Annotated in this window: 56 protein-coding genes and 3 pseudogenes (2 of these 59 only partly in view); 22 read left to right on the forward strand and 37 right to left on the reverse strand. The window is 34.6% G+C overall.

Translation table 11 applies throughout. From position 1 onward, the window contains the following. The 5 genes from QJV49_RS05390 to pheS all read right to left on the reverse strand — a co-directional run. On the reverse strand, positions 1–122 hold the 5' end (the start) of the coding sequence (locus QJV49_RS05390; RefSeq protein WP_225512828.1) for a hypothetical protein. The gene continues 139 nt to the left of window position 1, outside the view; 122 of the gene's 261 nt are visible here — the first part of the coding sequence; its start codon is at positions 120–122; its stop codon lies beyond the left edge, outside the window. Continuing rightward, positions 94–1,017: a ribosome small subunit-dependent GTPase A gene (gene rsgA, locus QJV49_RS05395; protein WP_225512827.1), complete on the reverse strand. Its 924-nt coding sequence runs from the start codon at positions 1,015–1,017 to the stop codon at positions 94–96. Before rsgA ends, QJV49_RS05390 begins: the two co-directional genes overlap by 29 nt. Positions 1,018–1,077: 60 nt before the next feature. Then, entirely contained in the window at positions 1,078–2,199 is a 1,122-nt protein-coding gene (locus QJV49_RS05400; RefSeq protein WP_225512826.1) for a 3D domain-containing protein, read from the reverse strand. Between the two features lie 225 nt (positions 2,200–2,424). Further along, the gene (pheT, locus tag QJV49_RS05405) at positions 2,425–4,818 is read right to left on the reverse strand and encodes a phenylalanine--tRNA ligase subunit beta (protein WP_225512825.1); all 2,394 of its coding nucleotides are present in this window, start codon (positions 4,816–4,818) and stop codon (positions 2,425–2,427) included. A 36-nt stretch (positions 4,819–4,854) separates the two neighbouring features. Continuing rightward, positions 4,855–5,895: a phenylalanine--tRNA ligase subunit alpha gene (gene pheS, locus QJV49_RS05410; protein ID WP_225512824.1), complete on the reverse strand. Its 1,041-nt coding sequence runs from the start codon at positions 5,893–5,895 to the stop codon at positions 4,855–4,857. A 454-nt stretch (positions 5,896–6,349) separates the two neighbouring features. Here pheS and QJV49_RS05415 point away from each other — a divergent pair, with 454 nt between their 5' ends. The 4 genes and pseudogenes from QJV49_RS05415 to QJV49_RS05430 all read left to right on the forward strand — a co-directional run bounded on the left by QJV49_RS05415 (position 6,350) and on the right by QJV49_RS05430 (position 9,985). Further along, complete coding sequence (locus QJV49_RS05415; RefSeq protein ID WP_225512823.1) at positions 6,350–6,883, forward strand: phenolic acid decarboxylase; 534 nt, start codon at positions 6,350–6,352, stop codon at positions 6,881–6,883. Positions 6,884–7,117: 234 nt separating this feature from the next. Continuing rightward, entirely contained in the window at positions 7,118–7,657 is a 540-nt protein-coding gene (locus QJV49_RS05420; protein WP_225512822.1) for a PadR family transcriptional regulator, read from the forward strand. A gap of 167 nt (positions 7,658–7,824) precedes the next feature. Next, positions 7,825–9,303, forward strand: a pseudogene (locus tag QJV49_RS05425) (glycosyl hydrolase family 18 protein). A gap of 19 nt (positions 9,304–9,322) precedes the next feature. Next, positions 9,323–9,985 (forward strand): lytic polysaccharide monooxygenase, encoded by a 663-nt coding sequence (locus QJV49_RS05430; RefSeq protein ID WP_029344421.1) that lies wholly within the window; start codon positions 9,323–9,325, stop codon positions 9,983–9,985. A gap of 43 nt (positions 9,986–10,028) precedes the next feature. On the opposite strand, the gene QJV49_RS05435 is transcribed toward QJV49_RS05430, so the two are convergent. The 5 genes and pseudogenes from QJV49_RS05435 to QJV49_RS05455 all read right to left on the reverse strand — a co-directional run bounded on the left by QJV49_RS05435 (position 10,029) and on the right by QJV49_RS05455 (position 13,534). Next, positions 10,029–11,321, reverse strand: a complete 1,293-nt coding sequence (locus tag QJV49_RS05435; protein WP_047206852.1) for an adenylosuccinate synthase — start codon at positions 11,319–11,321, stop codon at positions 10,029–10,031. 272 nt (positions 11,322–11,593) lie between these two features. Then, positions 11,594–12,147 (reverse strand): annotated as a pseudogene (locus QJV49_RS05440) (cadmium resistance transporter). Between the two features lie 101 nt (positions 12,148–12,248). Then, positions 12,249–12,785, reverse strand: a complete 537-nt coding sequence (locus QJV49_RS05445; protein ID WP_225512820.1) for a pyridoxamine 5'-phosphate oxidase family protein — start codon at positions 12,783–12,785, stop codon at positions 12,249–12,251. Positions 12,786–12,863: 78 nt separating this feature from the next. Continuing rightward, positions 12,864–13,115, reverse strand: coding sequence for a hypothetical protein (locus QJV49_RS05450; protein ID WP_225512819.1), 252 nt, complete (start codon positions 13,113–13,115; stop codon positions 12,864–12,866). 89 nt (positions 13,116–13,204) lie between these two features. Continuing rightward, complete coding sequence (locus QJV49_RS05455) at positions 13,205–13,534, reverse strand: iron chaperone (RefSeq protein WP_225512818.1); 330 nt, start codon at positions 13,532–13,534, stop codon at positions 13,205–13,207. 242 nt (positions 13,535–13,776) lie between these two features. Between QJV49_RS05455 and hslO the strand changes: the two genes are divergently transcribed. The 4 genes from hslO to QJV49_RS05475 all read left to right on the forward strand — a co-directional run bounded on the left by hslO (position 13,777) and on the right by QJV49_RS05475 (position 16,664). Beyond that, a complete protein-coding gene (gene hslO, locus QJV49_RS05460; RefSeq protein WP_225512817.1) occupies positions 13,777–14,643 on the forward strand; it encodes an Hsp33 family molecular chaperone HslO in 867 nt (288 codons plus the stop codon). Between the two features lie 54 nt (positions 14,644–14,697). Further along, positions 14,698–15,219, forward strand: a complete 522-nt coding sequence (locus QJV49_RS05465; RefSeq protein ID WP_225512816.1) for a dihydrofolate reductase family protein — start codon at positions 14,698–14,700, stop codon at positions 15,217–15,219. 114 nt (positions 15,220–15,333) lie between these two features. Beyond that, complete coding sequence (gene dusB, locus QJV49_RS05470) at positions 15,334–16,338, forward strand: tRNA dihydrouridine synthase DusB (protein ID WP_225512815.1); 1,005 nt, start codon at positions 15,334–15,336, stop codon at positions 16,336–16,338. A gap of 95 nt (positions 16,339–16,433) precedes the next feature. Beyond that, complete coding sequence (locus tag QJV49_RS05475; RefSeq protein ID WP_004254795.1) at positions 16,434–16,664, forward strand: hypothetical protein; 231 nt, start codon at positions 16,434–16,436, stop codon at positions 16,662–16,664. Between the two features lie 39 nt (positions 16,665–16,703). On the opposite strand, the gene QJV49_RS05480 is transcribed toward QJV49_RS05475, so the two are convergent. The 12 genes and pseudogenes from QJV49_RS05480 to yfmF form a co-directional block, all read right to left on the reverse strand. Beyond that, positions 16,704–17,588 (reverse strand): YitT family protein, encoded by an 885-nt coding sequence (locus QJV49_RS05480; protein ID WP_225512814.1) that lies wholly within the window; start codon positions 17,586–17,588, stop codon positions 16,704–16,706. Between the two features lie 149 nt (positions 17,589–17,737). Continuing rightward, entirely contained in the window at positions 17,738–18,613 is an 876-nt protein-coding gene (locus tag QJV49_RS05485; RefSeq protein WP_225512813.1) for a YitT family protein, read from the reverse strand. A 99-nt stretch (positions 18,614–18,712) separates the two neighbouring features. Beyond that, positions 18,713–19,642 (reverse strand): YitT family protein, encoded by a 930-nt coding sequence (locus QJV49_RS05490; RefSeq protein ID WP_029344429.1) that lies wholly within the window; start codon positions 19,640–19,642, stop codon positions 18,713–18,715. Beyond that, on the reverse strand, positions 19,623–21,395 hold the full coding sequence (gene aspS / locus QJV49_RS05495; RefSeq protein ID WP_225512812.1) for an aspartate--tRNA ligase: 1,773 nt from the start codon (positions 21,393–21,395) through the stop codon (positions 19,623–19,625). The genes QJV49_RS05490 and aspS overlap by 20 nt, the downstream gene beginning before the upstream one ends. Before the next feature lie 60 nt (positions 21,396–21,455). Continuing rightward, a pseudogene (locus QJV49_RS05500) lies at positions 21,456–21,825 on the reverse strand (HIT family protein). Positions 21,826–21,848: 23 nt separating this feature from the next. Further along, positions 21,849–23,141: a histidine--tRNA ligase gene (gene hisS, locus QJV49_RS05505; protein ID WP_225512811.1), complete on the reverse strand. Its 1,293-nt coding sequence runs from the start codon at positions 23,139–23,141 to the stop codon at positions 21,849–21,851. 313 nt (positions 23,142–23,454) lie between these two features. Next, positions 23,455–24,615, reverse strand: coding sequence for an Rgg/GadR/MutR family transcriptional regulator (locus QJV49_RS05510; protein ID WP_225512810.1), 1,161 nt, complete (start codon positions 24,613–24,615; stop codon positions 23,455–23,457). A 246-nt stretch (positions 24,616–24,861) separates the two neighbouring features. Continuing rightward, positions 24,862–25,437 (reverse strand): DUF5626 family protein, encoded by a 576-nt coding sequence (locus tag QJV49_RS05515; RefSeq protein ID WP_225512809.1) that lies wholly within the window; start codon positions 25,435–25,437, stop codon positions 24,862–24,864. A gap of 259 nt (positions 25,438–25,696) precedes the next feature. Continuing rightward, complete coding sequence (gene pgsA, locus QJV49_RS05520; protein WP_012898490.1) at positions 25,697–26,269, reverse strand: CDP-diacylglycerol--glycerol-3-phosphate 3-phosphatidyltransferase; 573 nt, start codon at positions 26,267–26,269, stop codon at positions 25,697–25,699. 40 nt (positions 26,270–26,309) lie between these two features. Continuing rightward, positions 26,310–27,206 carry a RodZ family helix-turn-helix domain-containing protein gene (locus tag QJV49_RS05525; RefSeq protein ID WP_225512808.1) on the reverse strand — a complete coding sequence of 299 codons (897 nt, stop codon included), beginning with the start codon at positions 27,204–27,206 and terminating at the stop codon, positions 26,310–26,312. A gap of 151 nt (positions 27,207–27,357) precedes the next feature. Continuing rightward, positions 27,358–28,641, reverse strand: coding sequence for an EF-P 5-aminopentanol modification-associated protein YfmH (yfmH, locus tag QJV49_RS05530; RefSeq protein WP_225512807.1), 1,284 nt, complete (start codon positions 28,639–28,641; stop codon positions 27,358–27,360). Next, positions 28,631–29,917 (reverse strand): EF-P 5-aminopentanol modification-associated protein YfmF, encoded by a 1,287-nt coding sequence (gene yfmF, locus QJV49_RS05535; protein WP_225512806.1) that lies wholly within the window; start codon positions 29,915–29,917, stop codon positions 28,631–28,633. The genes yfmH and yfmF overlap by 11 nt, the downstream gene beginning before the upstream one ends. A 197-nt stretch (positions 29,918–30,114) precedes the next feature. On the opposite strand from yfmF, the gene yaaA reads away from it, so the two are divergent. Further along, positions 30,115–30,477 carry a S4 domain-containing protein YaaA gene (gene yaaA, locus QJV49_RS05540; RefSeq protein ID WP_012898492.1) on the forward strand — a complete coding sequence of 121 codons (363 nt, stop codon included), beginning with the start codon at positions 30,115–30,117 and terminating at the stop codon, positions 30,475–30,477. Continuing rightward, positions 30,477–31,553, forward strand: coding sequence for a DNA replication/repair protein RecF (recF, locus tag QJV49_RS05545; RefSeq protein ID WP_225512805.1), 1,077 nt, complete (start codon positions 30,477–30,479; stop codon positions 31,551–31,553). The genes yaaA and recF overlap by 1 nt, the downstream gene beginning before the upstream one ends. 87 nt (positions 31,554–31,640) lie before the next feature. Here recF and QJV49_RS05550 read toward each other — a convergent pair whose 3' ends face one another. Then, positions 31,641–32,009 (reverse strand): carboxymuconolactone decarboxylase family protein, encoded by a 369-nt coding sequence (locus QJV49_RS05550; RefSeq protein WP_225512804.1) that lies wholly within the window; start codon positions 32,007–32,009, stop codon positions 31,641–31,643. 77 nt (positions 32,010–32,086) lie between these two features. Here QJV49_RS05550 and QJV49_RS05555 point away from each other — a divergent pair, with 77 nt between their 5' ends. Next, positions 32,087–32,464, forward strand: a complete 378-nt coding sequence (locus tag QJV49_RS05555; protein WP_225512803.1) for a MerR family transcriptional regulator — start codon at positions 32,087–32,089, stop codon at positions 32,462–32,464. 12 nt (positions 32,465–32,476) lie between these two features. Here the strand turns inward: QJV49_RS05555 and QJV49_RS05560 are convergent, their stop codons facing one another. The 3 genes from QJV49_RS05560 to QJV49_RS05570 all read right to left on the reverse strand — a co-directional run bounded on the left by QJV49_RS05560 (position 32,477) and on the right by QJV49_RS05570 (position 35,054). Further along, positions 32,477–33,412, reverse strand: coding sequence for an alpha/beta hydrolase (locus tag QJV49_RS05560; RefSeq protein ID WP_259744260.1), 936 nt, complete (start codon positions 33,410–33,412; stop codon positions 32,477–32,479). Between the two features lie 378 nt (positions 33,413–33,790). Then, positions 33,791–34,606, reverse strand: coding sequence for a hypothetical protein (locus tag QJV49_RS05565; protein WP_104143315.1), 816 nt, complete (start codon positions 34,604–34,606; stop codon positions 33,791–33,793). Continuing rightward, on the reverse strand, positions 34,596–35,054 hold the full coding sequence (locus QJV49_RS05570; protein WP_104143312.1) for a hypothetical protein: 459 nt from the start codon (positions 35,052–35,054) through the stop codon (positions 34,596–34,598). The genes QJV49_RS05565 and QJV49_RS05570 overlap by 11 nt, the downstream gene beginning before the upstream one ends. A gap of 183 nt (positions 35,055–35,237) precedes the next feature. Between QJV49_RS05570 and QJV49_RS05575 the strand changes: the two genes are divergently transcribed. From QJV49_RS05575 to QJV49_RS05620, 10 genes are all read left to right on the forward strand, one after another. Continuing rightward, positions 35,238–35,441 (forward strand): hypothetical protein, encoded by a 204-nt coding sequence (locus QJV49_RS05575; protein ID WP_104143309.1) that lies wholly within the window; start codon positions 35,238–35,240, stop codon positions 35,439–35,441. A 115-nt stretch (positions 35,442–35,556) separates the two neighbouring features. Further along, positions 35,557–35,757 (forward strand): hypothetical protein, encoded by a 201-nt coding sequence (locus QJV49_RS05580; protein ID WP_104143306.1) that lies wholly within the window; start codon positions 35,557–35,559, stop codon positions 35,755–35,757. Between the two features lie 110 nt (positions 35,758–35,867). Further along, positions 35,868–36,191 (forward strand): hypothetical protein, encoded by a 324-nt coding sequence (locus QJV49_RS05585; RefSeq protein ID WP_104143304.1) that lies wholly within the window; start codon positions 35,868–35,870, stop codon positions 36,189–36,191. A 283-nt stretch (positions 36,192–36,474) separates the two neighbouring features. After that, positions 36,475–36,687 carry a hypothetical protein gene (locus tag QJV49_RS05590; RefSeq protein ID WP_225512801.1) on the forward strand — a complete coding sequence of 71 codons (213 nt, stop codon included), beginning with the start codon at positions 36,475–36,477 and terminating at the stop codon, positions 36,685–36,687. 213 nt (positions 36,688–36,900) lie between these two features. Further along, the gene (locus QJV49_RS05595; RefSeq protein WP_225512800.1) at positions 36,901–38,229 is read left to right on the forward strand and encodes an FtsK/SpoIIIE domain-containing protein; all 1,329 of its coding nucleotides are present in this window, start codon (positions 36,901–36,903) and stop codon (positions 38,227–38,229) included. A 7-nt stretch (positions 38,230–38,236) separates the two neighbouring features. Further along, on the forward strand, positions 38,237–38,551 hold the full coding sequence (locus tag QJV49_RS05600; RefSeq protein ID WP_225512799.1) for a hypothetical protein: 315 nt from the start codon (positions 38,237–38,239) through the stop codon (positions 38,549–38,551). A gap of 201 nt (positions 38,552–38,752) precedes the next feature. Next, positions 38,753–39,016, forward strand: a complete 264-nt coding sequence (locus QJV49_RS05605) for a hypothetical protein (RefSeq protein ID WP_086582992.1) — start codon at positions 38,753–38,755, stop codon at positions 39,014–39,016. 149 nt (positions 39,017–39,165) lie between these two features. Continuing rightward, entirely contained in the window at positions 39,166–40,194 is a 1,029-nt protein-coding gene (locus QJV49_RS05610; RefSeq protein ID WP_225512798.1) for a replication initiation protein, read from the forward strand. Positions 40,195–40,317: 123 nt separating this feature from the next. After that, positions 40,318–40,512, forward strand: a complete 195-nt coding sequence (locus QJV49_RS05615) for a DUF3173 family protein (protein WP_225512797.1) — start codon at positions 40,318–40,320, stop codon at positions 40,510–40,512. A gap of 2 nt (positions 40,513–40,514) precedes the next feature. After that, positions 40,515–41,657 (forward strand): site-specific integrase, encoded by a 1,143-nt coding sequence (locus tag QJV49_RS05620; RefSeq protein ID WP_104143289.1) that lies wholly within the window; start codon positions 40,515–40,517, stop codon positions 41,655–41,657. Positions 41,658–41,848: 191 nt separating this feature from the next. On the opposite strand, the gene galE is transcribed toward QJV49_RS05620, so the two are convergent. The 8 genes from galE to QJV49_RS05660 all read right to left on the reverse strand — a co-directional run bounded on the left by galE (position 41,849) and on the right by QJV49_RS05660 (position 52,982). After that, positions 41,849–42,835 (reverse strand): UDP-glucose 4-epimerase GalE, encoded by a 987-nt coding sequence (gene galE, locus QJV49_RS05625; RefSeq protein WP_225512796.1) that lies wholly within the window; start codon positions 42,833–42,835, stop codon positions 41,849–41,851. Positions 42,836–42,886: 51 nt separating this feature from the next. Then, a complete protein-coding gene (locus tag QJV49_RS05630; protein WP_281449169.1) occupies positions 42,887–45,883 on the reverse strand; it encodes a beta-galactosidase in 2,997 nt (998 codons plus the stop codon). Between the two features lie 5 nt (positions 45,884–45,888). Then, on the reverse strand, positions 45,889–46,512 hold the full coding sequence (locus QJV49_RS05635) for a sugar O-acetyltransferase (protein ID WP_225512795.1): 624 nt from the start codon (positions 46,510–46,512) through the stop codon (positions 45,889–45,891). A gap of 39 nt (positions 46,513–46,551) precedes the next feature. After that, the gene (locus QJV49_RS05640) at positions 46,552–48,033 is read right to left on the reverse strand and encodes a UDP-glucose--hexose-1-phosphate uridylyltransferase (RefSeq protein ID WP_225512794.1); all 1,482 of its coding nucleotides are present in this window, start codon (positions 48,031–48,033) and stop codon (positions 46,552–46,554) included. A 173-nt stretch (positions 48,034–48,206) separates the two neighbouring features. Continuing rightward, positions 48,207–49,406, reverse strand: a complete 1,200-nt coding sequence (locus tag QJV49_RS05645; RefSeq protein ID WP_225512793.1) for a galactokinase — start codon at positions 49,404–49,406, stop codon at positions 48,207–48,209. A gap of 26 nt (positions 49,407–49,432) precedes the next feature. Continuing rightward, complete coding sequence (gene galM / locus QJV49_RS05650) at positions 49,433–50,452, reverse strand: galactose-1-epimerase (RefSeq protein ID WP_225512792.1); 1,020 nt, start codon at positions 50,450–50,452, stop codon at positions 49,433–49,435. Between the two features lie 128 nt (positions 50,453–50,580). Next, positions 50,581–51,969: a glycoside-pentoside-hexuronide (GPH):cation symporter gene (locus tag QJV49_RS05655; protein WP_225512791.1), complete on the reverse strand. Its 1,389-nt coding sequence runs from the start codon at positions 51,967–51,969 to the stop codon at positions 50,581–50,583. A 278-nt stretch (positions 51,970–52,247) separates the two neighbouring features. Next, complete coding sequence (locus tag QJV49_RS05660) at positions 52,248–52,982, reverse strand: MurR/RpiR family transcriptional regulator (protein WP_225512790.1); 735 nt, start codon at positions 52,980–52,982, stop codon at positions 52,248–52,250. A gap of 127 nt (positions 52,983–53,109) precedes the next feature. Between QJV49_RS05660 and mgrA the strand changes: the two genes are divergently transcribed. Further along, the gene (gene mgrA, locus QJV49_RS05665) at positions 53,110–54,114 is read left to right on the forward strand and encodes an L-glyceraldehyde 3-phosphate reductase (RefSeq protein WP_225512789.1); all 1,005 of its coding nucleotides are present in this window, start codon (positions 53,110–53,112) and stop codon (positions 54,112–54,114) included. A gap of 67 nt (positions 54,115–54,181) precedes the next feature. Here mgrA and QJV49_RS05670 read toward each other — a convergent pair whose 3' ends face one another. The 3 genes from QJV49_RS05670 to QJV49_RS05680 form a co-directional block, all read right to left on the reverse strand. Next, positions 54,182–55,321 (reverse strand): nicotinamide-nucleotide adenylyltransferase, encoded by a 1,140-nt coding sequence (locus QJV49_RS05670; protein WP_225512788.1) that lies wholly within the window; start codon positions 55,319–55,321, stop codon positions 54,182–54,184. Further along, complete coding sequence (locus tag QJV49_RS05675; protein WP_225512787.1) at positions 55,308–56,285, reverse strand: D-2-hydroxyacid dehydrogenase; 978 nt, start codon at positions 56,283–56,285, stop codon at positions 55,308–55,310. The genes QJV49_RS05670 and QJV49_RS05675 overlap by 14 nt, the downstream gene beginning before the upstream one ends. Before the next feature lie 197 nt (positions 56,286–56,482). Then, positions 56,483–57,671, reverse strand: partial view of a U32 family peptidase gene (locus QJV49_RS05680; protein WP_021465949.1) — the 3' portion only. The gene runs 104 nt beyond the window's last position; the window shows 1,189 of its 1,293 coding nt (coding positions 105–1,293); the start codon falls outside the window, past its right edge — the gene reads right to left on this strand; the stop codon is at positions 56,483–56,485.

Consider the following 57,671-nt stretch of genomic DNA (forward strand, 5'->3'; position numbering starts at 1 on the left):
ATTGTTTTTGACAAATCATTTTTAAAATAAATCGCTAAAACCCATGCTAAAACAAGAGTAAAAAAACCAGCTTGTTTCAACCAAATATTATCTTTAGCCCTGTTTTTTTCGTTTTTTCTCATAAGTTTCCCTCGTGTGATTAATTTCATCTAAAATCTGTAAATAATTATCATAGCGGCTCTCTAAAATTTCATGATTTTCTAGTGCCAGTTTAACTGCACAGCTAGGTTCATGCGTATGTGTACATTCACGAAACTTGCAATCATGACTGATTCTTAAAATTTCAGGAAAAGCAGCATTTAAATCCGGCTGATTCGTCACTTCATAGTCTAGACTAGAAAATCCTGGTGTGTCAGCAATTAAGCCACCAGCCAATTCAAAAAATTCAACATGACGTGTCGTATGACGCCCACGCCCCAGTTTTTCTGAAGTTTCTCCCGTTGCCAGTTGCATTTCTGGTGCGATTTTATTTAGCAAAGTAGTCTTACCAGCACCAGTTTGTCCCATAAAGACAGTTACTTTGCCCGCTAAATTACTGACCAAATGCTCAGCATCAAAAAAAACATCATAACCAATTTGTTCATAATCACTTTTTATCTGTTCATAATCTGTCAGCTGATTAAAAGTTTTTTTATTCTTATCTGAGCCTTCCTGAACCTCTGTCAGTAAATCCAACTTAGAAATGTAAATCATCGGGTGAATATTTTTATGCTCTAAAAAAACCAAAAAGCGGTCTAATAAATTCAAACTAAAATTTGGGCTCACTGTTGACATAATAATCACAGCTTGATCAATATTAGCAATAGATGGTCGAACTAAAGAATTTTTTCGCTCACCAATTTTTAAAATATAACCTTCTGAATTTTCCTCAGTAGAAAATTCAACAAAATCTCCCACAACAGGTTTCATCCCTTTTTTTCTGAAATTACCACGCGCACGCGTCTGATAAACTTCACCTTCTGATTCTACGTCATAAAAGCCTGCCAAAGATTTGACAATACGTCCATTTTTTATCATGTTCTCATTATACCAAAAAAAGGCTTAACTGTAAGCCTTTCATTATTTTTTTAAAGTTTATTAACTCAAAACAGTGATTTGAATATTCTTCCGTCCCCAAGCAATTGCTTGGTCATTAGTTGGAAAATGGACATCAATGATATTCCCAATAATTGCTCCCCCAGTATCACCAGCAATTGCAATTCCATATCCTGGAACTTCAACAAGTGAATTCAAAGGGATAACACTTGGGTCAACCGCAATACAAATTGGATTTTTACTTAAATCAATTCCCGTTGCTGTAATCCCATTTAAAGCATAAGCAGTTGCTTCTACATTTAAAGTACGACCACCAGAAGTTGTCGTAGATGAGCCATTGTTAGCAACATTCGTTCCTTTATCGCTTGAAGCCTGTGAACTTTGAGAATTTGATGAGCTTGAGCTTTGAGTGCTTGACGAACTTGATGAAGCCTTAGCCTTCTCTTGCTCCGCTTTTGCTTTAACCTCAGCTACCGATTTAGCCAATGCTTCATCACGAGCTTTCTGTTCTGCTGCTGCTTTTTCTTGCATTTCACTCAAAAGTTGTTTATTAGAACTAATTTTATCCTTAAGCGATGAAATACTACTTTGTAAGCTATCTACTTGTCCTTGATAGTCATTTTGGTTTTTCACAAGAGATTCTTGCGTTTCTTCCAATTTAACTTTCATTGTTTTAAGTGAAGCTTCTTTTTCTATCAAAGATTTAGCTTGGTCAGCCTCGGCTGTCAAAACAAGGTTCAGATTGGTCAAACGTGTAATCATCTCTGAGAGATTTTTTGATGACGCAACGACATCAATATATGAGAACGTAGCCCCACCATTTGATTGTACTGCTCGCATTTGTTTTGCGACAGAAGCCTTGAGTTGAACAATATCATTTTCAGTTTCAGAAATTTTACTTTCAAATTCTGTGATTTTGCTCTTAGTTTGATTAACTTTTTGTTGAGCTTCTTGCGCTTGACTATAAATCTTATTCGCTTGCGCTAATTTGCTATCGAGTTCTGTTTGGAAGTTTTTAAGTTCTTGGTTGACTTCCGTTTGAGAGCTCTCAGCATTTACCTTTGTTACTCCTAAGAGATTAGATGGTAGTACTGACAAAATCATCAGTAAAGCTCCCACAAGTATTCCAACTTGTTTTATTTTTTTAGGAATTAAATTCTTCATACTTTGTCTATTCTAACATATCCCTTCAAGATTTTAATTGCAATATCTTTACTAAGATTAACATAATTTTAAAACAAATACAAAATGACACTTCCACAAGAGTCACTTAACTTATTGAAAGCAAATTTTCATTCGCTTCTTTATTATTTATTTACAAAAAAATCTCTATCAGTAAAATACCAATAGAGATTTTTACTGACAGTTTTTTTGTCAGTACTTTTTAAATTAACGGATTTCTATATCCAATTTTTCCACAAGATTTTTTGTAATTTTATTGACCGCAGCCGTAATTTCATCATCTGTCATTGTATTTTCAACAGGTTGGAAAGTGAGACTGTAAGCCATTGATTTCTTACCAGCCGGTAAGTTTTTGCCTTGATAAATATCAAATAACTCAACTTGGCTAAGTGTTTTGACACGACTTGATTTAATGACAGAAACAATTTGTGCATGTGTAACTTCAGCATCAATCAAAAGTGCGATATCACGGTGAACAGCTTGAACTTTCGGAATGTCAGTAAAGATAGTTTGAGCTGGTAATTCTTCAAGCATCACTTGCATATCAAGACCAGCAACATAAGTTTCTGCAATATCGTATTTTTTAGCTGTCGCCGGATGAATTTGTCCTACAAAACCAGCCATACGACCATTAATTTTAATGACAGCAGTCCGTCCTGGGTGCATCGCTGCTTGATTATTGCTTGGAATAAATTCTACTTCTTTGTATGCTTCGAGAAGGTTTTCCACAATTCCCTTAGCATAGTAGAAATCAACAGGAACAGCTTGCCCATTATATGATTTATCCACAACATTTCCAGAAATAGCAAAAGCAAGGTTTGGTACTTCTATCGGACGAATATCATCTGGATTTGGTAAGAAAATATTGCCGATTTCATAAATTGCCACATCAGTATTTTTACGATTCTGATTGTAATTTACAATATCCAAAAGTCCTGGAATCATGTTTGCACGAAGTGTTTGACGATCTTCGGTCATTGGCATCATAAGCGTTGTTGTTTCAAGCTGACCCACAAATTCAGTTGCTTTTTCTGGAGTTACAAGCGAATAACCAATAACTTCATTAAGCCCTGAACTTTCAAGACCTGTTCGCACTGTACGACGAAATTTTTGCATTTGAGTCAACTCACCCACATTTTGTGAGGCAGGCAAGGTACTTGGCAAATTATCATAGCCATAAATACGAGCTACTTCTTCAACTAAATCAGCTTCAATATGAATATCCCAACGACGTGATGGAATTTCACAAGTAAATTTTTCACCGTCAACTTCAACTCCAAAGCCAAGTTGAACAAATATTTTCTCCACAGTCTCAAGAGATAAATCTGTTCCCAAAGCACTATTAACACGACTCAAAGTAATTGATACTTTTGGCAAAAGAGGTTGATAATCATTTGATTCAACAACGCCTGAAAGTACTTTTCCGCCAGCCAATTCAACTATCATTGCTGCTGCAAAATCAAGTGCCTCACGAACCGTTCCTTCATTAATTCCTTTTTCAAAACGACTTGATGCTTCAGAACGCAAAGCAAATTTTTGAGAAGTTTTACGAATTGAAGTCCCATCAAATAAAGCCGCTTCAAGGGCAACACTTGTTGTTTCGTCAGTAATTTCACTATCAGCGCCACCCATAACACCACCAAGTGCAACAGGAAGTCCATTTGCGGTAACCACAATATCAGAATCATCTAATTCACGTTCAACATGGTCTAAGGTTGTCATTTTTTCACCAGCTTTAGCTTGACGAACTAAAATTTCATCAGAACCAAATTTACCAAAATCAAAACTATGCAAAGGTTGACCAAAAGCCATCAAAACATAATTCGTCACATCCACGACATTGTTGATTGGTTTCACACCAGCATTCATCAAACGGTTTTGCAACCATTGTGGTGATTTAGCAATCTTAACCCCTTCAATCAAACGAATTTTATATGTTGGAACCTTATCTGTTTCAACTTTTACTGCAATTTTACTTGCTGCTGATTCAGAAGCTTCTACTAAATCTTTCTTTTCTAATTGAACAGGCAAACCATAAATAGCACCAACTTCCCAAGCTGCACCATGCATTGACAAAGCATCCGCACGGTTTGGTGTAATTGATAATTCAATGATTTCATCATCCATATCAAGATAAGAGAAAATACTATCACCAACTTTAGCATCCGCTGGCATCTCAAAAATACCATCCTCATGCTTCATTGGATTAATTTTTTCATCAATCCCAATTTCATCAAGAGCACAAAGCATCCCGAGAGATTCAACTCCTCGAATTTTACCTTTTTTGATTTTATAATTATCAGCAATCCGAGCACCCACAAGTGCTACAATTACTTTCATACCCACACGAACATTTGGCGCACCACAAACAATTTGCAATGATTCTTCAGTTCCAACATTAACTTGCGTGATATGTAAGTGTGTCTCAGGAATATCTTCACTTGATAAAATTTCCCCAACAACAAGTTTTGACAAACCTTCCATTGGACTTGTCACACCTTCAACCTCAATCCCAGATGTTGACATCTTTTGTTCTAATTCAGCCGATGTCGCTCTAAGGTTAGGCACCAACTCTTTTAACCATTTATATGATACTTGCATTTTATTTCACTTTCTATTCACAGTTTTTTGACTTTTTTATTTTCCAAATTGCTCTAAGAATCGTACATCTCCTTGATAGAATCCACGAATATCATTGATTCCATAACGGAGCATCGCAATACGTTCTTGACCAAGCCCGAAAGCAAAACCAGAATAAACTGAAGAATCTAAACCAGACATTTCAAGCACATTGGGATGGACCATACCTGCACCAAGAATTTCAATCCAGCCGGTATGTTTGCAGACGTTACATCCTTTTCCGCCACATTTGAAACAAGAAATATCAACCTCAACAGAAGGTTCAGTAAATGGGAAATAACTTGGACGCCAGCGTAATTCACGGTCTTGACCAAACATTTTTTTCATGACAAGGTCAAGCGTTCCTTTAAGGTCTGCCATTGTGATATTTTTATCTACAACCAACCCTTCAATTTGATGGAATTGGTGGCTGTGAGTGGCATCATCTGTATCACGACGGTAAACACGACCAGGAGCAATCATGCGTAAACCTCCTTTAGAGAAATCATGAGCATCCATTGTCCGAGCTTGCATTGGTGAAGTATGCGTACGAAGTAAAACTTCATTAGTGATATAGAAAGTATCTTGCATATCACGAGCTGGATGATCTTTTGGAAGATTCATTCGCTCAAAATTATAATGGTCCGTTTCCACTTCATAACCATCAACAATTTCATAACCCATTCCAAGGAAAATTTCTTCAATTTCTTCTTGCGTTTGAGTTAAGATATGGCGACTTCCTTTTTTCTGAGCTTTGCCTGGCAAAGTCACATCCAAAGTTTCTGATTCTAAAGCGGCATTCATTACTGCTTGTTCAATTTCCACTTTTTTAGCTTCAAATTTTGCCCCAAATTCGTCACGAAAAGCATTGGCAAGCGCGCCAATAATTGGACGTTCTTCATTAGTTAGGTCTTTCATCCCTTTCAGAATTTCAGTCAATTCACCCTTTTTACCAAGCATCACAGTTCTTAAATTATTCAGTGTTTTTTCATCAGCAACAGAGCATAAATCAGACAAAGTCCGCTTGCGAAGGTCTTCAATTTTTTCTTGTAAGTTCATTTTTATCCTTTCAACTTATGAAAAATATATATTTGTTATTAAAAAGAGATTTGAGTCAGATTTAGTAGAAAACAAAAAAATACCACAACTCTCATCTCCAAAGGAGCGAAAGCCGCGGTACCATCCTATTTTATCACTTAATTTAATTATTTAATTCACACAAAAGTCTACTTTTTAGGCTATCACTATAAATGATAGATTAAAAATAGCTTTCTTTAGTAAGGTGAACTTCAATTGCAATTCCATATTATGGCTTTCAGTCGGTGACCACAATTCCCTCAAATTTCATAGACAATCTACTCTTCTTACTTCTATGCTTAATTTTATCACTTTCATAAGATTTGTCAACTTTAAGAAAGTGTAATTTTTTATCTTGACAAAATATGAATCGTATTTTATAATAAATATATATTTAAAACATGTTTATAAAATATGTTTAGAAAGAAGGAATTTAATGAAAACATTTAAAAGCTTAGAAGATTTTGTCGGAACACACTTTATCTATACCTATGATAATGGTTGGGAATATGAACTTTACGTCAAAAACGATCATACCATTGATTACCGTATCCATGGCGGGATGGTCGCTGGCCGCTGGGTCAAAGACCAAGAAGTTTCATTAGTGATGTTAACCGAAGGAATTTATAAAATTACATGGACAGAACCTACTGGTACTGATGTTGCCTTAGATTTTCTTCCAAATGAAGGAAAATTACATGGCATGATTTTCTTCCCAAAATGGGTAGAGGAACATCCAGAAATCACTGTCTGCTTCCAAAATGATTTTATTGACTTAATGCATGAATCTCGCGAAAAATATGAAACTTATCCTAAATATTTAGTCCCAGAATTTGCAAAAATCACTTATGCTGCTGAAGCAGGCAAAGATAATGACGAAGTCGTCGCACAAGCTCCTTACAAAGAAATGACAAATGATATTCGTAACGGAAAATACTTTGACCAAAATTATAAAATGATTAAGAACTAATTTTCAAGTCAAAAAAAAATAAAGAAGAGACAAATAATATTATTTGTCTCTTCTTTATTTGAGAAATCAATAGAATACTAGCTTATCGACATTAAATAATTATCAATTTAGATTTCCTTAAATTTCGTTATATATAATAGAATAGATAGTTATTTAAAAATGAAGTTTAAATTCTACATCAAAAATTTACAATTTACTATTTTTTGTGTATCATGGAAATAAAGGAGAAAAAATATGAGCCATAGAGATAAATTATCTTATATTATACTTGGACTTTTGAAGACCGAACCATTAAGTGGTTACGACCTTAAGAAAAAGTTTGAAAGTGAAGTCGGTGAATTTTGGCAAGCCAACACAGGGCAAATTTACCCTTCACTTAGAGTATTGTTAAACGATCAAGCCGTTACTTTTGATGTACACATCGTAGGTGAAAAGTTAGAGAAAAAGACCTATCAAATTACTCCAAAAGGAATCAAACTATTTAACGAGTGGTTAAAACACCCTGTTGACCGCTATCCAATTCAAAAAGATGAATTCATGCTCCGCCTTTATTTTCTTGATGACAAAAATGAGGAAAATCTCCTAAAACTAATTGAAGAAGAAAGTATTATCCACCAGAAAAAATTGGAATATCTGATTAAACGTCAAAAAGACCTTTTTGGTGAAGATGAAAAGAATAAAAAAAGTGGACATTATCTGGTTCTAGATTTTGCTATTCAAAGAGAAACTTTTAAAAAAGAATGGTTAGATTCTTTACTTAAAGATTTAAAATAAGAAAAACACTAATATTTTATGAATATTAGTGTTTTTTTATCCTTCAAAAATAATTATTTTATAAACCTTTTTATTTTTGGTTAAGGGAAAAAATTGTTAAAATAAAGTTAGCGCTTACAGAACAAGATTCCGGAATCTTTAAAATCACTATTGTTTAGGAGATATTTATGATTTCAGTGAAAAAACGTAGAGAAATTAAGACTTTTTTGGTAACAGCGTCTATAGGAATTGTTGTGTTAGGAGGGCAACAAGTCTTAGCAGATGCAGCTAGTGAAATTGTCAATCCAAAAGATAAAGTGCTTGTAGGTTATTGGCACAATTGGAAATCAACAGGAAAAGATGGTTATAAAGGAGGAAGTTCTGCTGACTTCAATCTTTCAAGTACACAAGAAGGGTACAATGTAATTAATGTTTCTTTTATGAAAACACCTGAAGGACAAACACTTCCCACCTTCAAACCTTATAACAAAACTGATACTGAATTCAGAGCCGAAATTTCAAAATTAAATGCCGAGGGTAAGAGCGTCTTAATCGCTTTAGGAGGAGCTGACGCTCATATGGAATTAAAGAAAAGTCAAGAAAATGATTTTGTTAATGAAATCATTCGTCTTGTAGATACTTACGGCTTTGATGGATTAGATATTGATTTAGAACAGGCTGCAATTGAAGCAGCAGATAATCAAACTGTTATCCCATCTGCTTTAAAAAAAGTTAAAGACCATTATTGAAAAGATGGTAAAAACTTTATGATTACGATGGCTCCAGAATTTCCTTACTTAACAAGTTCAGGAAAATATGCACCATATATCAACAATTTAGATTCGTACTATGATTTCATCAATCCTCAATACTACAATCAAGGAGGAGATGGTTTCTGGGATAGTGATTTAAACATGTGGATTTCTCAATCAAATGACGAAAAAAAAGAAGATTTCCTCTATGGCTTAACTCAACGTCTCGTAACAGGAACAGATGGGTTTATTAAAATCCCAGCCAGTAAATTCGTTATTGGTCTACCATCAAATAATGACGCTGCTGCAACAGGTTATGTGAAGGATCCCAATGCCGTAAAAAATGCATTGAATCGCTTAAAAGCTTCTGGTCACGAAATAAAAGGTTTAATGACTTGGTCAGTAAATTGGGATGCTGGAACCAATTCAAATGGTGAAAAATATAATAATACTTTTGTAAATACATACGCCCCAATGCTCTTTAACAATCAACCGATTGAAGATACTGAAAAACCAACCTTGCCCACAATTTCGATTAGTAATGTGACTGCTTCTACTGCCACAATTCAAGGAAAATCTACAGACAATGTCCGCATTGATCACTATGAAATTAAGATTGGTACTCAATCTTTTAAAAGTATTTCCGGCTTACAAGAGGTGACTGGATTATCCAAAAAAACTGAATACAATGTTGAAGTTGTAGCAGTTGACCCTTCAGGTAATCGTTCTGATACGGCAAGAGCTACATTTATGACACTGGATACATCAACGGAAAATAATACTTGGCAAAAGGATAAAATTTATGTTCAAGGTGATCGTGTTACTTTTAATGGAGTAAATTATGAAGCAAAATGGTGGAATACTGGCCAACAACCTGACCAATCAGGAGAATTTGGCCCATGGAAAAAGCTATAAATAGGAGAGGAATAAATTTATGAAAAAACTACTTACTGGTTTATTAGTTGCTGCAGGTCTACTCAGTGTCTCCCTTTTAATTAAAACAGATACTGTATCAGCTCATGGTTATGTTCAATCACCACCAGCCAGAGGCTATCAAGGACAATTGGATTCTCAAAGTTTAGGTTGGACCGCCGCTTTTAATATTTATGGAAATGTTATTAGTAACCCACAATCTTTAGAAGCACCTAAAGGCTTCCCAGAATCTGGTCCCGCTGATGGTCGGATTGCTTCTGCAAATGGAGGCTTAGGGCAAATAGGGGACTTTGTTCTAGATAATCAAACTAGTTCTCGCTGGAAAAAAACCTCTATTAGTACAGGTTCTAACATCTTCACTTGGAAATACACTGCACCTCATAAAACAACGAAGTGGCACTACTATATGACAAAAACAGGTTGGGACCAAAATGCACCTTTAAAACGTTCAGAATTAGAACTTATAGGGACAATCAATCACGATGGTTCTCCTGCAACAAATAATCTCTCACATACGATTAACATTCCAACTGATCGATCTGGTTATCACATTGTTTTGGCTGTCTGGGATGTAGCTGATACTTCGAATGCCTTTTATAACGTAATTGATGTCAACGTCAACAATAAAAATTCTAGTTCACAAGTCTTTGGACCCTTCTTGTAAACAAAAAAAAGTCAGAGCATGCTCTGGCTTTTTTATTTGGACTTTATACGCCCCAAACTGATTCTAAAACATTAGTTTGTTCACGACCAGGACCTACTGAGAAAGTCGAGATACGTACGCCAACTAGTTCACCAACACGACGAACATAGTTACGAGCAGCTTCTGGTAACTCTTCTAAAGTCCGGCATGAAGTAATATCTTCAGACCATCCTGGCAATTCTTCATAGATTGGTTTGCAATCTGCTAATTCTTTAAGTGATGCTGGATAATGAGTAATTTGTTCACCATTACTACGTTCGTAAGCAACACAAATTTTTACTGTTTCAAGTCCTGAGAGAACGTCAATTGAATTCAAACTAAGATTAGTCAAGCCAGAAACACGTTTTGCATGACGCATTACGACTGAGTCAAACCAACCAACACGACGTGGACGTCCTGTTGTTGTTCCATATTCATGTCCTACTTCACGAATTTGATGTCCAACTTCATCAAAAAGTTCTGTCGGGAATGGACCATCACCCACACGTGAAGTATAGGCTTTACAAACACCAACAACTTTTGAAATTTTTGATGGACCCACACCAGAGCCAATCGTTACCCCACCAGCTACTGGGTTTGATGAAGTTACAAATGGGTATGTTCCTTGGTCAATATCAAGCATTACCCCTTGTGCACCTTCAAAAAGGACACGTTTTCCTGCATCAAGGGCATCATTCAAGATAACTGAAGTATCTGTCACATATTTTTTAAGTTGTTGACCGTATTCATAGTATTCTTCAAAAATTTCTTCAAATTCGATTGGTTCTGAATCATACATTTTTACAAATTCACGGTTTTTGGCTTCAAGGTTTGTACGTAAACGTTCCTCGAAGATTTCTTTGTCAAGTAAGTCTGCAACACGAATACCGACACGAGCTGCTTTATCCATATAGGCTGGGCCAATCCCTTTAATGGTTGTCCCAATTTTCTTATCGCCTTTGGCTTCTTCTTGAAGGAAGTCTAATTTTTTATGGTAAGGCAAGATGACATGTGCACGGTCTGAAATACGTAAACTATCTGCAGAAACTCCATTTTCAGCGAGATAAGCGATTTCTTCAATCAGTGATTTTGGGTTAACAACGACACCATTCCCAATAACGGAAATCTTTTCAGGGAAGAAAATTCCTGATGGAATGAGGTGAAGTTTGAACTTTTTGCCGTCGATGACGATGGTATGACCTGCATTGTCTCCCCCTTGATAACGGGCAATAACTTCTGCATTTGAGCTTAGGAAATCTGTAATTTTACCTTTTCCTTCGTCCCCCCATTGCGTTCCGACAACTACTACTGATGGCATAATATTCTCCTTTTGGATAGTTTTGACTATCCACTTTTCTTAAAATATTTTGCACGCTCCAAGTTCGCTTGGCTGGCATTTCTAAAAAACTTCTTCAACTTTTGAACTAATTTATCAAAAGTAAAAGATAAATCATTTCTTGAAAGCTCCTATCGCACTATTTTTTATTTTATCAAAAAACATCAAGATTTACTTAAAAAATCCTGATGCTTTTGATTGAATCTAAATTATCGTTCGGAAATACGGAACTTTTTTAATCTTCAAATTAAGTTTTACAAAAAACTGAGAATTTTTGAGACTGTTCCACTTTCTAGTAAAACCATTATTCCAAGTATTATATAAACAAAAGCAAGAAGCCCTAAAATTAATATATTTAAGGCAAAAACTATTATAGATAATAGCAAATTATTTGTTGACAGTGTCATAAAAATGGAGTAAACAAAGCAATGTTATCCGCTCCACAACTCGCAAAAGAAATGATAATAACAGTTCCAAGCAAGCTTTTATTTTTTCTTTTTTGTAGTAATTCATCTAATTCTTCATCGTCATCATCATCCCCAAAGAATAAATATTTTATTCCTAGTCCTAAAGGAATCAGCCCCAATAAGCCCAAAATCCACTCTTCTGGAACAAGTTTTAGGATGACCGCAAAAAATAAACTGACCACTACAAGTGCAAAAGAACCAATTATTTGTCCCAGAGTAATAGGTAAATGACTTTTTTTATCAAAACGAACATATAATATTGCTAGTAATATAAGTAAATCTAGGGCCGTTGCCCAGTAGATAACCGTTGAATTTATTATAACTGAAAACACATTAACCATTTTCTAACCTCTCAAAGCTATTGAGGATGAGCTTTTTCATTATTTTACTAAACAAAATGCTATAAGCAAAGGATTTTAGTTTAATAAAAAGGAGTACTTAGCTATATTAATAGAGTTCTTTCTATCATTAATCTCTTATTTTTTTCATTGGGATGGATATTTTGTTTCACAGTATATGAGTCCAATTCAATTTTTATCACTCCAACTCGCTCTAACATTTTTTCTGGCATGGGGTCGTATTCTTTTCCTTTTGCTGCATGCTCCATTAAAAGCTCCAATGCCCCCCTCTTTTCGTCCAAATTTTCTATCATTTCTGCTTTTCCAAAACCAATCAAACTTTGATAGGCATAAGAATAAGTTGAAGCATTTTTATTTCCTTCAATTAGCTTATGATGACTATCCATTTCGACAGCAACTAAAGGATTTTTTTCTAGCATTGATACTTTCTTTCCTTCTTTTGCTCCATGAATATATAGAGTTAGTTGATCATTATTATCCCAAGAATAGCCGAAATTTACTGGTACTACATAGGGGTAAATTTCTCCATTCATGGCTATACGAACTACTTGTACTTCTTCAACCAGTTTTTTAATTAGCTCAATATCTGTGACAAGCCTTTTAGCTCTTCTCATATCCATTGTTATTATCCTTTACTTCTGTATTAGTACAATTAATTTATATTAAATTTTTGCATATTGTTATTTAAAATGCCACTCTTAGGGCTTACTTATCCAGCGAATCCATTCGGGCAAAGCTTCTTTTTTAGGCTTGTAACCTTTCTTAAATATCGTATAAAAATATTCTTTATTAAGACGTTCAAATCTGTCTAAAAATGATTCATCTATATTTTCATCTTTACGAACTGCATTGATAAAAGCAGTTAAAATAATTGCTATGACTAGTCCTATATAAATTAATATAAAAAAAGCAATAAATATTAATATTGGTCCAAGTGGTACAGTTCGCATAATTCACATTCTTTCTTTTAATAATTGGTTTCAGGATACATAAATTTACAAATACAAATAATTTTTATAGTTTATTATCAAAACACCAGTTAAATTTTATGGCCCAAGTTCCATTTTACAATCTCACTAACTAAGCGTTTGAGTTCATTGGTTTCAACATCATAAGGGACTTTTATGGTCCCTTTACTGCATTCGTATTGTTCTTTAAGAGACGCACTATTATTTTCAATGAAGTTTGGTTTGGGATAAATTCCTAAGTGCTTTTTTTGAGGACTTGCATAAATAAGGACATTCTTATCCTTAAACCATGCAGGCATTCCGTAGGAAATACGTTCTTGTGCTTCAGGAAAGACCAATTTTACAGTTTCTCTGACAATGTTCATTAACTCATCATTTTTAAAATAATCTTCAAATTCCACAGCAGGCCTCTCTCATCTTCATTATCAGTATTTAGTTATTTTTTAGTAATAATATATTTCAAAAAATTTATTTACTGCTATTAGTTTATCAAAATCCTTTATTCTTAACAAATACTTTTAAACTTTCTCACACATCAAAATAAAAGAAAATCTGATATTTTTTCTTGCTTTTGTATCATTTATTGATCGACAATTTTTGTGCTCTATTGAGGTCAGTTGGGGTCTTGTGGTACAATAGACTCATGGATAAAATTATCAAATCAATCTCAAAAAATGGGCATTTCAGAGCTTTTGCTTTGGATTCAACCCTAACTGTGAAAGAAGCTCAGCAACGCCATCAAACATGGCCCACTTCGACGGTTGCCTTAGGTCGTACATTGATTGCTGGACAAATTTTAGGAGCTAATGAAAAAGGTGATACTAAAATTACAGTTAAAGTTCTGGGTGATGGAGCAATGGGCCCAATTATCGCAGTTGCTGACAGCCGCGGCCATGTCAAAGGTTATGTCAAGAATCGTGAACTCGACTATAAAAAAGCTTCAACTGGTGAAGTATTAGTCGCTCCTTTTGTTGGTAATGGCTTTTTAGTTGTGGTCAAAGACATGGGACTTAAGCAACCTTATAGTGGTCAAGTTGATTTAATTACTGGTGAAATTGGTGAAGACTTAGCTTGGTATTTTTTAAGTTCAGAACAAACTCCTTCTTCTGTTGGTGTGAATGTTTTACTTAATGAAGACTCAGATACGGTCAAAATTGCTGGTGGATTTATGTTACAAGCTTTGCCCGATGCTACTGACGAAGAAATTACCGAAATTGAACATAATATCAAAAGTATGCCTTCAATTGCAACAATGCTGACCAGTGAAGAACCATTAAAAACGATGTTAGACAATATTTATGGCGATATGGAATACAAAAATCTTGGCGAATTTCCTTTGGAATTCAAATGTGATTGTAGTAAGGAACGTTTCCTTGAAGGCATTAAATCTTTAGGAAGAGAACCAATTGAGGAAATGATTGCCGAGGATCATGGGGCTGAAATTATTTGTCAGTTTTGTGAAAACAAATATGAGTATTCTGAAGATGAATTAAAAGCACTACTTAAGTAAAATAATTAATTATTTTACTGACAGGAATTCTGTCAGTAAATAGAATTGAGAAAAATGACTGTAAAACTTTTTATTGCTTCTACATTAGACGGCTATATTGCCACCAAAGAAGAAAGTCTCCAATGGCTTTTTGATGTTGAGGGTGAGGGTGATAACGGCTATGGTGCTTTTTATAGTGGTATTGATACAATCATTATGGGGAAAAAAACTTATGATTGGTTAGAAAAAGAGCAAGCCGGTCAGTGGCCTTATTCTGACAAAACTTCTTATATTTTAACTCATCAAGACATTTCTGCTAGCGACAATATCATTTTTATTGACAAAGAAAAACTGACAGAGCTGTCAGTAAATTTTGCGAATACTAACAAAACCATCTGGGTTGTTGGCGGCGGAGAGGTCATCAAACTTTTTCTTGAAAATTATTGGGTTGATGAATTACAAGTTACCATTGCTCCAGTTTTACTAGGAGACGGAATCCCACTTTTTCCGTCAGGAAATTATAAGGAGAAACTTCAACTGATTGACACGAGAACCTACGGACAATTTGTAGAATTACATTATTTAGTAAAAAAATAAATACTGACGATTTTGTCAGTATTTTTTGTCAGTAAAAGTTACTGACAGAACTGTCAGTAACTTTTTAAGCCTTAAAACCTTGTGAAATCTCAAAAAATTGCTATAATATTCTTTATGACTATGGACAAAATTTACAACGAATCGTGGAAAATTGGCGATATCGAAATAAAAAATAAAATTGTGTTAGCACCAATGGCCGGAATTACGAATAAAGCTTTTCTGACTACTGCTAAAGAATTTGGAGCTGGACTTGTTGTAACTGAAATGATTTCTGATAAAGGAATTGAACATCGCAACAAAAAGACTTTGGAAATGATGGATTTTGAAGGGGTACCTCATCCACTCTCAATGCAAATTTTTGGTGGTGAAGTAGACACTCTGGTTGAAGCAGCCAAATTTGTTGAAGCAAATACTGTTGCTGATATTATTGATATCAATATGGGTTGCCCAGTACCTAAAGTAACTAAGAACGAAGCGGGTTCTCGTCTTTTGCTTGATCCTGATAAAGTTTATGATGTAGTCTCTGCTGTTTCTAAAGCTATTTCAAGACCACTAACAGTGAAAATCCGAATTGGTTGGGATGACGACCACCTTTTTGCGGTTGAGAATGCTAAAGCAATTGAAGCAGGAGGCGGAGCAGCTGTTTCTATGCATGCACGGACTAAAGCACAGGCTTATACAGGAAATGCTCAAGAAAATTGGCACTGGCTCAAAAAATTGACCGAAAATGTCAATATTCCGGTCATCGGAAATGGTGATGTCAAGACTCCTGAAGACGCGAAACGCATGATTGATGAAACAGGCGTTACTGCGGTCATGATGGGACGAGCAGCTCTTGGAAACCCTTGGATTCTTCATCGTACCGAGCATTATCTACGAACAGGTAAACTATTGCCTGAACCAACAGTTGCTGAAAAAATGGAAATTGCAAAACTTCACTTGGCACGTCTCGTCGAATTAAAGGGTGATAATCTTGCTAGCCGAGAATTTCGTCAGCATGCAGCATATTACCTAAAAGGAGCTTCTCGTGCAGCAAAAGTAAAAGTTGCTGTCAATCAAGCAGAATCACAAGCAGAGATTATCACTATTCTCGATAATTTTGTGAATGGAATCAAATAAACCGATATGAAATCTGGAAATTTCCAGGTTTTTTAGTTATAATAAATATAGAAATAAATATTCACACAATTCCGAAAATAGAAAGGGTTTTCTATATGCGTACAACAAAAGCTACTGAAGAAATTGAAAAAGCCATTATTCACCTGAAGAAAGCAAAACGAGAAATTAGTAATTATACTTTTGAATACAATGTTCAAAACTTGATTCAGTTAGATAAGACAATTAAGCAGTTGGAAAATATCAAAACTGGAATCAATGCAGATAGTTTTTCTGTTGAAGGAGTCAAATCTACCGGTGAAATTGAAGGTGCACGTCTTTCAAGATAATTAATTTCACTGACAAAAATAAAAAATAGCTCTCTTGAGCTATTTTTTTCCTTTTTTAGCCACTTTATAACGACTGCGTGGATAAGTGAAATCACCAATGACTTCATGAACATTTATAATTGATGTGAAAGCATTCGGGTCAAGAATAGACAAAATTTGTTTTACTTCTTGAATTTCTCCAGGGTTTAAAACAACATATAGAATTTCTTTAGAATTCCCTGAATAAGCTCCTTCTCCATGTAGATAAGTCGCGCTACGACCGATTTCTTCAATAATTGCTTTAGCAATTTCCACATGATTGTTCGTGATAATAAGCATCCCTCGGACCGTATAACCACCAGATTGAACCACATTAATTACTTGTGCTGCCACAAAACTTGCAATCAAAGTATACATCATATGGCGTAAATCAATATAGCTTAGTGAAAGTAACATCACACAAGCATCAAAAATAAAGAAAGTTCGCCCAACAGCAATCCCAGCCTTAACCTGCAAAAGTTTGGCAATAATATCGGCACCACCAGTCGTTCCACCAAAACGGAAAACTAAACCAATTCCTGTTCCAGCAAATACACCAGCCAGTAAAGCAGCGATTAAATAATCATGTCCTACATTAATTGAGACTGGAATCCGTTGGAAAATCCACATCCAGATTGAAAGACTCACAATTCCCCAAATTGTATAAACAAAAGTTCGGCGTCCAAGGAAGCGATATCCAAGAATTAAAAGTGGAATATTTAAGATAAGCTGAGTGTATGAAGGGTCAATATTCAATAAAGCATAACCAATCAATGAAAGCCCAGCAACTCCACCTTCAGCCAAGTGGTTCCCCATGTTGAACTCAACAAAACCAAAGGCATAGATTGCTGTACCAATTGTAACAGCAAGAAGTTGCAAAAAATGCACCTTAGATAATTTTTTCATAATATTCCTCAAAAATTTCGATGAAATATCCTTGCCAAGGGCAAGGACGTTTAAACCTATTGTAGTTTAAATTTAGAATTTAGTCAACTTTTGAAAACTTCTCCCTTTTTAACTTAAGTATCTTAAAAAAAATAGCTCAATGAGCTATCTTATTTTTTTAAATCTTTAAATCTACCTCGTTTAGGAGCGAAATCTCCCACAACTTCATGAACATTGATGACTGAAGCAAAGGCATTCGGGTCAATTACCGATAGAATCTGTTTTACTTCTTGTATTTCACTTGGATTAAGGACAACATATAGGACTTCTTTTTCAGTCCCTGAATAGGCTCCTTCACCGTGTAAATAAGTTGCGCTTCGACCAAGTTCTTCAATAATTGTTTTAGCAACTTCCACATGATGATTTGTGATAATAAGCATTCCTCGAACCGTATATCCACCATTTTGAATCAAATTAATCATTTGCATTGAAATAAAGCTGGCGATCAAAGTATACATCATATGCTTAAGGTCAATATAGCTTAAAGAAAGAGCTAAGATGCAGGAGTCAAAGATAAAAAGCATTCGTCCAACAGGAATTCCCTTTTTTATTTGAAATAATTTAGCAAGAATATCTGTCCCACCTGTTGTTCCTCCAAAGCGAAAGACTAATCCAATTCCTGAACCTGAAAAGGCTCCGGCGAGTAAAGCGGCTATCAGCGTATCATTTCCAATATTAATTGTGAAACTGATTCTTTGGAAAATCCAAATCCAAACGGCTAGACTCACAATTCCCCAAATAGTATAAATAAAGGTTCTTCTTCCTAAAAAACGATAACCTATGATCAAAAGAGGAATATTGATTAAAAGTTGAACATAAGAAGGGTCAATATGCCATAAAGCATAAGAAATCAAAGAAAGTCCCGCGACCCCTCCTTGAGCTAAGTGATTCGCCATATTAAAGGCGACAAAGCCAAAAGCATAAATTCCAGTACCAATTGCGATGGCAAGCAAGTACAAAAAATGTACTCTTGCAAATCTTTTCATTTTATTTGCTCCTTTATTTTTTCAGATAATAAGGGGAGAAAGTCCTCCTTTTGGCTTTCTCCCTTTTATCTTTCTTTTTTCAATGTAAAACCTAAGCAGTTAATCTTCTACTTCCGCAAATTTTCCAAGCACTCGAACATTCTCCGATATTGATACAAAAGCATGTTCGTCATATTTTTGAATGATATCCTTGAATTCCTGATATTCATACATTGTAATGACAGTCATGAGGACGGTCTGACTGGTATGTGTATAGCCACCTTCCGCATCATGTAAAATGGTTACTCCATGTTTAAAACGATTCACTAATTTCTTTGTCAGTAATTCTGGATTTTTAGTTACAATCATTACTTGAAGACGTTTTTGTCTTGTAAAGATTGCATCTTGTACACGAGAATTAACGAAAATAGCAATTAAACTATAGAGCATGTATTCCCAGCCAAAAAGAACTCCGGCTGTAAAAATAATCACACCATTTACCAGAAATGCCAAAGTTCCAACACTTCTTCCTGTTTTCTTACGCATGTAGAGGCTGACGATATCAGTTCCTCCAGAAGAAATCCCAGATTTCATAGCATTCCCAACACCAAATCCCATAATTGCCCCACCAAAGACAGCATTAATAACTGGCTCATGAGTTAAGGGAGTCACTGGAATAAAATGGATGAAAACTGAACTCATAACAACTGTAATTACTGTATAAACGGTGAACTGTTTGCCTATTCCTCGCCAAGCAAGAATGAACAGTGGCGCATTTACTAATATCAAAGAAGCAGAAATAGGTAAGATATTATGACCACTTATTCTGGCTACTAATTCAGTAACAACCTGAGCCGCTCCCGTCGCACCAGAAGCATACACATGTCCTGGTTGATAGAAAAAGTTCAATGCGAATGATGAGAAGACAGCATAAACAACTGCTGCCGAAAATTTATTTGCCATTTTTTCAGCGCCAATAGATTTTAAAACTTGATAAAGTCCAATTCTATCTAGAAGGCCGCCGAGAATTTTATTGATCTTTGTTTGCAAGTTTAATACTCAATTCTTCCAGTTGTTTTTCAGCAACTATGGATGGAGCCTGTGTCATTGGGTCAGAGGCTTTGTTATTTTTAGGGAAAGCAATTACTTCACGGATATTGTCTTTTCCAGCAAGCAACATTACGAAACGGTCAAGACCGAGTGCCAAACCGCCATGTGGTGGGAAACCATAATCAAGTGCTTCAAGCAAGAAACCAAATTGTTCGTTCGCATCTTCTAATTTAAAGCCAAGAGCGCTCAGCATTTCTTCTTGAAGTTCACGGGTATTAATTCTTAATGAGCCTCCACCAAGTTCATAACCATTTAAAACAATATCATAAGCATGAGCACGAACTTTTTTCAAATCAGAATCTTTGCTATGTCCGTCAGCAGATAAAAAGGCTTGTGTTTCTTTCGTTGGTAAAGTAAATGGATGGTGAGCAGACATATAACGTTCTTCTTCATCTGACCACTCAAACATAGGCCAATCAATGACCCAAAGGAAATTAAACTTACGGAAATCAATCAATCCTTGTTGTTTACCAATTGTTAAACGAAGCGCACCAAGAGCTGAATTTGCTACATCAAGACTGTCAGCAACAAAGAGTACCAAGTCATTGTCAGTCAATTTCAATTCATTAACAAAGCTATCAGTAGATTCTGCTAAGAATTTAGAAACGCCACCAGCAAATTCACCTTTTTCAAATTTAACCCAAGCAAGGCCTTTGGCTCCATTTTGTTTGGCTTGTTCTGTCAATTTATCAATTGCCTTACGAGAATATTTGTCAGCAGCATCTTTGACAACAATCGCTTTAACAACTTCTGCTTCTTGGAAAACTTTGAAATCAATTGTTTTAGCAAGTGCTGACAAGTCTGTCAGTAACAATTCAAAACGGGTATCAGGTTTGTCAGAACCATAAAAGTTCATGGCATCATCATATTTCATACGTGGGAAAGGTAAAGTGACATCAATTCCTTTCACATCTTTCATAACTTTAGCAATTAACTCTTCTGTCAAATCTTGAATTTCTTCTTCTGACAAAAATGATGTTTCTAAATCGACTTGTGTGAATTCTGGCTGACGGTCACCACGTAAATCCTCATCACGGAAACATTTAACAATTTGATAATAACGGTCAAGTCCAGCGGTCATTAAAAGCTGTTTCATTAATTGTGGTGATTGTGGAAGAGCATAAAATTCACCTTTATTAACACGAGATGGAACAAGATAATCACGCGCTCCTTCTGGTGTTGATTTATTTAAAAATGGTGTTTCAACATCAATGAATCCTGCTCCATCCAAATATTCACGAATTGAACGAGTCGTCGCATGACGCATTGTGATATTTTTAAGCATTTCTGGACGACGTAAATCAAGATAACGATATTTCAAACGAGTATCATCAAGAACTTCAACATCATCTTTAATTTCAAAAGGTGTTGTTTTAGAAGTAGACAAAATTTCAATGGCAGTCGCTTCAATTTCAATACCACCAGTTTTAATTTTGTCATTCTTGCTTGCGCGCTCAACAACTTTACCTGTCACTTCAAGAACAAATTCATTACGTGCCTTATCAGCGGCTTCTGCTACATCAGCCGCTGCTGTTTCAGGATTGACAACGATTTGGACAATCCCTTCTCGGTCACGTAAATCAATGAAAATTAATCCACCAAGATTACGACGTTTGGCTACCCAGCCTTTAACCGTAACCGTTTGATTTAAGTATTCTTCTGTAATATTTCCCGCGTAATTTGTACGTTTCATATAAATGTAAATTTTACTCTTCTAGTACACAAAGTAAAATTTTACTCCTCTTTCTTTTTATTAACTATAGTTTTGTTTTTCAGGTATGACACCACGAACACCACCGGTTGGATTTTTTACATCTCCCTGGTGGCGCGGTATTAGATGAACATGACAATGGAAAACGGTTTGTCCAGCTGCTTTGCCAACATTGATGCCAATATTGTAGGCCTCGGCATGAAATTTCTCAGTTAAATTATCTTTTGATAAGTCTAAAAGTTCTTCAATTGCTTTTCTTTCAGCTTTGGTCATCTCAAAATATAAAGACACATGGCTTGTTCGTCCTAATCAACATTTGACCTTCACTGACTGGATATGCGTCATAAAATGCCTGTGCCAATTGGTTTTCAAAGATTGTATCTTTCATATGACAAAATGGACAATCCTTCATCAATTCACCCCTGCATAAGTCACTTAAAGTTCTTCATCCGCATAAACCTCTTCAAAAATCGGTGCAAATGATTCATGAACAGCTTTAAGTGTTGTTTCTACTTGTTTACGTGTTTGATTATGTTTCACTTTGATTTGACCTGTGCGAATCTCATCTTCTCCAAGTGTAATAATCAACTCAGCACCCAATTTTTCAGCCGTTTTAAATTGCGCTCCTAGTTTTCGATTTGAGAAATCACGTTCGACTTTAAAGGCCTGTTCACGTAGGCTTTCAGCTAATTTTGTTGCTTCAAGATTTGCTTTTTCGCCCATTACAGCAATATAAACATCCAAAGTTTCTTCAGGAATAAAATTAATTTCTTGTTTTTGAGCAATCATCAAAAGTCTTTCAATTCCTAAACCAAAACCAAAGGCAGGAGTTGCTGGTCCGTCGAAATATTCAACTAACCCATCATAACGTCCACCACCACATACAGTCAAATCTTTACCATCAAAATCAACAATAAATTCAAAAATTGTGTCATTATAATAATCTAAACCACGGACCATATTTGGGTCAATAGTGTACTCAATATGTAAAGCTTCAAGCAAGGCTTTCACTTCTTCAAAATAAGCCTTTGAAGCTTCATTGAGATAGTCTAAAATAGCTGGAGCATTTTTAACAATTGCAATATCTTCTGCTTCTTTACTATCCAAAACGCGCAAAGGATTTTCATTGAGACGACGACGGCTATCTTCTGAAAGTTGATTTTCAAAAGGAGTCAAATAATCAATCAATGCTTGACGGTAAGCCATGCGACTGTCCATATCTCCAAGTGTATTTAGAGCTAGTTTAAGACCAGTAATTCCTAACTGGCGGAAAAGTGTATCAGCCATTGCAATAATCTCTACATCAACTGCTGGATTTTTCACTCCTAAACACTCTACACCAAATTGATGAAATTGACGTAAACGTCCTGATTGTGGACGTTCATAACGAAACATTGGTGCGTCATACCATAGCTTCACTGGTTTTACTACTTCAGGGGCATAGAGTTTATTCTCAATATAAGCCCGAACCGCTGAGGCAGTTCCTTCTGGACGAAGCGCAATATGACGTCCTCCTTTATCCTCAAAATCATACATTTCTTTGGTAACAATATCACTTGTTTCACCTGTTGCACGACTAAAAAGTTCATAGCTTTCAAACATCGGTGTCCGAATTTCTTTGAAATTATAATCATTGAAAACACCACGAGCAATTTCTTCGATGTACTGCCATTTTGCAGTTTCAGCAGGCAATAAATCTGCTGTTCCTTTTGGTTTTTGAAGTTTCATTTTTTTCCTTTCGGTTAACTGGGAGTAAAAGATTTTTATGATTACTCATTGGGTTTGAACTTTCATTTCAAAGATACCGTTTACATAAGAAAGCACCCTAAAGCTTCTCGCTCTAGGGTGCATCATTGCACGGTACCACCTAAATTTGCTCCTAGAAAATCAGAGCCTCAGATTGATTATAACGTTATCACCGATAAACACTATCACAAACCCTATGAGCTTTCACCAACACTCACTCTCTTTTCTATTATTGTAACGCAAAAAGTGAGCCAAAGCAAGCAACTTTTGTAGGATTTAGAAAATATTTTAACTTCTATGATTCTTCTAAATTAAGAACATGGCGATTATAATATTTTTGAGCAAAATCGCGACTAATAGGAACTTCTAAAAAGTCAAATAAGGCAATCACTCTAAGCATTTCTTTTTGACCTTCTATTTTTCCATTCCTATAATCTAAATAAGCCCAAGCAAAGCGATACAGTCCTTGGACATGTGTATCAAGTGCCTCTGCATAGTGATGAACCATTGATAATAAGTCACCTGCTTTTTGGGTTTCCCCTCTACTTATGAGTGTCATAGCACATCGCCCGGCAGTCTGTACAATGCGACTCCGATAAATTAATTTACCTTTATATTCTTTCTCGTGTAAATTAATATCTGATATTATTGCATAAACTAAAGAGTAAGGGAGTTGCCAAGCATTTAAAGCCAAAATTCCTAAACTATATTCAAGCCAAAGCTCGATTCCAAATAAAAAATCACCAATTTCTGTTACTTCTTCATCATTTAATATTTGATGACAAGCTTTAGCAGTTAATTCTAAGACACGGTAATCAGTATATTGTCTGGTCAATCTTTCTTGCGAATGCAATTCAAGCCACTCATTGTTATAGTTCAGAGTTTCAAAATTTTCTTCAAGTATCTTAACTTTTATTTCTTGATTATTCGCATATTTGTGTGCTTCATTTTGAATCATTTCTGCTTCAGCAAATTCTTCTCTTAACTGTATCCTATCCAACCAATTAATATAATGAACAAAATAATCATCCTTACTTCCATTGATAATATAAGAAAAATCCTGTTCCGGAATATGCATGAGTCCAAGCATTGCATCAATCACATCATAAGGTAGCAAAATTTTTCCACTTTCAAATAGCTTCAAACGAACAGGATTTACACCAACTGGTATAAAAAAATCATCACGATAGCCTTGCTGGTAGCGAATGATATGAAACTTTTCCCCATAAACTTCATCAACTCGACTTTCTCCAGATAAATACATAAAGTCACTCAAAGTATAACCCATAAATTTTAAAAGTTCAGCTAATCTCTCAAATGAAATATTAGAAGTTCCATTTTCAAACCTAACAATTCCATTTTTAGAAATAATTGATTCTAAATCTTTATATTTAAAAGCCGCCAACTGCCTCAATTCTTTGAAACAACTACCATATTTTTGTGACTTTTGTTTCATTTACCTATCCCTCTTTTGCTAAGATGATTCCATTATATATTTATTATGTAACGTTTTCAAGAGGTTTTTATTTTTTTTTTGAATAATTATTTGAATTGAGATAGAAAAGAGACCCTTAAAGGGTCCCTTTTCTATTTCAGTGTCAGCCCGACTTTTTTATCTTAGATATCAATTTTACGATTAGAAAAATTATCCCTGCCACAAAGATGATTAAGCTAAGAAATACTAAACTTAATGTAAGCATAATTAATTAGTTGTAATTACAATATTATTTGAACTATTAATTGTGGCACGGACCCAGCCAGTCCAAGACAAGATATTGTAAATTGGTGTACTAAATGAGAAGCGGGCTGTTGCTTGTTTAGAACTATCCACTGTTACAGTTGCCGAGTTTACAGGCATCGCAATAATATAGTCAAGATTATTTGCAGAAGTTATTTTGTTACTAGAAATATTGATATAATAAGTTACATTCCAACCAATTCCCCAAGCATTAATTGTGTAACTTCCATTTGAAACGCGTGTTCTTGGGTTAAATAGTGGAGTAAGAGAAATATTGGATACTGCTCCATTTTTATCTTTTATGGTTTGAACAGCACCACTTACTGGTAATATAGTTGGGTCAAAAACCGCAGACTCTGAACTATCTAGTACATCAACAGTTGAAACTAAAGAGTTATCCATATTTCCAATTACTATCTGAGGAACTTGATTATTACTTTGAGTAGATGAATCAGTATCTGCATTAACAATTAAAGGTGTTGCAAAAGCTAAGAAAGTGACTGAGGTCATCAGACCTATTAAAATTTTTTTCGATTTCATGTTGTTTACCTCCTTTATTGAAACAACAAATGCTAATGTTCTTTTACAACATTTATCACTCATTCCTCCTTTCTTTTTAGAGTATCTATGCAATCAAATCGACTGCTAAACTTTCTTTTGTTTTTTCTAAAATCATTATAGCACCTGATTTTTATATTTTTTCAATTCGTATCCTCTAGGGTACTTTTTTCTTTGACTAATCAAAACAAAAAATCCAAGTATTTCTACTTGGATTTTTTTATTTTCTATTTGGAAATGATTAATCAGCATTTCTAAAGACTTGCATATTTTTAGCAAAGTAGTCATAGCCACTATAAATGGTAAAGAAGACACAAACATAAAAGAGGATTGTTCCTATATACAAGGGATTTCCAATGAAAAGGAAAATAACGCTCAACATTTGTGTGGCAGTTTTGATTTTACCAGGCATTGCAGCCGCCATAACAACTCCACCTTGTTCAACCAGTAAGAGACGCAATCCTGTAACCGCAAGCTCACGGCAAATGATAATTGCAACAGCCCACATTGGAACAACATGAAGTCCAACTAGAACAACAAAGGCAACCATATTGAGCATTTTATCGGCCAATGGGTCAGCAAATTTACCAAAATTGCTGACAACGTGCCATTTGCGGGCGAGATATCCATCAAGCCAGTCAGTAAATGAGGCTACGGCAAATACAATTGCTGCGATAACCCACATCACTGAACTATGGTCTTGTGAAACAAAACCGTTAAAATGTGCACCTTCTGGTAAATAAAATAAAATCACAAAGATTGGTATCATAAAAATCCTTGCCATTGTCAATTGATTAGGTAATTTCTCTTTCATAGTTCTCCTTTTGCAGCTTAAAATAAGCCTCAGCTTTTATTTATTGAGTAGCTGAATTGCTTGTAGTTCGATTAATTTGTAAAGTAATTTTATTTGGTCCAGTTGTGGTTAGTGATGATAAATCAAGAACTTTTCCATTAACTGTAATGGTAAGCCCTTCAACACTTCCAAGTGTAATTACTGAATTTTCTGCGCCCGTTGTCACTAAAGCAGATAGACTATTGGCTCCATCAGATAATGTTTGACCAGTTGCTGGAACATTGGAATTCGTCATGCCAACCCAAATTGTTCGTCCTGCTGCAACTGAAAAATCAACTTTTATAGGGTCAGAAATATTAGAAATTGTCGCAATCATTGCCGAACTTGAGCCTGAGATAGCAATTGTTGGTTCAGATGTACTACTACTTGCTTGTGTACTACTTTCTGATGGTTTTGTAGAGCTTGTAGAAGACTTAGAAGTACTCACTGTACTCTTTGAATAAGAATAATCATTAGTTATTAAATCAGGTGTTTCTGGTCTATTCATAATTACCGCCGCAAAAACTCCTAATACAACTAATAATGCCGCTGCGGATAAAGAAATAATTGGAACATAATGACGCCAAGTTTTCGACACTTCTTCTTCGGGCTCTATTCGTTCACTCGGTTTTACAAAATGATAAGTTTCTAGTACATCCTCCTTCTCCTCAACTGTAATGCCTTTGCCTTCATCATAGGCTTGGATAATTCTATCTGCATTCAACCCCAATTTTTCTGCATATTGTTTGAGGTAAGCTTTAATGTAAAAGTCACCTGGTAGGGCTTTATAGTCATCTGTCTCCAGTGCTACGATATATAATTTTTGTACTTGAGTTAATTGTTCTGCTTCAGAAAGATCAAGTCCAAGCGATGTTCGCTTTTCTTTCAAGACTTGTCCAATTGTTTTGATTGTCAACATATCCTCCCTTCATTTTTGTACTGCACATCGATTGTTAATTATCACTGTTCTTTGTTTATTTTGAAGATTTTTATTATCTCACCTTAGAAATTGCGCTGACAAAGTTTCTTGCGGAACTTGGAGCGACTTTTATTTTACTGACAGAAATATTTTATTTTGGTAGAATTGTAAATTCGACTTTTTTCATTCCAGAAATAAATTGGTCAGCAAATTTTTCAATTTCTGATAGACTTAATTCTTTCATAATTTCAGGGAAATCAAAGAAAGTGAAGTCACCATAAATTTCTGATGAAAACTGATTAGCAATGTATTCAAGAGAATTTAATGAACTAAAATAATCTCCCAACATTTCTCTTTTGAGTAAATTGAGATGTTTCTCACTAAAATCTCTATCTATTTTATAACTTTTTAGGGCTTCTTGCAAAGTTTGACCTAAAATTTGTGGATTTTCTGTGTCAGCAGTCAACACTGCAAAATGAAATCTCTTGTCCAAATCAAAGGAGAAACCAAAGGAATCGTCGATTAGGCCTGAATTATAAAGCTCTTCATAGCGCTGACTGGTTCTACCAAAAAGCAAATCGAGAAAAAGTTGATTGGCTAATTTATATTTAAATAGGGTCTTTGAGTCACTTGAAAGTTGGTCTTCACCGCGCAGACCCAAAGCAAATTTTGGCATGGCAACTTCAAGTTCCAAACACTCTCCCGAAATTGGTTCGCTCGCTTTAATTTCTTTTCTTTGAATTTCTGCTAAATCAGCAAAGTCTTTTTTAGATTGATTACTTCTTACAAAGTCTGACATCATCTCAATATCAAAAGGACCTGTTAAGAACAAATTCATATTTTTAGGATGATAAAAAACTTCATAATTTTTATACAAATCATCTGCCGTAATGGCATTAATTGTCGCCGGTGTCCCAGCAATATCAGCTGCTAAAGGAGAATCAGGATACATTTTTTCCAAAAGACCTGCAAAAAGGCGCCAATCACTGTCATCTTGATACATTTGGATTTCTTGTTGAATAATTCCTTGTTCTTTTTCAACATTTTCTTTTGTAAAATAAGGTTTTTGGACAAAATCAAGTAAAAGTTCTGTACATTCATAAGAATTTTCACGAGTAGAAAAGAGGTATGAAGTCCTTGAAAAACTTGTAAAAGCATTAGTTTGAGCTCCCAAAGCTCCAAACTTATACATGACATCGCCTTCTTCTTTTTCAAAAAGTTTATGCTCTAAGAAATGGGCGATTCCTTCTGGAAAGGTCTGAAATTCACTTTCTCCCAATGGGACAAAACTTGTATCAAGTGACCCAAAATTTGTAGTGAACAAGCCGTAAGTACGATTGTAATCCGCTTTTGGAAGATAATAAACCGTCAAGCCATTAGGCAAGATATCTGTAAATAACCTCTCACCTATTTTTTCATAAAACTTACTTTTCAAGGCTGACCTCCATTTTTTCCTGATTCACGGTAAATCCTTTCATAAAGTATTCTGCCTGCAGATTTAATGATTTTGCAACGCTGATCAAATCAGTTTTTGAAACGGATTCGAGGGCATTTAAAAATTCAGACATCGGCAAAAATTTATCTGGAATAAGTGCTTTTACATACTCTAACTCAATTATGTTTGACGGCGAATCTTGTCCCACAAAATAAGCATTTCGTAACATTGTTTTGGTTTGCTCAACTTCTAATTCTGTGAAGTCTCCTGATTTTACGGCTTCTAATTGTTCAAAGATTAAACTTTTGGCTTCTTCATAATTTTCAACGTCAATTCCAGCTGCAATTTTTAAAAAACCTGTGAAAGAATCAAAAGTTGAAGAAATTGAATAGGCTAAGCTTGCTTTTTCCCGAACGTTGGTAAAGAGTTTTGAATGAGCAAAACCTCCCAAAAGTCCGTTCATCACTTGCAAAGCAAGGTAGTTTTTATCTCCATAAGCAACTGGCATTTGGTAAGCGAATTGCAAAATGGATTGAGCCACCTCTTTTTCATCTATCACTGCTGACTTTTCTGTCAGTGATTGTTGATAAAAAATTTCTTTACTGACAGTTCTGTCAGTAAAATTGAAGTCTGAGAATAGTTCAATCACTCGTTTTTTATCTACATCACCTAAGACAAAGATATCAATGGCATTGTCTGTCAGCATTTTTTGATAATATTCAAAAACGGCTTTTGGATTTTCTTTGGCAATCAATTCGCTTGTTCCAACACTTGGTAATGCTTGATTCTCATCTTCAAAGAATAGATTTGCTAACTGACGGCTGGCATAATAAGAACGATCATCATTCATTGAGGCCAAATAATGCAATAAATTTCTTTGCTCTCTTTTGAAAATTTCGGGATTGAATTGACCTTTCGCAGCATCTGGTTGAAAAATTGCAATTTTCAAGAAATCGACTGCTGCTCCCAAAGTATCAAAATCAACAAGTTTAGGATTTACGATACTCATATTAAGAGAAAGTAAATGTTGTTTCCCTTTTTTAGCCACTCCTGTCGTAAACGAAGCACCATACATTTCAGATAATTTGCGACTAAAATCTTTTCCGGTTTGATAAACCGCATTAGTGCTTTCGAGCATATTAGAAATAAGGACACGTTTTCCAAGGGTGTCAGCTGACATTTCTTCACGAAAACGAACCATTAGTCTTACTGTTTTAAACTTGCTTTCTTTAATGAGATGAAGCATCACTCCATCTGCCATTTTAATTTCTGTCAATTGACTATCACTTTCCTATTTTATCAAGCTTTTTCTAGTTATTAAGGCAACCTTTATTATACCAAAAACTAAAGCAATTTTGTGAGATTTCCTAACGAAAATGACGAATAATTTTTATCTTAAAGCTTCCTTATTTTATTCAATAAATTTCTAAATTTCCAATGAACTAAATTTCAGATTTATGTTAAAATAAGACTATGAAAAAATACATTTTATTTGAAGAATATATCACACTCGGACAAGTTTTGAAAGAACTTGGATTAATTTCAACAGGAGGTCAAGCAAAAATTTTCCTTGCTGAAAACGAAGGAAATATTTTCTATAATGGCGAAGCTGAAAATCGTCGTGGCAAAAAACTCCGTGACGGAGATTTATTAGAATTTCCAACTTTTGATTTAAAAGTTACTTTTGAGCAAGCTGACGCCGATGCGATTAAAGAACACGAAGCTGAAAAAGCTGAAGAAGCGCGTGTTAAAGCTATTGTGAAAAAAATGAACGCGGAAAACAAGACTACAAAACCAGCTAAAAAAGCTCCACCACGTTTTCCTGGTAGAAAATAATGAAACTCAAAGAAATTGAACTCAAAAATTTTCGTAATTATGAGGAATTAAAACTTGATTTTCATCCTAATCTCAATATTTTTTTAGGGCAAAATGCTCAAGGGAAAACAAATATCCTTGAGGCGATTCATTTTTTAGCACTCACTCGTAGTCACAGAACAAGTCACGATAAAGAACTCATTTCTTGGTCACAACAAGAAATGAAGGTCTCAGGAGTCGTTGAAAAAGCTCATGCAACTGTTCCACTTGAAGTTCAATTAAGCCCCAAAGGGAGAATCGCAAAAGCCAATCATCTCAAAGAAAATCGCCTAGCCGACTATATTGGTCAACTAAAAATCTTGATGTTTGCACCTGAAAATTTGGAATTGGTCAAAGGTTCTCCAGCTAACCGCAGAAAATTTATGGATATTGAACTGGGGCAAATTCATGCAGTTTACCTTTATGATTCCATGCGATATAATCGTGCGCTAAAGGAACGGAATGCTTATTTAAAATTTGATAAAGACAAAATTGATAAAAATTTTTTAAGTGTTCTCAACGGACAATTGGCTGAGCATGGCAATAAAATCATGATTGAGCGACAAAATTTTATTGATAAACTTGAAGTTCATGCAAAAAAAATCCATGAGCAACTTACTCATGGTAAAGAAAATTTAAAAATCATTTATAATCAAAATGTAAAAACTGACTTTTCAAAAGAATTATTGAGCCGACAAGACCATGATATTTTTAGGCATCAAACGTCGGCTGGTCCTCACCGTGATGATTTACAATTTTTTATTAATGAGATCAATGTCGCTGATTTTGGCAGTCAAGGGCAGCAACGAACCGTTGCTCTCTCAATTAAATTAGCAGAGATTGATTTAATTTTTGAAGAGACTGGTGAATATCCGATTTTACTTTTAGATGATGTAATGAGTGAATTAGACAATCATCGTCAACTTGATTTGATTGAAACAAGTTTAGGTAAAACACAAACTTTTATTACTACAACTACTCTTGATCATCTTAAAAATTTACCTGAGAATCTGAGTATTTTCCATGTTAATACCGGAACCATTGAAGAAGAGCAATAAAAAGTTACTGACAGAATTTCTGTCATAGGATAGCTGTTACGGCTTTACCAGTTTACAGATATGCTAGTAGTTTCATCAGTAACTTTTTTACTTTCTGTCAGTAAAAATCTCCTTAGCAACAAAGATAGCATTTAAAACTCTTGGAAAACCGACATAAGGAACACAATGAATAAAAGTTTCAATAATTTCTTCTTGCGTTAGTCCAACATTTAACGAAGCTTGAATATGCACGCGCAATTGATTTTCACAGCCTCCTTGAGTCAACAAACTGGTGATAGTAATCATTTCACGCTGTTTAAAATCGAGAATTCCTCGCTCATAAATCGTTCCAAAAGCAAATTCTAGCATCAGATTATTCAAATCTGGTGAAAGATCTTTGAGTGAATCAAAAACAACTTCAGCAGCTGCTCCATCAATTTTCGCTAAATTTTTTAAGCCAATTTCTTTTTTATTCATTTTATTTACCTGCTTTCTATGATAAAATCATTATAAACCCTCAAGTTAACTTGAGGGCAAGTGAAAAAGAGAAAAAAATGACTAAAACTTATAAAATTTCAGAAATAGCTTTACTGACAGAACTTCCAATCGCTACTCTTCGTTATTATGAAGAACTTGATTTATTAAAACCTGCTCGAAACTCTAGTAATTATCGAGAGTTTACAGAAGCTGACCTTGAATGGATTTCCTTTATCAAAAGAGCTAAAGCAACAGGAATGTCTCTTGCAAAAATCCAAAATTATTCTCATTTGAGAGAACAAGGCGATTCAACAATTATTCAACGGATTTCACTTTTAGTTGAACAGGAGCGAATTTTACGCCAACAAATTACTGATTTAGAAAGTCATTTAGATTTTATTTTACAAAAAAAGCACCATTACTATGAAAGGCTTCAAAAAAACTCGGAATCTTAATTCCGAGTTTTTTTATGGTGTATTATAAATAAAGTTTTTGATATATTTGATGGCTATTTCGTTTTCGGTTGCATGTGCATGACTAGTTTTTGTCGGATATAAGGTTGCAGTTATTTCATTCCCATTATTCTTAAAAAGATGATAGACTGAAAAACTATCTGCCCAGGGAATAGCACTATCCGTTTGGTTTTTAGTATCATAATCCCCTTCAAGAAACATCATTTCAGTTTTAGAAGATACTTTTTCATAATTATCTTCAATATATTGATACATTTCGGTTTTAACCCAAGGACCATTTTCTAAAACATTAGTCAGAGTCTCACCATATTGCAATTTTGTCCCCTCATTATATTCCCCATCTAAAGAAACAAATTTATTCACTGGTGGAAAATTCGGATTGTTAACCGTATCAATCATATAGTAGATAGCTCCAGTTCCACCAGACGAATATCCTACCATATTAACCCAAGGAATATCATAGCTTTCACTCAAATAGCTAATTGCTTTTTGTAAACCTACGGAGTAAGGTTCCCCTGAGCCAGTTCCTTTACCTGTTGCAAACTCAATTAAAGGGTACTGATTATCTTTTGATATTTCTCCTTTAACTGTTAAATCATAATTTTTTGTAATATTTGAGATGATTTGCAAAGATTTATCTGCAGGTAGGTTTTTTATAGGTAAAAGCTTCTTAACCATGGCATCAGGAGGAGTAAGCCCCCCTGATGAACCTGTGATATATATCGTTGGATAAATCACAGGCTTTCCTGAAGACGATTTTTTACTAGTTGTTGTTAAACTGGTTTCCTTATCCTTATTTTTATTATCAACAGTTGTTCCATTGATATGAAACAAGAACATTCCTATTCCTAGCAGGAAGATTAAACCCACCAAAATAAAGAAAACAATCTTAAATTTATATTTATTTCTTCTTATCTGTCTCTTTTTCATCAGCTTCATTATATCAAATTTTTTTATTAATAATTACTACGAATGATATTACATTTACGTAACAAAAACAAAAAAGCCCAGCTGTCTGAGCTTTTTTGTAATTTATTAATATCCTTTTGGATGAGAACTGTGCCATTTCCAAGCAAAAATATAATATTTAGTTGAATTTTTTATATCGATTTCACTAATCTATCAAACATTATTGCAATTATATTTTTATAAAAAACTCTTCTTTTATTTTGAAGTGGGAAAAATATGGGAAATACTTCAAAAAAAGTTTTTCTCATGTAGCTACTAAAAGAATAATATACATAGATGACTTTTTAACATAAAATTAGTATTCTACAGTATTAAATAAAGCACGACTTATATTTTATTCTAGTTAAATAAAGGTGCTATGGATTCAAATAATCTGTTGGCACTCTCAACTGCAGCGACTGCCATTGGTACAGTTTTTAATAAACTTTGTATTGTATTAATTGATGTTTTCAAAACTTCTTTTTTAGGTTTTATTTCCACTTTTTCGGATTCAATAAGTTTAACCTGATCCATTATAATATTTTGAAGTGCCACATTATCGGATAGTTCTTTTTCAAGATTAGCCTTTAATTCAGAAATTACATTGTCAATATTTGACTGGTTTACTTGAATATTTTGTGTTGCATTCAAAGTACTGTTATCATTAGAAATATTTACTTGAGCTTGACCGCCACTTACACTTATCATAAATCTACTCTCCTCATCATATCCCATATCTGTTGCAATATCAGCTAAATACGCATCAATTCCATTTACAAAAGGCATCACAACTCGATTTCCAAACTCTTTAACCATATCTTGATATTTCTTAGAAGATGTATACCCCCAACCAAGAGTATAAATTTGAACAGGGTAACCTTCACTAATTAGCTTCAAAATTTGGTAAATAGAACTAATTTCTTGTTCTGGTGTATCACCCGTACCCAAAACACGACGTCCATAGCTTTGAGACACCTCAGCAATTTCATTCTTTAAGTCAGGACATTCTACATAAATACTTTGAATATATTCTCTAATTATTGGTGTATTATCAATATATTCTACAAACATTTTGATTATAGAATTAACTTCATTGTAATGAGCATTAAGAACCCTTGAAGCCATTTGTCTAAATCTTCTGCTTGTTTTTTTTAATTCTTTTTTATTAATTTCCATTTTGTATTTCTCCACAAAAAGGGCAATATCCACCCTCCATTTTTAAACTCGGACTAATTTTTGCTTCTTGATGACAGCACTCATAGGTTTGAATTTCTAAAATATCTATTCTTGAAACAAGTGGATCTGTAGATGCCTTTTTTATTTTTTTACCAGTTTTATATTCTATACCTCCTTTCTTAAATGTTTTGCTCAATTCTGTATTAAAGTCATTAAGAAAGTCCGACATATAATTATTAGCTGTTTTTAACAAAAGGTCTCTTATTTCCTCAGTAATCATACTGTCAGGAATTAATCCACAGTTTGGACACCAAATTTGAATTTGCGATTCATCTTCAAAATCAGTATGCTTCACTTTAAATAGTTCACTACATAGTGAACATTGTATAGTAATATAACCTTCCAAGTCTGTTGGAATTGAAACACTCAGCGTCACTTCATCAGCCATACATAATAAGTCTCCCAGATTTATTTATAGTTAAAAACATTATACTTATTTTATCATAAACAATAGAAAAAATTTCTATTTAGAACAACTTTATATTGCATTAAAAAAAATAAAATGGTAGAATAAAAAAAGATAAAGAAGTTTATATTCTTTATAAATTTTAAAAAAATAGAGAGGTGAATTATGGCTCGTGGTAAACCTGTTCCAGCAGAAAGTATTTTTAAAGAACCTACTAAAATTTCAGCGGTAATTGATAAATCTACCAAACTAAACTTGGAGATTATCGCTGGTGAACTCGTTAGAGAACTCGGATTTGCTCCAACTCAAGGACAAGTTATTGATCATATTGCTAACTACTACTTGGTTAACAATGATAATAAAAAATAAGCGGTAGAATATTCTTCCGTTTTATTAAAACTAAATAAGCTGGTTTATAAATTTTATGCGGCTTATTTTCATCTAATAAATAAATTTTAGATATAAAAAAATCAAAGATAGAAAAATGAAAGAAAAAATTAACTTAGCTTTAGAACAAAGCCTATTACTAGAAAAAATTGGGAATATATTGAATGAAGGAATTGATCAAGCATATGAAGAGTTTGACATACCAAACCATGAAGGAACGAATTCCTTCTTCATTCTTGAAGAGTCTATTGCAGAATGCTTATCATTACTCGGATTGTTGGATGATGATAATTTATAAGTTTGAAGGGAACAAAAGATAATGAATAACGCTAAACAGGCAAGAGCACCAACAATTTTTTTATAGTAACTAGCAAAAAATAAAAATAGAAATATGGAGAAAAATTTAAAATGAAAACATTTAAAGAAATTTTTATCGACGAAAATATGGAAATGCCTAATAAATACGGTGTTATCCGAGTACAAAGAATTAACCTAGATAGCTCCGTAGAATTCGAATTTGATGATGAATCTAAAGAATTTTTACGGAATGAGTTAGCTAAGTTAACACAAAAAGCCGAAATTATATATGAACCTACCCTAAAAAAATTTGCTGAGAATATTATTCTCCTTAATAGACAAAAACATCGTAAAGACGATAAGTCTAGAATTTCTCTAATGAATGATGAAATTTACCACGGTTATAGAAATATATCATTTTATATAACTAAATAGAGCAATTAAATTGTTTAGGGGGACTTCCCCTAAACTTTTAAAAAGAACGGAGAATAAATATGAAAAAATTTAGTTCCTTTAGGGTTTACACCCTGTTTAGTTTTCTCGTTGTGACTTTTCTATCTGGAATTGTTGTAAATCCTTACTTTATCCTTACTGACAATCCTACCCAGCGTGTACGATATGTTTTAGGAGGGTTTAATTTTGAACATTCCTTAACGGCAATATTTATTTGCCTTATTGTATATCTGTTATTAGAATTTCTTGAAGGAGGATTTAAAAGATGAAAAATAATAATGGTTGGTTTATAACAACAATTTTCTTACTAGGCTGTATCGCTTTATTAGGGGGGGTCAGCGGTCATATACAGGTAATGTCATTTGACCCTCTTAGAGCCTGTATTATCTCATTAATCTTTGCTGTGATTGTTCTGCTGTTACAAGTCCCCGTACTGCTCAATAACTGGCTAGAAAAGAAAGAAGGTAAAACTAAATGATTAACCGTTTTAATTTTATGATTTTAATAGGATTAGATGCCTTTTTAGGCTATTTAGTAATGTATCTAAATAGCCAAGGGAACATTTTCTATTATCCAATTCTTGGATTATTAATTTTGAGCATATTAAGTACAATATTTGTTTATTTGGCTTTAAAGATAAGGACGTTCAGGGAGTCGATTAAATATTTCTGGTGGAAAGTACGAGGAAGAGATGAATAGAATTATCAATAAATTTTTATCAAAGATTATAACTCTATTCATACCGCTTCCTCCACAAGAAATATCTCTTTACAAAACCTATCCAGATTTTAAGAGGAAACTCAGCAGTCTAACTCTTGGGTATGTTTTCATTATCGTCCTACTCTTCTTCTTCAGTTTTGCAATTCACAATATTTTGATTTTACCCTCGTGGTTATTTCTCTTTTATTTGTCAGGAAAAATATTCCGAATTCGGAGAGAGTTCAAAAATAATATCTCTAGGTGGGATAATTTTTTGATGATCCAAGAGTTTATCATAAATAATGGGCTCTATAAAGAGAAAGAGACTTCTGATATTTTTCTTTCAGCAGTTTTCACAATCTCAGAGTCTGAGAAAGAAATCATTATTGTTGCTTGCAAAATGGGCAATTTCCTTGATTCTAAACTAGAGAATCTCGATATGGAGATATCAGCGCTCTTTAATTTACCGTTGGAAGAAAAGATAATCAGACCTGCGATTGTTGAATATAAATTTATTATTGAGCGCCCAGAACGCTTAGTTTTAAAATCTAGTTCAAAAGAAAGTCTAGATGATTTGGAAATTGATTTAGGCTATGGTGTAAAGTACAACCCAGTAACGTGCCCGCATATCCTTGTTGCGGGTGGTACAGGCTCAGGTAAGTCAGTATTTATTAGCTTTCTGATTTTAGAGTTATTGAAGCGAGATTCTACGATTTATATAGCTGACCCTAAAAATTCTGATTTGGGCTCTCTATCGTATTACTTAGGAGATGAGCGAGTGGCTACAAATCCTAATAATATTGCGAGAATTGTTCGATTAGCTGTCACAGAAATGCAGGAACGCTACGACATCATGAGAGAAAATTTCATATACGGCAGCAACTTTAGAGATCATAATTTTCGGCCAGTGTTTTTAATCTTTGATGAGATGGGCTCTTTTAAGGCAAGTGGAACGGATAAAAATTCTAAAGCAGTGGTCAACGAAGTTATGGATGGTATTAAACAAATCATTTTACTTGGTAGGGCTGCGGGAGTATTTGTGCTTGTTGCAGCACAGCAGGTCAGCTCTGACACGCTAAGTACTGATTTACGAGATAATCTTGGTTTAAGAATAGCGTTAGGTGCCAATTCTTCGGAAGGCTATCGCATGGTGTTCGGTTCTGCAACACCTGAGCCACAACCGATTGAAGTTAAAGGGGCAGGGTTTCTATATAAACAAGGAGCAGGGAAAGAAAAAGCCCAGTATTGGGAAAGTCCCTTTCTAGATACTCAACAATTTGACTTTATAAGTCAATTAAAATTGTATCTAAATAAGGAGTAAAAGTTATATGTATGAAATTTCGTTTAATGTTAAGCTCTCTGATGGTAGCTTTATGAGTGATATTGAGTATAATGATAATCCTTACAAATGTATCCTCGAAATATTAGAAGATGTGCAGTTATTTTTCTCAGGGTTTACTAATTATTTTTATCCTGATAAAGATAAAGAAATAGATTTTTCCACACATGCTGATATCAAGCTAGAAATCACTCTGCCAGATAAAAGAATTATCGCATTGATAGAAAAAAATACCGCTTATATTGCTTTATTACGCATTATAACTAGAGCTTATCAATGTTTGGTAGACAATGAATTAGAATAACCTTAGCCAGCTAACAATAAAAATTTATAACTAAAAGTAATTGTTCGTACAGTTGATTCAGTGATTTTTTGAATCAACTGTACGAACAATTCGCACGGGGCTGCCGAGTGTGGGCAGTCAGCTTGAAAAGCTGAAAAATTGAAATTTAATGTCCAAAAAGAACTGATTGACAGTAAAAGCTGAAAGAAAGGTTTTTTCAATATGAAAGAAATAATTGTAGTACTCGCCATTTCCACTAAAAAGGAAAAAGGCTGGCTCAAAGTTGCCACTTTACGCGATTCTTGGGGCGACCTTGGCATGCACTTTGACAAATTAAAATTTGGCAACATATTTGTTGCCCCTGGTCTTTATGATGTAGAGTTAGCTAATAATGCTGGGTTTGGACAAAATCCACAGTATGAGGTTTTACAAGCTCGTAAAATTGGTACTTTTGAAGAACTAATTGAGATAACAAAAAACAAATAGTATTATATCTCTTATCTTAGAACAAGAATGGGAACTGCCAGCAGAGCTGGCAAGCAGAGCGGGTTCAGCGGAGCGACATTGTTGGTCTAAGATTTAGAGATATGAAAGTGCTTTGTGCTTTCGAAAAATGAAAAATTATTGGAGGAATCTTGAAAGATGATTTTAAAAATCGGGCTCCCTCTAATAGCCCGATAACGATACATGAAATGTCAAAACCATCATATTCGCAGTTCCAAGATGAAGTTTCTTATAGATATGGCTTCGTAGGATTAAAACTTGATAAATTGAGTTTAACTGCCGATGTAACTGAAGACTTTTATAAAGATATTTTGAATGGTACTTTTTTACTTTATGATTATTTTGGGATTGTTGAACCAAATTTAACAAGGGATGGCGAATTATCCAGTTATAAAGGGCAATTCTTTGATAACAATAAAGAAAACTGGTATATAGAATATACTCCCATTGCTTCAATTAAGATGAATAAGCGCCCTTTGAAGATTGAGTTCACACCTTCAAAGGTCTCAAAAAAACATTTTCTTTCAGTATTCCACATATTATTTCCATATATGAGGAATATAGCTATATCTACTTTCCATTTAGCATATGATTTTGAGAGAGATTTATCTTCCCTACGTGTCAATTGGCCTAAGGTTATGTATAGACCTATCTATAAAGGTATGAAATTAGAAACAATGGATTTTGGAGCCCCTAAGGGAAACTATCATTTAACTGCATACAATAAACTAAAAGAGCGTTTTGATAGTGGAGATATGGCGGAGATAGAAATTTATATGCAATATGAAAATCTATGGCGAATAGAATATAAGTTTTATAATGAAGGTAATATCAAAAAAGAATTAAAAAATGGGCTTCCCTTTTTGGCAAAGGTTCCTGTCTTTATTGAGAATTTTAAGGGATTAGAGTTTAACAATTTGGGCGTTAACGAAAAAATTTATCTTTTTGCATTACGTAATAAACCCGAATTATTTGCTGATTCAGATAAAAGAACTGTTGCAAAATACAAAAAATTAGCTGAGAGTATTTCTGAAGTAAATCTCAATGTATTCTTTCAAAATGCTTTAGATTATACAGAGATATTCAATCAAGAGCCTTGTATGGTTAGTTTTTTTGATTTTATGACTTCAATGCTTTCGGGAAATATTCCAAAGTTATAAGCAAATATAAATTATTAGCCAGTTATTTTATTGATACATCAAGAAAACTAGAAAAGTCGCCACGGCAATGACGATTTAGAAAATACTTATAAAAAATTATACCATAGAAAGAGGATAAAAATTATGTCAAATAAAAAGCAAGGAATAACTGCTGATGAATTAGTTACCGAACTACATTTGCAGCCTGCTACAGCAAAAAAGGCAGTAAGATTGGCAAAAGAGCAGTTAGTTACTCAAGGATATGAATGGTACGCAAATAAACGTCTTGGAGTTGTGCCAAGGGATATAGTTGCTCAAATTTTAAGAATGGAGCTTTAATCATGGCTTCTATTAGGTACAGACAGAGAAAAGGAAAAAGTGGTGTTTCATGGTCTTATGAAATTAGACAAGGTGATAAAACGTTGAAATCTAAGTCAGGTTTCAAGACAAAAAAGGAAGCTTCAATAGATGGTCTTTCTATATTGAGAGAGTTTAAAACAGGGCTTACTATTGACAAGAATACCGATTTACCTACACTTTATCAAGAATGGTATAACCTAAAGGTTCTTCATAGTGGGCGTTCTGAACAAACACTCTACAAATATCGTTATTTTGGAAAAATCATCAAAAATAATTTTGACGGTATTCCTATAACAAGTATTAAATCCTCCCAGTACCAGAGAATAATGAATAAGCTAGGTACTGATGACAAAATTAGCTATAATACTCTTATTCGTGTTAATTCTGTAATTAGGCAGACAATTGAAATGTTAGTAGCTGATAATGTTCTGATTAAAGATTTCACTACAAGTGTTGTGATTCAGAGTAAATTTAAACCGCAAACAGCAGATGAAAAGTATATACATTCATTAGAAGACTACAATAAAATTATTGAGTATTTAAAAGATAATTTAGATTATAAAAAATCAATTAATAATTATATTGTCTACTTCTTGTTTCATACAGGACTACGCTATGGAGAACTTGTAGCCTTAACTTGGTCTGATATTGACTTTGAAAATGGCTATTTAAAGACGTATAGACGTTACAATACAAATATTAATAAGTTTGTACCTTCCAAGACTGAAACATCTATAAGACGTGTTCCTTTGAGCTTTACGGATATATCAATATTGAATGACTTGAAGAAAACACAAGAATTTATAGTCGAAAGTCTTGGATTTGAAAATGAATATAATCTAATATTCTATCACCCATTTTTATTGCACGGTATTCCTCATAGTACAACAATCAATAATCATTTAGCCTTATTATTAAAACAACTTAATATAGAGCCAGTAATTACATCAAAAGGCGCTCGGCATACTTATGGTTCCGTACTTCTTGCTAATGGTTATAGCATGGATATAGTGGCAAAGATACTCGGCCACAAAGACATTATGATGTTGGTGCGGGTGTACGGGCATGCACTGTCTGAAAATATTGCTAAGCAAATTGAAAGCATAAAAAGACTACTGGATTGATATTAAAATTAAAGTTACTTAGGTTTACCTTTGTCTAATTAGGAGACCATTATATGAATAAGGAAAATTTTATCCCATTATATATAAATTAATAGTTTTATAGATAAAAAAATGGGAAAATAAACGGGAAAATAAAAAAAGGGATAAAACAAAAAAGCTCAATATCGCTATGATAATGGGCTTTCTTAATACTATTTTTTATATCCATCTGGATGACTTTGATGCCATTTCCAAGCGTTTGTAATAATATGTTCTAAGTCATTTTTCGCTTTCCAACCCAAAATTTCACCAGCTTTTGTTGAATCAGCAACTAGTTCATCTGGATCCCCCGCACGGCGTTCGCCCATTTGACTTGGAATTTCTTTACCTGTTACTTTTCGTGCAGTTTCAAGCACTTGAAGATTTGAATAACCTTTACTTGAACCGAGATTAAATTGATCAGACTGACCGCCCGCTTTAAGATATTCTAATGCTTTGATATGTGCTTCGATCAAATCTTCCATATCAATATAATCACGAATACAAGTTCCGTCAGGCGTGTGATAGTCATCACCATAAATAGTAATGAATTCCCTTTGACCAAGTGCCGTTTGTAAAATAATTGGAATCAAATGTGTTTCATTTTTATGAGCTTCACCAATTGAACCATCATCTTTAGCACCGGCAACATTGAAATAACGTAGGGCAACATAAGTCATATCTGTCGCTTGCGATTGCCATTTCATCATTTTTTCCATGATTAATTTGCTTTCGCCGTAAGGGTTAATTGGTTTTTGAGGTGTTTTTTCTGAAATTGGACTTTTTTCTGGAATTCCAAAAGTAGCTGCTGTACTTGAGAAAACAATATGTTTTACTCCAAATTCTTCCATTGTTTCTAGAATTACTTGAGCACCACCAACATTATTATTAAAATACATTAAGGGTTTTTGCATCGACTCACCCACTAATGAATAAGCACAAAAATGCATGATTCCTTCAATATTTTCTTTTTCAAAAACTCCTGCTAAGAAAGCATGATCACGTACATCTCCTTCATAAAAGCGTACATTTGCTGCAACAGATTCACGGTGGCCTGTCACTAAATTATCCACCACTGCCACATCATAACCACGCTTAAGAAGCATATCTACCGCGTGACTTCCCACGTATCCTGCTCCACCAAGAACTAAAACTGTCATAAGAACCTCCATTTTCTATACATTATATCAAATTCTTGAAAATTTGTATCATCACGTTAATTTAAAACTAACTTCATAATGGTAATTTCCCTTTGTCAACAAATATTCCTGAGCGACACTTGGACTCCATGAATCATCTCCACCTATCCCCATATGGTATCCGTCAATATTTAACCATGTTCCCGCTTCTTCTTCAAGTAGATGCCAATGATCCTTTTTAGCAAGCTGTTTTTGACTATATGGACTTAGATTAAAAGCAAAAGATTGACCTGTTGCACGAACTTTTAAACTACCATAATTTAACTCCCTAGTTTCCATCCTCAACCCATTTTCACTAGGAAAAATATAAGGAGTTGCCATATCAGTAATCCTTAAATTCCATTGACCAAAGAAACTTGCCCCTCTTCGGTCAGGATAATTTTCATCTGGGCCAAGTCCAAAATATGTAACATTTTCTGATTTTTCAGCTAATTGAAGGCTCAAGCCAATTCGAGCAGGTTCTGGAAATTCTATATTTCTTTTAAAATCAACTTTTAAAAGAAGTTCACCATTTTTAAAAATATGATATTCTCGAATGGTTGAAAATGCAATTTTTCCTTTTGCTTCATAGTCTGTTTGGACAGAAATAATCACTTCATTCTCTGTTGCTTGTATTATCATATTTTTCAAAAGCGTTTTCAATTCATAAAAGCCAACAGCTTTCCAACGTTCTAACCAAGCATTGGGATCAATATGTTCAACTTCACTAACACCAATATCATTATCTAGCGGAGCCCTTGTAAATTGTTCTGACAGCTCATTCAGTAACTTTTCATTGCCTTTCTCATCAACCCATTGTGAAAGATTGCCATTACTTTTATTAAAAATAAATTTCTGTTTTGCTGATAGTACAGTCAGTAGCTCTTCATCCTCAAAAAGTGTAATTTCTTCACTACTACCTATTCTGTCAGTGAAATTAATTTTTTCTTGTAGAACAAATTGTTGATGAGCAACTTCAAAATCAGACTCAAGAAGATTACATTTCTCAATTGTTTTAACTTGAATGTTCAAAAACAAATTGTCTGTTCCATCAATAGGCAACTCAGACAGGTCTATTCTCATAGACCCTCCAGCAGGCATATTCAATATAAGCTCATTTTCCCATAATACTTCTAAACCATTGGTTAATTGATAACATATTTTTTCGTTGTCAGTACTTCGAAACAAATACTCATTTGTAACCGTAAAAGCTAGAACTTGACCTAGTGAATCTTTCTCCAGTTCAAACTGATAATATTGTTGCCAATACTTTGCTTCACGAAGAGCTGGTTTTGCTTGACGATTTGGAAAAACAAGTCCATTAAGGCTAAACTGACGATCATTTGGCTTATCCCCAAAGTCACCGCCATAAGCATAATTTCCATCTTTGAATAAACCTTGATCCACCCAGTCCCAGATGAATCCACCTTGCAATCGGTCAATTTCTCGAAAAGCTTGCCAGTACTTTCCGAATCCTCCTAATGAATTCCCCATATCATGAGCATATTCACAAAGAATTAGTGGTCTATTCTCTCCAGCTACCCCCATCCAGGTTTTTAATGAATAAGGCGCATTAATACTTGGACTATCTACTCTAGCATACATTGGACAAATGATATCAGTGGCAGCCGTTGCTCCTCTACTTGCATCGTCTCCTCCCTCATAATGAACAGGACGGCTAGAATCAAATGATTTACACCAATCGTATAAAGCTTGATGGTTACTTCCATAGCCTGACTCATTGCCAAGAGACCAAATAATAATTGATGGATGATTACGGTCACGCATAACCATTCGTGTGACACGTTCACTCATTAATGGTAAATAAGTCGGATCATTTGTCAAACGATTCATCGGAGTCATTCCATGCGTTTCGATATTTGCTTCATCCATAACATACAATCCATATTCATCACACAATTCATACCAGCGTGAATCATTAGGATAATGAGAGCAACGAACCGCATTAAAATTGTGCTCTTTCATCAATTTGATATCTTTAATCATCACTTCTTCAGAAACGACATAACCATGCTCAGGGGTAAATTCGTGCTTATTCACTCCACGAACAAGGAGTGCTTTTCCGTTTATTTTTAGCTGTCCTTTTTCAATAGCAATTTTTCGAATACCAATTTTCTTTGTTTCTTTGTGAAATACAGCTCCATTACGGTCCATTAAAGTTAATTCTAAACGATAAAGATAGGGAATTTCATCTGACCATAATTTTGGATTAACTACACCGATTTCAGCATCAAAACCACAACTTTCTCCAATTAATTGTTCGTCATCATAAAGCTTAAATTCTAAACAAGCATCATCCATTTTGTTAGCGTATGCTTGAAGTTTTATATTTGCAAAATCTAAGTCTTCATCTAAATCTGTTTTTATAGAAAAGTCTAACAAATAATTTTCGGGAAGCCACTGTAAGTTCACCGAACGAAAAATCCCTGACATTCGCCACATATCCTGATCTTCAAAATAGGTGCCTTTTGACCAACGAAAAACAAGGACTTTTAAACAATTTTCACCTTCTTTGGCAAGCTTAGTGATATCGAATTCAGCAGGCAAACGGCTATCTTCTGAATAACCTCCGTATTCCCCATTTAACCAAAAATGAAAAGCTGATCCAACCCCTTCAAACGTAAGGTGAACATGACCACTTTCAAGCCATTCTTTTGTGACATCAAAATAGCGACTATAAGCTCCAACTGGGTTAGCCTCTGGCACATAAGGAGGCTGAATTGGAATAGGATAAGTCACATTTGTATAAATTGGAACATCGTTTTTATCCTTAAATTCTATTTGCCAATTACTTGGAACGATAATTTCCGTTTGGCTCTCCGTCAGTTCTAACCAGTTTTCAGGTAGGTCAGAAATTCTAGAAAAATGATCAAAATTCCAAAGACCATTCAGTGATTGCTTTTCTAAAAAATCAATAGGTGTATGCATTGGCAACCTATTCCAATTTGAAACCACTGGATTTTCCCAATCTTTACGCTCTAACACATCAATCATTGTCATCATAACCATTCCTTTCAGCTGAAATCATCTAAATCAATTTTTTTCCCATTATCATAAGTTTTAAAATCAGAGTCATTGATCTTTCTTTTAACCACGCAAGGAGTCCCAAAAGCAACCACATTGTCTGGAATGTCTTTAGTTACAATACTTCCTGCGCCAATCACGCTATTTTTTCCAATTCTAACACCAGGTAAAACAATTACACCAGCACCTAGCCAGACATTTTCTTCAATATAAATTTTTTTATTATATTGGGTTCCTCGTTTTCGTAAGTCAGGCGACACAGGGTGTGTCGCCGTGTCAATCGTAACATTTGGTCCAAACATGACATGATTTCCTACAAAAATATCTGTATCGTCAACCAATGTTAGATTAAAATTCGCGTAAATACCTGTCCCAAAATGGACATTTTTCCCACCAAAATTAGCATAAAAAGGAGGTTGAATAAAACAATCTTCCCCAATTTCAGAAAACATTTCTTTTAGAAGTTTCGTTTGTTGCTCTGGCTGAGTCACTGAGGTTTGATTGTACTTTTCCAGTATAGCTAAAGCTTCTTGTTGCTCTTCCCATAATTTTTGATCATCAGGAAAGTAAAGTTCTCCCGTGTGAACTCGTTTGTAACTTTCTAATTTAGACATTCTATTAACTCCTTTTAAAGCTATCTTGATTTATGGAAATTAATTGTTAACGAAATTTATAAATTCACAGAAACCTTTTTGTCCTACTTCGTTATCTTTGAATACTCCTGCATCTTTTAAAACTTGTTCAAATACTTCTCCAACCGCTCCCTGAACTGTTTCATGAACTGTTTCTTTTGAAAAATATTCTGTTTCTTTCAATTCTTCAGCCCATGGTCTGTGAATTTCTAACATCTTATTTTCTTGATTCAAGAGATATTTTTCAACTTCCAGAAGTTCTGTCTTTAACCTGGCTGGTAAGATTGCAAGTCCCATTACTTCAATCAAGCCAATATTTTCTTTTTTAATATGATGTAGGGCTGGATGTGGATGGAAAATTCCATCTGGATAAATTTCACTTGTATTATTGTCTCGTAAAACTAAATCTAATTCATATTTTCCATCACGAATTCGAGCAATCGGGGTAATTGTATGATGAAGCCTTCCATCAGCACTTTTAGCTTTGATTTGAAGACTTTCATCGCTATAAACTTGCCATTTTTTTAAAAGTTTATCTGCAGCTTTTGAAAGTTCTACTTGGTTTTCACTTGATAATCTTAGAACAGACATTGGCCAATTGACAATTCCACAAGAAACCTCTGGAAAATGTTGAAGTTTAATTTCTTCTCGAAGTTCAGCTTTTGCCATCGGAAATTCATAACGTCCAGCTTGATAATGGTCATGAGTCAAAATTGACCCTCCAACAATCGGTAAATCCGCATTAGAACCAATCATATAATTAGGAAATTGATCTAAAAATCCTAATAAATTATCAAAAGCTCGTTTGTTAATTTCCATTGGTTGATGTTTAGCATTTAACAAAATAGAGTGTTCATTAAAATAGGCATATGGAGAATATTGGAAACCCCAGTCTTCGTCGTTAATTGAAACTTGAATGATTCGATGATTAGAACGAGCAGGTTTATTTCCTATGCCATAAAATCCTTCATTTTCCAAACAAAGTTGACAAGCTGGATAAGAGGAAGTCTTTACTAATTTGGCTGCGGCAATGGCTTTGGGGTCTTTTTCTGGTTTTGAGAGATTAATCGTTATTTCAAGTTTTCCATATTTTGTCAAATGACTAAAGGCAATATTACGTGCAATATCACGGGTTTTTACTTGGTTCACTTGCTGTGCCAGTCCATAAAAATATTGAGTTGCTGCATCTGGAGAAGTCTTATATTTTTCCCAGAAATCATGATTGATTTTACTTGGGCGTGGTGTAATAAAATTCATCAGAGCAGCTTCATAAAATTCATCTTGTCCTTTCGCAATCACATTATTTTCATTTGCAATCGCTAAAAGTTGGTCCATTAAAATCAAGGAATCTTTATCGTGAGCTTCTTTATCGACTTCTGCCCAATCATTTAGGCCAAGAAAATGAAGAAGCTGATTTCTATGATAGAGCTCATCAAGTGGCTCAATCGTTCCATTTTGTAAAGCAAGACTAATAAAATCTTGAATTGATTGATAAATTGACATAAAATACTTTCTAATTTACTTCTGTAAGTAAAGTTCTTGCTTTGTCTTTATTAATGAGTTTTTTGACATGAATACAAAATTCAAGCACTTAATTTTGAGTGCTTGAATTGCTATCACTAATTTAATGTTAACTCATTTAAATCACTCATAAAAGTTTTTAAATATTATTTGGTTTATTCAACATCCAACTTTGTTGAGCCAGAACCAATTTGAGCGACGTAAAAGCTTGCTGGATAACCGACAACTTCTTCATAAACTTGGCCGACAGCTTTTTCAAAGGCAGAAACGTTATCATGAGCAACAAGTGCGATTGCACAACCGCCAAATCCTGCTCCAGTCATTCTGGCCCCCAAGACACCGGCTTGTTTTTGAGCAGTCTCTGCTAAGGTATCAAGTTCAAGTCCTGTAACTTCATAATCATCTTTCAAAGAAGCGTGTGAAGCATTAAGAAGTTCTCCAAATTTTGTCAAATTACCTGCAACAAATGCTTTTTGAGCAATTTTAGTCCGATTATTTTCATAAACGGCATGACGTGCACGTTTAATCAATGTTTCATCCACAATCAAATCGGTATTGGCATCAAATTCTTCATTTGATAGTTCTCCAAGTGATTGAATGTCCAATCTTGTTTGCATTCTTTTGAGTGCTTCACGTGTTTCAGCAAAACGTTCGTTGTATTTTGATTCTGTCAATGCCCGCGGTTTGTTAGTGTTCATAATAACAATGTCATAATCACGAAGTTCAACAGGAACCATCTCATATTTTAAAGTGTTACAGTCTAAGAGGATTGCTTTTTTGACTTCACCAAAACCAATAGCAAATTGGTCTAAAATTCCAGAATTAACACCAATATAATCATTTTCTGTTTTTTGTCCTAATTGAACCAATTCAAGACGCGGAACATTTAAGTTAAATAAATCATCCAAAACAACACCGACTAAAAGCTCAAGTGATGCTGATGATGAAAGGCCAGATGCTGTCGGAATTTCTCCTTTTATCAACAATTCAAAACCTTTGTCAATTTCATATCCTGCTCCTTTAAGCATGACAATCATCCCTTTGACATAATTAGACCAAAGCTCACCATCTTTCTTTTCAACTTCATCTAAATCAAATTCAATGACGCCTAATTTAGGAAAATTTTCTGAGTAAAGTTTGACTTTTTTATCTTCTCTCAGACGAGCTAGTCCTGTTGTTCCAATTGTGATTGATGCTGGAAAAACATATCCACCATTGTAATCGGTATGTTCACCAATCAAATTAATTCGGCCTGGGCTAAAAAAGTATTCAACTTCTTTTGTATCTCCAAAAACTTCTGCAAATTTTTCTGTTAATGCTGATAATACAGTACTATTTTCTACAACTATAGACATTTCTTCTCTCCTCTAAATTTATTTCTTTATTTTGAATGCAAGCTATAAATTGTCGTTGCCTGATATTTTTCTCCCGCTTTTAGGCTAATATCTCCAAGCTCTGGAATTTGCTCAGACCCAGGTGAGACTTGGCATTCAAAAGTAATTCCACCATGATGCACTTGATTTTTCCCGTGATAAAGAGTTCCTAGATCACCAAAATTTGCTGTAAATATTACAATACTTGGCTGGTCAGTAAAGACTGAAATTGAAGTATCATCAAGAGTTAGGCGAGCTTGTTCTTTATCAAGTCCTAACTGGTCCAACAAGAAAGGATGGTCAATTCCTTTAACTAATTGAACTTGTTCCATATTAGAATTTAGGGCATTTGATAATAGTTTTTCATGACGGAAATCCAAGTCAGTATTTTTTATATCAACGATATCACCACGAACAATTTCTGTTTGATCTTTTAAAGGGACAAATCTTGAAGCTGCCAGTTGAAGTTCATGATTTTCAACAGATTTACTAGCATCACCATTCAAGTTGAAATAGACATGTCCAGTTGGATTAAAAACAGTATCTTTATCAGAAACAGCCTCATAATTAATTTTCCAATTATTGTCATCATCAAAAGAATGAGTCACTGACATTTCTATTTTACCAGGATAACCATTTGTTCCGTCATTAGAAACTAAGGAAAATTTGATTTGAACTTCAGCTCCTAAATCAGTAACTTCATATGTCCAAAGCTTAGTATGAATGCTTTCTTCCCCACCATGTAAAGTTTGCGGGCCTTCATTTTGATTTAAGATATAATCTTTCCCAGAAATTTTGACCAAACCATCCTTAATTCTTCCTGCTGTAGGCCCAACTGTTGCACCAGGATAGGCATCTTTTTCTAAATATTCTTTAGCTGAATCAAAGCCTAGAATAAGATGCTTCCCATCTTTTTGCCAGTCAACAATCCGAGCGCCCAGATTTGTAAAAGAAATTGTGACGCCTGCTTTATTGGTTAGACTAATTATGTCACTTCCTAAGCCAAAATCTCTTATTTTAATTTCCATGATATTTCCTAACTATAATGACTTTTAATCAAATTTTAAAAATTCTACTGACAGATTTGCTGATGACAGTTTAAGTGAATTTCATCTTCTAATTCCCTATCTTACAAAGTTGTCAGTAAATTATTTACCTATTTTAAACGCTCTTCAAGTTCTGCAACAATTTCTTCGTGACGTTGTTCAGTCAATTTAACTTTGAATAAATAAATTGCTAAAGCGATAATCATCAAAATGGCTGGAACGACAAATGAGTAGAGTTTAAATGTTGCTACACCGTAAGTGTGACCAGCGATATATTTTGAACCTGTCATTCCTGCTGAAATTGCAACAAATCCATAGATACCATTTGAGAAAGCACCGGCAATTTTATCAAGCAATGGACGCATGGCAAGCGTTACGGCTTCATTACGTACTCCATTTTTCCATTGACCATATTCTACCGAGTCAGTAATTGTCATTAATACTGACAAGAAAACAAGTTGATAGGGCGCAGTTAAGAAGATTAATCCAGCAACAGTCATTGCTACTGAACTTCCTAAAACAAACAAGAGATAACCAAGAAGCATTGAAATGATTGCTCCAGTCAAAACTTTACGTCGTCCAAACTTTTTAGCTAAAATCGGAAACATTGGAACGAGAATGATTGAACCAATGAATCCGACAATTCCTGTAATTGAATAAAGGCTAGCATTTCCAATAACAAAAGTAAAGTTCAAAATCAAAGTTGCTGTTGTTGCCACATAAGCAATGGCAAATAAAATATATGAAAGTGACAACCACATTAACTGGTCATTTTTTAGGAGCGCTTTAAATACATCCAATGTATTTGTTTTAGTTCCTTCTTGACGAATGACTGATTTTTGTTCTTTGGTTCCCCAAGCGGTTACCAAAGCCGAAATTCCTTGGACCAAAGCTGCGATAACACCAAAAGCAAAGAATCCTCTTGCTCCTTGAGCATGTCCACCTTTAGTAAAGAAAATTGTAATTGGAATCGCTAAAATAGTTGCCCCTTGCGCACCAATTGCTGAGCCAAAACGGGCGAAGGTTCCAAGTGTTTCACGTTCAGAATTTTTTTCTGATAGCGCTGGAATCATTGACCAGAAGGCAATGTCTTTAAACGAATAAAAGGCATCAAGAATAATAAAGGCAATGATGAAGACAATGGCAAATAATGTACGATTATCACTTTTTGCTAGTCCGAAGAAGTCTGAAAACATGAGCATAATCATCAAAGATGACATAATCCCACCAACAACCAACCAAGGTTTAAATTTCCCCCATCTTGTGTGGGTATTATCAATAATTGAACCAATAATTGGGTCAAAAATAATTTCGATTAAACGAATAATAACGACTAAACTAGTGACTAAAGCAATCATCGCATCCTCATGTGGTGTTCCGGCAAACATTTGTGCCGTTACAAAGGCGATGAAGAATGTACTAATTGAATAATAGTAAACATCATGTCCTAATGCACCAAAAGCGTACGATAAACGTTGTTTCATTTTTCCCTCTTTCATGGGAATTCCTCCTTTATACTGACTCTACTTAATTCATAAGTAAATCTACAAAGCTACTGTTTTGCCTTTTGAAACGAGTAATCCTTGGTTGGGCAAACTTTTATTTTGGATAAGTTTTTAAAAGCGAAACAGTCTTCAATTTCATTTTGAAATCGCTCACATTTAGAGTATAACACTTTGATTTAAGAAAGGGTTCCCAATTCTAGCTTATCTTTTGGAAACCCTTTCTATTTTGCATTTTTTATAAAAAAAGCTCGATATGACTTGATATCGAAGCTTTATTGTTTTAAAGTATAAATGGAGTAAGCATCAATTAGTACTCTTGATAAAATGGATAATGAAAGTCTACTATGAACATCTAAATCAAAATAATTCACCTCAAGACTACTCTTGTAGCCAATCAAACTTATATCTGAAAGATTGGTTAGACTGGTATTAGCATTAACAGTTAGGGATAATATTTTTGGGTTTTGTCCTCTGGCAATTTTTAGAGCATTTAAAATTTCTACTGTTTCTCCTGAAAGTGATAAAACGATGATTAGGCTTTTTTCATTAACAAAACGGGCATAGTAAGCCATGTATTTTGAATCATCATGCAAACTGACGGGCTTACGGAAAAGTTGCAACTTTTTCATCAGTTCGTCAGCAACGTTTGTTGATAATCCTCGTGAAAAAATTAAGATTTCTTCTGATTCTTGAATCAACTCCACTGCTTTTTCAATTTCTTCAGCAGAGATATTTTCTATTGTTTTCAAAAGTTCTTCTTGATTTTTAGCAATAGCCCCCAAGACTTCTTTGGAAAAACCATTGATTTCAGGAAGTTTTTTCTCACGAATCGAATATCTAAATTCACCATAACCTTCAAAACCTTTTTTTCTTACTGTTCGATTGACAGTTGAAAGAGAAACATGGGCTAGCTCTGCCAATTCTGAAATTGATAATTGGGGAATTTTTTCATAATTTTCCTGAATAATTTGCCAAGTATAGGACTCAGCATTGGTTAAATTGGACATATTTTTACTCCATTGATCACTTTTTGTTATCAAAAAAATGTTTTCTATCTAAAATTATAACATTTGGCGCTTACATTTGCTATAATTCCCTGAAATCGTTCTATATTTCTATTTTAAGGAGAAAGTAATGACTTATATTCCCAATCCCACTCGTTATGACCACATGATTTATCGTCCAGCTGGAAAATCTGGTTTATTATTGCCTGTCCTTTCGCTCGGACTTTGGCATAATTTTGGTTCAGTAGATAACTTTGATAATGCAAGGAACATGATTCATACGGCATTTGATTTAGGAATAACTCATTTTGACTTGGCCAATAATTATGGGCCAGAACCCGGTTCGGCAGAACGTAATTTTGGTCGTATTTTGAAAGAAGATTTCCAAAAACTGCGTGATGAGTTAATTATCTCAACTAAAGCTGGTTATCCAATGTGGTCTGGCCCCTATGGAAACTGGGGCAGTAAAAAAAGTTTGCTGGCTAGTCTTGATCAGTCTTTGAAACGTTTGGGACTTGACTATGTTGATATTTTTTATTCACATCGTCCTGACCCAAATACACCGATTGAAGAAACAATGGGAGCATTAAAGCGCGCTCTGGATAGTGGAAAAGCACTTTATGTAGGTTTGTCCAATTATTCCGCCAAAGAAACCGAAGCTGCGGTCTTAGCGGCTGAAAAGTTAGGCTTTAAACTCTTGATTCATCAACCTCGTTATTCAATGCTAGATCGATGGATTGAAGATGATTTGCAAGAAACTTTGACGGAGGCGGGGATAGGAATAATCGCCTTTAAACCTTTGTACCAAGGGCTCTTAACCGAAAAATATTTACATGGTATTCCTGAAGATTCGCGAATGCGTGATCCTCATTATGCAACTTTGCATGATGACAGTCTTACGAAAGAAAGATTGGAACAAGTCCAAGCGCTTAATGATTTGGCTCAAAGTCGTGGACAATCTTTAGCTCAAATGGCCTTGGCCTGGGTTTTACGAGAAAGAGATGACAAGGTTCAAGGCATCACTTCTGCTTTAATTGGCGCAAGCCGTCCGCAACAAATCATTGAAAATGTGGCAGCTTTAGAACATTTGAAATTTACTGACGAAGAATTAATTAAGATTGAAAAGCTCTTATAAAGAACAAAAAAGTTACTGACAAATCTGTCAGTAACTTTTTATTTTCTAAATAAAGCTGTCAGTAAAATTAATAGCTCAATCGGTCAATTTTTACACCAGTATATTCGTGAACGGCATCAATTGCATGATGATAACGCGTTAAATAACCTTCTTGGTCTCTATAGTCTCCTTCGTCATCTAAAATAACAACTTTATCCATTAAACCAAACTCAGCTAATTGACGCATCAATTCTTCATGGAATTCATGGCGCGATTCTTCCCATTCCATATGACGAAAGCCGTCATCAATGTATTCTGTAATTGGTGGAATGACTAAAATTAAATCCATTCGTTCATCTGCAATTGTTTTTTTGAATAAAGGTTCAAGCTGCTCGAAATCTTCCCTAGGTAAGTATAATTTAGCGTACACTCTGGTCACAATGGCATCCGTATCTAAAAAAACAATTCCTTGATTGGCAGGAGAATTGACTTCGCGAGAATTTGCATCATATTGACCTGTAATCATTCGAGCATAATCATCCATTTTCAACTCATCATCATCAATATTAAAAGCTTCTTCATATTCTCTAGCGTATTCTTCTGAAAACGGGGCATTAATGGAACGTGCCAAACGGCGAACCAGAGTTGATTTACCTGTTGAAGCTGAACCCATGACGGTTACAACTTTCGAAAAATGTCTCCTAAAGACGCGATTAATGTGAGTCCAGTGTTCTTGCGGATTTTCTCTAATTTGTGTGGCTGACAGTGAAATATCATGTCTGTCAGCAATTTCAACAGCATATTGATTCCCGTCAGCTGGAAATCGTTTCTTCAATTCTGCTGCGTATTCTAATTCGCCGACATAAAAAGTGACTGATAAATCTCTTTCCAAAGTATTATGATGAATCAATTCAAATAAACGATTTGCCCATTCATCCCAACCATTAGGCATTTCTGGTAAATCATTTTCATTAAGCATCGAAACTTTAATATTTTCTTCATCATTAAAAGCTTCACGCAAATAACGAAATCGTTTCTCAAGCGGTAGGCCAATTTGGGCACCACGGTCATTATCATAACCGGAAACGACAAGCAAGACCCCGTCATTCAAACTTGCGCATTTATAGATTTGTTGTTGGTGGCCCGTATGCAAAGGGGCAAAAGTTCCAAAATAAATACCGATATTTTTTCCACTTAATTTTGATTTTGAAATATTATTTGTGAGCATTTCGTTTATATCCTGTTTTCATATCAACAATATTTGTCAATTCCTTACCATTTGCATAGGCATCGAGATTTTTTTCCAATATTTTCATAAAGCGACGCCATGTTTCAGGAAGAGTATAGCCGCCAGAAGCATGAGGAGTGATTAATAGTCTTTGCGTCTGCCAAGCCCGGTGACCTTTAGGCAATGGTTCTGGGTCGGTCACGTCAATTCCTGCCCCGGCAATTTTTTTAGACTCAAGAGCATCACACAAAGCCTCTAAATCGACATTTGTTCCCCGACCAACATTTAGGAAAATAGCATTTTCTTTCATTAAATCAAATTTTTCTTGATTAAATAATTTATAAGTTTCATGGGTTCCAGGGACACTTGAAGCAATAATATCAGCTCTTGGTAAAACTTTGTCTAGGTCAGCTTCAGCATAGACTTCATCAGCAAATTCTTCATCACCATAAACGGTTCGTTTGACTGCAATGACATGACCTCCCAAAGCTTGAATCTTTTGTGCAAAGTGACTTCCAATATCACCTAAACCATGAACCAATACTGTTGAGCCATAGATAGATTGAATCTGACCAATATTTTCCCAGATTTCTTTTTCTTGTTGTTTTTCATAAAGATCAAATTTTCTTAGAAGAACGAAAGCCATTGTTAGTAAATGCTCAGAAATCGTAAGTCCATAAGTTCCTGTTGCATTTGTCAAAACTACCTCTTGAGGAAAATTTGCTCCTTGAGTATAACCATTGGTTCCAGCTGATAAAAGTTGGAGCCATTTTAAATTTTTATATTTTGCTAATAAATCAGGCTTTGGCAGACCAACTAATACTTCTGTTTCCAGAAAATCTGATTCTGTCAGCTCTTCTTCTTTTTTAAATTGAAACTGGTAAGCTTTATTTTTCTTGAAAGCCGCTTTTGTTTCATCTGAAAAATTTAACCAAACATTTTCTAAGGCAATTGCTTTTATCATTGGGACTCCTTTGTATAAAATGAATTTTAAAGACTACTTAAAGAGAATAAAGTCAAGCCTTGTTTTCTTTATCTTCTTTCTTTGATTATAGCACTTTGCCTTAATTTTATAAAAAATAGAAGTTTGACAATTCTGAAATTATCAGTCCTAAAATGACATAAAAGAGAATTTCAGCAAAAATTCTCTTTTTATTTTTATTAAGCTCGTACTGTTTTAGCAAGACCTGTTTTTTTGTCATAAAGATTAATCAAACCTGAGCCATTTTTACGAATCATATCTCCTGCTTTAACCGCAAAAGGAACATCAATATGTAAAAGGGTCATTGGGTTTGGTGCACGGTCAATATGTTCATCTGTTTCTGCCAAACGAAGATTTTTGACCACTGTTTCCACGTGGCGGAATCCTGGGCCATAAAATTCAATTTGGTCACCTTCTGTAATAACATTTCTTTGACGAATTGTAGCTACCATTGTTTCAGCATCAAAGTCAACAACTTCTCCGACGAATTTGTACTCAGGAATTTTACGACGAGCCCCAAAGAGTTGTTTATTTTCATCAGGCGTTCCATAATAAAAGCCAGTATCTAATTCACGTTGAGCTACTTTCCATAATTCATCAACTAAGGCTGGTTTTATTTCTTCAAAACGTTCTGGTGATTCCAAATAGGCATCAATAGCTGCTTTATAAACGTTAGAAACTGTTGAAACATAGTGAATTGATTTCATTCTTCCTTCGATTTTAAGCGAATTAACTCCATTTTCAATCATATCAGGAATATGTTCAATCATTGACATATCAACGGCTGACATTGAAAATTCTTCAGTGACTTCACCGGTAATCGATTTTCTCTCGCCAGCAAATGGCATATCATATAAATCATATTTCCAACGGCAAGATTGTGAACATCCTCCGCGGTTAGCATCACGCATACTCATATAATTCGATAAGACACAACGTCCTGAGTATGAAATACACATAGCTCCGTGAACAAAAGCTTCAATTTCAACATCAGTATGTTGACGAATTTCTCTTAACTCTTCTACAGAAACTTCACGCGCTAAAACTACGCGTTCAAGTCCTAAATTTTTCCAGAATTCTAAGGTTTCATAGTTAGTAGCAGACGCTTGTGTTGACAAGTGAATGGCCAAACCTGGTGCTTCAGCAGCGCAGATGGCAATCAAAGCAGGGTCAGAAACGATAACCGCTGAAATTCCTAAATCACGTAATGTACGGAACCATTCGCCCGCCCCTTTTTCATTCCCTTCATGTGTCACCATATTGGCTGCTACATAAACTTTAGCGTTGTGGGCACTTGCATAAGCGACCCCTTCAGCCATTTCTTCAAAAGTAAAATTACCTGCGCGTGAACGTAAGCCATAGGCCTGT

It is taken from the genome of Lactococcus sp. NH2-7C, from assembly GCF_029953655.1.
Lineage (GTDB): Bacteria > Bacillota > Bacilli > Lactobacillales > Streptococcaceae > Lactococcus > Lactococcus lactis.

What these genes read in the sequence shown, in the direction of transcription:
- QJV49_RS05400 (WP_225512826.1), bottom strand. Translation starts at nt 2,199, where the DNA reads ATGAAGAATTTAATTCCTAAAAAAATAAAACAAGTTGGAATACTTGTG.
- QJV49_RS05570 (WP_104143312.1), bottom strand. Translation starts at nt 35,054, where the DNA reads ATGGCTGATGAAGTGACGCTGAGTGTTTCAATTCCAACAGACTTGGAA.
- QJV49_RS05640 (WP_225512794.1), bottom strand. Translation starts at nt 48,033, where the DNA reads ATGTCAATTTATCAATCAATTCAAGATTTTATTAGTCTTGCTTTACAA.
- QJV49_RS05615 (WP_225512797.1), top strand. Translation starts at nt 40,318, where the DNA reads ATGTCAAATAAAAAGCAAGGAATAACTGCTGATGAATTAGTTACCGAA.
- QJV49_RS05675 (WP_225512787.1), bottom strand. Translation starts at nt 56,285, where the DNA reads ATGATAAAAGCAATTGCCTTAGAAAATGTTTGGTTAAATTTTTCAGAT.
- QJV49_RS05565 (WP_104143315.1), bottom strand. Translation starts at nt 34,606, where the DNA reads ATGGAAATTAATAAAAAAGAATTAAAAAAAACAAGCAGAAGATTTAGA.
- QJV49_RS05605 (WP_086582992.1), top strand. Translation starts at nt 38,753, where the DNA reads ATGAAAGAAATAATTGTAGTACTCGCCATTTCCACTAAAAAGGAAAAA.
- aspS (WP_225512812.1), bottom strand. Translation starts at nt 21,395, where the DNA reads ATGAAACGTACAAATTACGCGGGAAATATTACAGAAGAATACTTAAAT.
- dusB (WP_225512815.1), top strand. Translation starts at nt 15,334, where the DNA reads ATGACTATGGACAAAATTTACAACGAATCGTGGAAAATTGGCGATATC.
- galM (WP_225512792.1), bottom strand. Translation starts at nt 50,452, where the DNA reads ATGGAAATTAAAATAAGAGATTTTGGCTTAGGAAGTGACATAATTAGT.
- QJV49_RS05630 (WP_281449169.1), bottom strand. Translation starts at nt 45,883, where the DNA reads ATGGTTATGATGACAATGATTGATGTGTTAGAGCGTAAAGATTGGGAA.
- hisS (WP_225512811.1), bottom strand. Translation starts at nt 23,141, where the DNA reads ATGAAACTTCAAAAACCAAAAGGAACAGCAGATTTATTGCCTGCTGAA.
- QJV49_RS05560 (WP_259744260.1), bottom strand. Translation starts at nt 33,412, where the DNA reads ATGAAAAAGAGACAGATAAGAAGAAATAAATATAAATTTAAGATTGTT.
- QJV49_RS05645 (WP_225512793.1), bottom strand. Translation starts at nt 49,406, where the DNA reads ATGTCTATAGTTGTAGAAAATAGTACTGTATTATCAGCATTAACAGAA.
- hslO (WP_225512817.1), top strand. Translation starts at nt 13,777, where the DNA reads ATGGATAAAATTATCAAATCAATCTCAAAAAATGGGCATTTCAGAGCT.
- QJV49_RS05550 (WP_225512804.1), bottom strand. Translation starts at nt 32,009, where the DNA reads ATGAATAAAAAAGAAATTGGCTTAAAAAATTTAGCGAAAATTGATGGA.
- QJV49_RS05635 (WP_225512795.1), bottom strand. Translation starts at nt 46,512, where the DNA reads ATGTCTAAATTAGAAAGTTACAAACGAGTTCACACGGGAGAACTTTAC.
- QJV49_RS05475 (WP_004254795.1), top strand. Translation starts at nt 16,434, where the DNA reads ATGCGTACAACAAAAGCTACTGAAGAAATTGAAAAAGCCATTATTCAC.
- QJV49_RS05580 (WP_104143306.1), top strand. Translation starts at nt 35,557, where the DNA reads ATGAAAGAAAAAATTAACTTAGCTTTAGAACAAAGCCTATTACTAGAA.
- pgsA (WP_012898490.1), bottom strand. Translation starts at nt 26,269, where the DNA reads ATGAAAGAGAAATTACCTAATCAATTGACAATGGCAAGGATTTTTATG.
- QJV49_RS05515 (WP_225512809.1), bottom strand. Translation starts at nt 25,437, where the DNA reads ATGAAATCGAAAAAAATTTTAATAGGTCTGATGACCTCAGTCACTTTC.
- mgrA (WP_225512789.1), top strand. Translation starts at nt 53,110, where the DNA reads ATGACTTATATTCCCAATCCCACTCGTTATGACCACATGATTTATCGT.
- QJV49_RS05555 (WP_225512803.1), top strand. Translation starts at nt 32,087, where the DNA reads ATGACTAAAACTTATAAAATTTCAGAAATAGCTTTACTGACAGAACTT.
- galE (WP_225512796.1), bottom strand. Translation starts at nt 42,835, where the DNA reads ATGACAGTTTTAGTTCTTGGTGGAGCAGGATACGTGGGAAGTCACGCG.
- QJV49_RS05575 (WP_104143309.1), top strand. Translation starts at nt 35,238, where the DNA reads ATGGCTCGTGGTAAACCTGTTCCAGCAGAAAGTATTTTTAAAGAACCT.
- QJV49_RS05585 (WP_104143304.1), top strand. Translation starts at nt 35,868, where the DNA reads ATGAAAACATTTAAAGAAATTTTTATCGACGAAAATATGGAAATGCCT.
- QJV49_RS05595 (WP_225512800.1), top strand. Translation starts at nt 36,901, where the DNA reads ATGAATAGAATTATCAATAAATTTTTATCAAAGATTATAACTCTATTC.
- pheS (WP_225512824.1), bottom strand. Translation starts at nt 5,895, where the DNA reads ATGAACTTACAAGAAAAAATTGAAGACCTTCGCAAGCGGACTTTGTCT.
- QJV49_RS05450 (WP_225512819.1), bottom strand. Translation starts at nt 13,115, where the DNA reads ATGCGAACTGTACCACTTGGACCAATATTAATATTTATTGCTTTTTTT.
- yaaA (WP_012898492.1), top strand. Translation starts at nt 30,115, where the DNA reads ATGAAAAAATACATTTTATTTGAAGAATATATCACACTCGGACAAGTT.
- QJV49_RS05445 (WP_225512820.1), bottom strand. Translation starts at nt 12,785, where the DNA reads ATGGATATGAGAAGAGCTAAAAGGCTTGTCACAGATATTGAGCTAATT.
- QJV49_RS05525 (WP_225512808.1), bottom strand. Translation starts at nt 27,206, where the DNA reads ATGTTGACAATCAAAACAATTGGACAAGTCTTGAAAGAAAAGCGAACA.
- QJV49_RS05670 (WP_225512788.1), bottom strand. Translation starts at nt 55,321, where the DNA reads ATGCTCACAAATAATATTTCAAAATCAAAATTAAGTGGAAAAAATATC.
- QJV49_RS05590 (WP_225512801.1), top strand. Translation starts at nt 36,475, where the DNA reads ATGAAAAATAATAATGGTTGGTTTATAACAACAATTTTCTTACTAGGC.
- QJV49_RS05415 (WP_225512823.1), top strand. Translation starts at nt 6,350, where the DNA reads ATGAAAACATTTAAAAGCTTAGAAGATTTTGTCGGAACACACTTTATC.
- QJV49_RS05660 (WP_225512790.1), bottom strand. Translation starts at nt 52,982, where the DNA reads ATGTCCAATTTAACCAATGCTGAGTCCTATACTTGGCAAATTATTCAG.
- QJV49_RS05465 (WP_225512816.1), top strand. Translation starts at nt 14,698, where the DNA reads ATGACTGTAAAACTTTTTATTGCTTCTACATTAGACGGCTATATTGCC.
- QJV49_RS05435 (WP_047206852.1), bottom strand. Translation starts at nt 11,321, where the DNA reads ATGCCATCAGTAGTAGTTGTCGGAACGCAATGGGGGGACGAAGGAAAA.
- QJV49_RS05420 (WP_225512822.1), top strand. Translation starts at nt 7,118, where the DNA reads ATGAGCCATAGAGATAAATTATCTTATATTATACTTGGACTTTTGAAG.
- QJV49_RS05480 (WP_225512814.1), bottom strand. Translation starts at nt 17,588, where the DNA reads ATGAAAAAATTATCTAAGGTGCATTTTTTGCAACTTCTTGCTGTTACA.
- rsgA (WP_225512827.1), bottom strand. Translation starts at nt 1,017, where the DNA reads ATGATAAAAAATGGACGTATTGTCAAATCTTTGGCAGGCTTTTATGAC.
- QJV49_RS05600 (WP_225512799.1), top strand. Translation starts at nt 38,237, where the DNA reads ATGTATGAAATTTCGTTTAATGTTAAGCTCTCTGATGGTAGCTTTATG.
- QJV49_RS05430 (WP_029344421.1), top strand. Translation starts at nt 9,323, where the DNA reads ATGAAAAAACTACTTACTGGTTTATTAGTTGCTGCAGGTCTACTCAGT.
- QJV49_RS05620 (WP_104143289.1), top strand. Translation starts at nt 40,515, where the DNA reads ATGGCTTCTATTAGGTACAGACAGAGAAAAGGAAAAAGTGGTGTTTCA.
- QJV49_RS05655 (WP_225512791.1), bottom strand. Translation starts at nt 51,969, where the DNA reads ATGAAAGAGGGAAAAATGAAACAACGTTTATCGTACGCTTTTGGTGCA.
- pheT (WP_225512825.1), bottom strand. Translation starts at nt 4,818, where the DNA reads ATGCAAGTATCATATAAATGGTTAAAAGAGTTGGTGCCTAACCTTAGA.
- recF (WP_225512805.1), top strand. Translation starts at nt 30,477, where the DNA reads ATGAAACTCAAAGAAATTGAACTCAAAAATTTTCGTAATTATGAGGAA.
- QJV49_RS05510 (WP_225512810.1), bottom strand. Translation starts at nt 24,615, where the DNA reads ATGAAACAAAAGTCACAAAAATATGGTAGTTGTTTCAAAGAATTGAGG.
- QJV49_RS05485 (WP_225512813.1), bottom strand. Translation starts at nt 18,613, where the DNA reads ATGAAAAGATTTGCAAGAGTACATTTTTTGTACTTGCTTGCCATCGCA.